General features: G+C 63.1%; 49 protein-coding genes and 2 pseudogenes (2 of these 51 only partly in view). 39 read left to right on the top strand and 12 right to left on the bottom strand.

All coding sequences use genetic code 11. The features are described from left to right. The 3 genes from ngg to mnmC form a co-directional block, all read right to left on the bottom strand. Positions 1-377: the 5' portion of an N-acetylglutaminylglutamine synthetase gene (ngg, locus tag K2O50_RS19770; RefSeq protein ID WP_050704592.1), read on the bottom strand. 1,369 nt of this gene lie to the left of the window's left edge; only the first 377 of its 1,746 coding nucleotides appear in the window; the start codon lies at positions 375-377; its stop codon lies off the left edge, out of view. Positions 378-380: 3 nt separating this feature from the next. After that, positions 381-2,168, bottom strand: coding sequence for an N-acetylglutaminylglutamine amidotransferase (locus K2O50_RS19765; RefSeq protein ID WP_050704593.1), 1,788 nt, complete (start codon positions 2,166-2,168; stop codon positions 381-383). A 234-nt stretch (positions 2,169-2,402) separates the two neighbouring features. Beyond that, a complete protein-coding gene (gene mnmC, locus K2O50_RS19760) occupies positions 2,403-4,373 on the bottom strand; it encodes a bifunctional tRNA (5-methylaminomethyl-2-thiouridine)(34)-methyltransferase MnmD/FAD-dependent 5-carboxymethylaminomethyl-2-thiouridine(34) oxidoreductase MnmC (protein ID WP_220689932.1) in 1,971 nt (656 codons plus the stop codon). A 135-nt stretch (positions 4,374-4,508) separates the two neighbouring features. On the opposite strand from mnmC, the gene pap reads away from it, so the two are divergent. Together pap and K2O50_RS19750 are read left to right on the top strand one after the other, a co-directional pair. Then, on the top strand, positions 4,509-6,002 hold the full coding sequence (gene pap / locus K2O50_RS19755) for a polyphosphate:AMP phosphotransferase (protein ID WP_050704595.1): 1,494 nt from the start codon (positions 4,509-4,511) through the stop codon (positions 6,000-6,002). A 206-nt stretch (positions 6,003-6,208) separates the two neighbouring features. Further along, positions 6,209-7,162, top strand: coding sequence for a DMT family transporter (locus K2O50_RS19750; RefSeq protein ID WP_050704596.1), 954 nt, complete (start codon positions 6,209-6,211; stop codon positions 7,160-7,162). Positions 7,163-7,248: 86 nt separating this feature from the next. On the opposite strand, the gene K2O50_RS19745 is transcribed toward K2O50_RS19750, so the two are convergent. Continuing rightward, positions 7,249-8,643 carry a class II fumarate hydratase gene (locus tag K2O50_RS19745; RefSeq protein WP_050704597.1) on the bottom strand — a complete coding sequence of 465 codons (1,395 nt, stop codon included), beginning with the start codon at positions 8,641-8,643 and terminating at the stop codon, positions 7,249-7,251. Positions 8,644-8,796: 153 nt separating this feature from the next. On the opposite strand from K2O50_RS19745, the gene K2O50_RS19740 reads away from it, so the two are divergent. The 7 genes from K2O50_RS19740 (at position 8,797) to K2O50_RS19710 (ending at position 16,727) form a co-directional block, all read left to right on the top strand. After that, on the top strand, positions 8,797-9,321 hold the full coding sequence (locus tag K2O50_RS19740) for a DUF2059 domain-containing protein (RefSeq protein ID WP_050704598.1): 525 nt from the start codon (positions 8,797-8,799) through the stop codon (positions 9,319-9,321). Positions 9,322-9,331: 10 nt separating this feature from the next. Beyond that, positions 9,332-9,631: a BolA family transcriptional regulator gene (locus K2O50_RS19735; protein ID WP_050704599.1), complete on the top strand. Its 300-nt coding sequence runs from the start codon at positions 9,332-9,334 to the stop codon at positions 9,629-9,631. 192 nt (positions 9,632-9,823) lie between these two features. Continuing rightward, positions 9,824-10,756 (top strand): rhodanese-related sulfurtransferase, encoded by a 933-nt coding sequence (locus K2O50_RS19730; RefSeq protein ID WP_050704600.1) that lies wholly within the window; start codon positions 9,824-9,826, stop codon positions 10,754-10,756. Between the two features lie 3 nt (positions 10,757-10,759). Beyond that, positions 10,760-11,392 (top strand): DsbA family protein, encoded by a 633-nt coding sequence (locus K2O50_RS19725; RefSeq protein ID WP_050704601.1) that lies wholly within the window; start codon positions 10,760-10,762, stop codon positions 11,390-11,392. Further along, positions 11,385-13,217 carry an ABC transporter ATP-binding protein gene (locus K2O50_RS19720; RefSeq protein ID WP_050704602.1) on the top strand — a complete coding sequence of 611 codons (1,833 nt, stop codon included), beginning with the start codon at positions 11,385-11,387 and terminating at the stop codon, positions 13,215-13,217. Before K2O50_RS19725 ends, K2O50_RS19720 begins: the two co-directional genes overlap by 8 nt. A 229-nt stretch (positions 13,218-13,446) precedes the next feature. Next, positions 13,447-15,903 (top strand): EAL domain-containing protein, encoded by a 2,457-nt coding sequence (locus K2O50_RS19715; protein WP_050704603.1) that lies wholly within the window; start codon positions 13,447-13,449, stop codon positions 15,901-15,903. Positions 15,904-15,941: 38 nt separating this feature from the next. After that, entirely contained in the window at positions 15,942-16,727 is a 786-nt protein-coding gene (locus K2O50_RS19710) for a TenA family transcriptional regulator (RefSeq protein ID WP_050704604.1), read from the top strand. 244 nt (positions 16,728-16,971) lie between these two features. On the opposite strand, the gene K2O50_RS19705 is transcribed toward K2O50_RS19710, so the two are convergent. The 4 genes from K2O50_RS19705 to K2O50_RS19690 form a co-directional block, all read right to left on the bottom strand. Next, on the bottom strand, positions 16,972-17,712 hold the full coding sequence (locus K2O50_RS19705; RefSeq protein ID WP_050704605.1) for a YciK family oxidoreductase: 741 nt from the start codon (positions 17,710-17,712) through the stop codon (positions 16,972-16,974). A gap of 139 nt (positions 17,713-17,851) precedes the next feature. After that, positions 17,852-18,523, bottom strand: coding sequence for an N-acetylmuramic acid 6-phosphate phosphatase MupP (mupP, locus tag K2O50_RS19700; protein ID WP_050704606.1), 672 nt, complete (start codon positions 18,521-18,523; stop codon positions 17,852-17,854). A gap of 2 nt (positions 18,524-18,525) precedes the next feature. Beyond that, complete coding sequence (gene ubiG, locus K2O50_RS19695) at positions 18,526-19,224, bottom strand: bifunctional 2-polyprenyl-6-hydroxyphenol methylase/3-demethylubiquinol 3-O-methyltransferase UbiG (protein WP_050704607.1); 699 nt, start codon at positions 19,222-19,224, stop codon at positions 18,526-18,528. Between the two features lie 63 nt (positions 19,225-19,287). Continuing rightward, positions 19,288-20,613, bottom strand: a complete 1,326-nt coding sequence (locus tag K2O50_RS19690) for a TRZ/ATZ family hydrolase (protein WP_050704608.1) — start codon at positions 20,611-20,613, stop codon at positions 19,288-19,290. A gap of 111 nt (positions 20,614-20,724) precedes the next feature. Here K2O50_RS19690 and mtnA point away from each other — a divergent pair, with 111 nt between their 5' ends. The 25 genes and pseudogenes from mtnA (at position 20,725) to K2O50_RS19570 (ending at position 48,822) form a co-directional block, all read left to right on the top strand. Continuing rightward, on the top strand, positions 20,725-21,801 hold the full coding sequence (mtnA, locus tag K2O50_RS19685; protein WP_050704609.1) for an S-methyl-5-thioribose-1-phosphate isomerase: 1,077 nt from the start codon (positions 20,725-20,727) through the stop codon (positions 21,799-21,801). A 248-nt stretch (positions 21,802-22,049) separates the two neighbouring features. After that, positions 22,050-24,812: a DNA gyrase subunit A gene (gene gyrA / locus K2O50_RS19680; protein ID WP_050704610.1), complete on the top strand. Its 2,763-nt coding sequence runs from the start codon at positions 22,050-22,052 to the stop codon at positions 24,810-24,812. Positions 24,813-25,043: 231 nt separating this feature from the next. Then, the gene (serC, locus tag K2O50_RS19675; RefSeq protein WP_050704611.1) at positions 25,044-26,129 is read left to right on the top strand and encodes a 3-phosphoserine/phosphohydroxythreonine transaminase; all 1,086 of its coding nucleotides are present in this window, start codon (positions 25,044-25,046) and stop codon (positions 26,127-26,129) included. Next, the gene (gene pheA, locus K2O50_RS19670; RefSeq protein WP_028690825.1) at positions 26,129-27,223 is read left to right on the top strand and encodes a prephenate dehydratase; all 1,095 of its coding nucleotides are present in this window, start codon (positions 26,129-26,131) and stop codon (positions 27,221-27,223) included. The genes serC and pheA overlap by 1 nt, the downstream gene beginning before the upstream one ends. Before the next feature lie 128 nt (positions 27,224-27,351). Then, positions 27,352-29,559 carry a bifunctional prephenate dehydrogenase/3-phosphoshikimate 1-carboxyvinyltransferase gene (locus K2O50_RS19665; RefSeq protein WP_050704665.1) on the top strand — a complete coding sequence of 736 codons (2,208 nt, stop codon included), beginning with the start codon at positions 27,352-27,354 and terminating at the stop codon, positions 29,557-29,559. Next, positions 29,556-30,242 (top strand): (d)CMP kinase, encoded by a 687-nt coding sequence (gene cmk, locus K2O50_RS19660; protein ID WP_028690823.1) that lies wholly within the window; start codon positions 29,556-29,558, stop codon positions 30,240-30,242. Before K2O50_RS19665 ends, cmk begins: the two co-directional genes overlap by 4 nt. A gap of 123 nt (positions 30,243-30,365) precedes the next feature. Further along, positions 30,366-32,042, top strand: a complete 1,677-nt coding sequence (gene rpsA / locus K2O50_RS19655) for a 30S ribosomal protein S1 (RefSeq protein ID WP_046856619.1) — start codon at positions 30,366-30,368, stop codon at positions 32,040-32,042. Between the two features lie 322 nt (positions 32,043-32,364). After that, a complete protein-coding gene (gene ihfB / locus K2O50_RS19650) occupies positions 32,365-32,664 on the top strand; it encodes an integration host factor subunit beta (protein ID WP_050704612.1) in 300 nt (99 codons plus the stop codon). Positions 32,665-32,667: 3 nt separating this feature from the next. Continuing rightward, the gene (locus K2O50_RS26800) at positions 32,668-32,910 is read left to right on the top strand and encodes a lipopolysaccharide assembly protein LapA domain-containing protein (protein ID WP_082337670.1); all 243 of its coding nucleotides are present in this window, start codon (positions 32,668-32,670) and stop codon (positions 32,908-32,910) included. A 336-nt stretch (positions 32,911-33,246) separates the two neighbouring features. Next, positions 33,247-34,302 (top strand): Wzz/FepE/Etk N-terminal domain-containing protein, encoded by a 1,056-nt coding sequence (locus K2O50_RS19640; RefSeq protein WP_050704613.1) that lies wholly within the window; start codon positions 33,247-33,249, stop codon positions 34,300-34,302. A gap of 136 nt (positions 34,303-34,438) precedes the next feature. Further along, complete coding sequence (locus K2O50_RS19635) at positions 34,439-35,761, top strand: Wzz/FepE/Etk N-terminal domain-containing protein (RefSeq protein WP_082337671.1); 1,323 nt, start codon at positions 34,439-34,441, stop codon at positions 35,759-35,761. Positions 35,762-35,947: 186 nt separating this feature from the next. After that, a pseudogene (gene rfbC, locus K2O50_RS26970) lies at positions 35,948-36,487 on the top strand (dTDP-4-dehydrorhamnose 3,5-epimerase); the annotation flags it as partial. Between the two features lie 96 nt (positions 36,488-36,583). Beyond that, positions 36,584-36,931 carry an FdtA/QdtA family cupin domain-containing protein gene (locus K2O50_RS26965; protein WP_259470177.1) on the top strand — a complete coding sequence of 116 codons (348 nt, stop codon included), beginning with the start codon at positions 36,584-36,586 and terminating at the stop codon, positions 36,929-36,931. Further along, a complete protein-coding gene (locus K2O50_RS19625; RefSeq protein ID WP_052896356.1) occupies positions 36,918-37,592 on the top strand; it encodes an acetyltransferase in 675 nt (224 codons plus the stop codon). Before K2O50_RS26965 ends, K2O50_RS19625 begins: the two co-directional genes overlap by 14 nt. A gap of 151 nt (positions 37,593-37,743) precedes the next feature. Continuing rightward, positions 37,744-38,679 carry a GNAT family N-acetyltransferase gene (locus tag K2O50_RS19620; protein WP_050704617.1) on the top strand — a complete coding sequence of 312 codons (936 nt, stop codon included), beginning with the start codon at positions 37,744-37,746 and terminating at the stop codon, positions 38,677-38,679. Beyond that, a complete protein-coding gene (locus tag K2O50_RS19615) occupies positions 38,676-39,776 on the top strand; it encodes a DegT/DnrJ/EryC1/StrS aminotransferase family protein (protein ID WP_050704618.1) in 1,101 nt (366 codons plus the stop codon). Before K2O50_RS19620 ends, K2O50_RS19615 begins: the two co-directional genes overlap by 4 nt. A 171-nt stretch (positions 39,777-39,947) precedes the next feature. Next, a complete protein-coding gene (locus K2O50_RS19610; protein WP_050704619.1) occupies positions 39,948-40,247 on the top strand; it encodes a glycosyltransferase in 300 nt (99 codons plus the stop codon). Positions 40,248-40,251: 4 nt separating this feature from the next. Next, positions 40,252-41,451 carry an O-antigen polymerase gene (locus tag K2O50_RS19605; protein WP_162232954.1) on the top strand — a complete coding sequence of 400 codons (1,200 nt, stop codon included), beginning with the start codon at positions 40,252-40,254 and terminating at the stop codon, positions 41,449-41,451. A 16-nt stretch (positions 41,452-41,467) separates the two neighbouring features. Continuing rightward, complete coding sequence (locus K2O50_RS19600) at positions 41,468-42,604, top strand: NAD-dependent epimerase/dehydratase family protein (RefSeq protein ID WP_050704621.1); 1,137 nt, start codon at positions 41,468-41,470, stop codon at positions 42,602-42,604. An 8-nt stretch (positions 42,605-42,612) separates the two neighbouring features. Continuing rightward, complete coding sequence (locus K2O50_RS19595) at positions 42,613-43,179, top strand: serine O-acetyltransferase (protein ID WP_218188888.1); 567 nt, start codon at positions 42,613-42,615, stop codon at positions 43,177-43,179. Next, positions 43,176-44,168, top strand: coding sequence for a hypothetical protein (locus K2O50_RS19590; RefSeq protein WP_050704622.1), 993 nt, complete (start codon positions 43,176-43,178; stop codon positions 44,166-44,168). Before K2O50_RS19595 ends, K2O50_RS19590 begins: the two co-directional genes overlap by 4 nt. Next, complete coding sequence (locus tag K2O50_RS19585) at positions 44,165-45,100, top strand: NAD-dependent epimerase/dehydratase family protein (protein WP_050704623.1); 936 nt, start codon at positions 44,165-44,167, stop codon at positions 45,098-45,100. The genes K2O50_RS19590 and K2O50_RS19585 overlap by 4 nt, the downstream gene beginning before the upstream one ends. 39 nt (positions 45,101-45,139) lie before the next feature. Beyond that, on the top strand, positions 45,140-46,159 hold the full coding sequence (locus K2O50_RS19580) for a glycosyltransferase family 4 protein (RefSeq protein ID WP_050704624.1): 1,020 nt from the start codon (positions 45,140-45,142) through the stop codon (positions 46,157-46,159). A 91-nt stretch (positions 46,160-46,250) separates the two neighbouring features. Beyond that, positions 46,251-48,239, top strand: coding sequence for a nucleoside-diphosphate sugar epimerase/dehydratase (locus K2O50_RS19575; protein WP_050704667.1), 1,989 nt, complete (start codon positions 46,251-46,253; stop codon positions 48,237-48,239). A gap of 247 nt (positions 48,240-48,486) precedes the next feature. Beyond that, positions 48,487-48,822 carry a ComEA family DNA-binding protein gene (locus K2O50_RS19570; RefSeq protein ID WP_050704625.1) on the top strand — a complete coding sequence of 112 codons (336 nt, stop codon included), beginning with the start codon at positions 48,487-48,489 and terminating at the stop codon, positions 48,820-48,822. Positions 48,823-48,879: 57 nt separating this feature from the next. Here K2O50_RS19570 and K2O50_RS19565 read toward each other — a convergent pair whose 3' ends face one another. Next, complete coding sequence (locus tag K2O50_RS19565; RefSeq protein WP_082337674.1) at positions 48,880-49,047, bottom strand: DUF2897 family protein; 168 nt, start codon at positions 49,045-49,047, stop codon at positions 48,880-48,882. A 182-nt stretch (positions 49,048-49,229) separates the two neighbouring features. Here K2O50_RS19565 and pyrF point away from each other — a divergent pair, with 182 nt between their 5' ends. Further along, on the top strand, positions 49,230-49,931 hold the full coding sequence (pyrF, locus tag K2O50_RS19560; RefSeq protein ID WP_046856603.1) for an orotidine-5'-phosphate decarboxylase: 702 nt from the start codon (positions 49,230-49,232) through the stop codon (positions 49,929-49,931). A 100-nt stretch (positions 49,932-50,031) separates the two neighbouring features. Here pyrF and K2O50_RS19555 read toward each other — a convergent pair whose 3' ends face one another. After that, positions 50,032-51,033, bottom strand: a complete 1,002-nt coding sequence (locus tag K2O50_RS19555) for an NADP-dependent oxidoreductase (RefSeq protein WP_050704626.1) — start codon at positions 51,031-51,033, stop codon at positions 50,032-50,034. 175 nt (positions 51,034-51,208) lie between these two features. Here K2O50_RS19555 and K2O50_RS19550 point away from each other — a divergent pair, with 175 nt between their 5' ends. Next, positions 51,209-51,970: an SDR family oxidoreductase gene (locus K2O50_RS19550; protein WP_050704627.1), complete on the top strand. Its 762-nt coding sequence runs from the start codon at positions 51,209-51,211 to the stop codon at positions 51,968-51,970. Positions 51,971-51,985: 15 nt separating this feature from the next. Here the strand turns inward: K2O50_RS19550 and K2O50_RS19545 are convergent, their stop codons facing one another. Continuing rightward, positions 51,986-53,161: an MFS transporter gene (locus K2O50_RS19545; RefSeq protein WP_220689931.1), complete on the bottom strand. Its 1,176-nt coding sequence runs from the start codon at positions 53,159-53,161 to the stop codon at positions 51,986-51,988. Positions 53,162-53,284: 123 nt separating this feature from the next. On the opposite strand from K2O50_RS19545, the gene K2O50_RS19540 reads away from it, so the two are divergent. The 3 genes and pseudogenes from K2O50_RS19540 (at position 53,285) to K2O50_RS26955 (ending at position 56,737) form a co-directional block, all read left to right on the top strand. Further along, complete coding sequence (locus tag K2O50_RS19540) at positions 53,285-54,682, top strand: PLP-dependent aminotransferase family protein (protein WP_050704629.1); 1,398 nt, start codon at positions 53,285-53,287, stop codon at positions 54,680-54,682. Between the two features lie 21 nt (positions 54,683-54,703). Continuing rightward, positions 54,704-55,831, top strand: a pseudogene (locus K2O50_RS26960) (methyl-accepting chemotaxis protein); the annotation flags it as partial. Positions 55,832-55,864: 33 nt separating this feature from the next. Then, positions 55,865-56,737, top strand: a complete 873-nt coding sequence (locus K2O50_RS26955) for a methyl-accepting chemotaxis protein (protein ID WP_409077832.1) — start codon at positions 55,865-55,867, stop codon at positions 56,735-56,737. Positions 56,738-56,878: 141 nt separating this feature from the next. Here the strand turns inward: K2O50_RS26955 and K2O50_RS19530 are convergent, their stop codons facing one another. After that, on the bottom strand, positions 56,879-57,671 hold the 3' portion of the coding sequence (locus K2O50_RS19530) for a benzoate/H(+) symporter BenE family transporter (protein ID WP_050704631.1). Its footprint extends 398 nt past the window's final position; the window shows 793 of its 1,191 coding nt (coding positions 399-1,191); the start codon falls outside the window, past its right edge — the gene reads right to left on this strand; it ends in the stop codon at positions 56,879-56,881.

Below are 57,671 nucleotides of genomic sequence, written 5' to 3'. Positions count from 1 at the left end.
GCCGCACATTGCGCCCGGCGAATGCGAAAGCCGCGGAACACGCGCTGCGCCGGTCGGTAGTCGGTGAACCACAGGCGCAGGGTGTCCGACGGATCAAGGAACAGTTGTTGCGGCGCCTGGGCCAAAACCTGCTGCGGGGCGGCGACGTACAGGGCAATGTCGCGCTCGCCGGCCTGTTCTTGCAGCAGCGCTTCGGCCAGGCTGAGCGGATCGGGGTAGGTATGCCCGATCAGCAGCCGCCCCCAGCCGCAATGCACGGCCCGCGGTTGGTCGTGGGGCTCGCTGCCGTCGCCGGCCAGGCGTGCCTGCAGACGCTCATAGGATGGCGCCTGGCCGCGCAGCAGGCGCTGGCCATAGGCGATCTCGTGGGCTTTCATCGGTCAGATTCCTTGTTCGCTGAGCCACAGGTTCAGGGCTGCCAGCTGCCACAGCTTGGAGCCGCGCAGCGGGGTGAGCTGGCCGTGGGGGTTGCTCAGCAGGCGGTCGAGCATGGTCGGGTCGAACAGCCCGCGATCCTGGCTGGGGTCGGTCAGCAGCTCGCGCACCCAGTCCAGGGTAGCGCCTTGCAGGTGCTTGAGGCCGGGCACCGGGAAGTAGCCTTTCTTGCGGTCGATCACTTCGTGGGGGATGACCCGGCGCGCCGCCTGCTTGAGTACCTGCTTGCCGCCGTCAGGCAACTTGAAGCGCGCCGGGATGCGCGCCGACAGCTCCACCAGGCGGTAGTCGAGGAACGGCGTGCGCGCCTCCAGGCCCCAGGCCATGGTCATGTTGTCCACCCGCTTGACCGGGTCGTCCACCAGCATCACCGTGCTGTCCAGGCGCAGGGCCTTGTCCACCGCGTCCGGCGCGCCGGGGCGGGCGAAGTGCTCGCGGACGAAGTCGCCGGCCGCGTCGTTGTCCAGGCGCCACGGCGCCTGCACGGTGTCGCGGTATTCGGCGTGGCTGCGGTCGAAGAACGCCTCGCGATAGGCAGCGAAGGCATCCTCGGCGCCGTTCACCTGCGGGTACCAGTGGTAGCCGGCGAACAGCTCATCAGCGCCCTGACCGCTCTGCACACCCTTGCAGTGCTTGGCCACCTCCCGCGAGAGCAGGTAGAAGGCGATGCAGTCATGGCTGACCATCGGCTCGCTCATGGCACGGAAGGCCGCCGGCAACTGCTCGATGATCTCGTGCTCGGCGATGCGCAGCTTGTGGTGGCGGGTGTGGTAGTGCCTGGCGATCAGATCGGAGTACTGGAACTCGTCGCCGCGCTCGCCGCCGGCGTCCTCGAAACCGATGGAGAAGGTCGACAGGTCGTCCACCCCGGCCTCGCGCAGCAGGCCGACCAGCAGGCTGGAGTCGACGCCGCCGGAGAGCAGCACGCCGACGTCCACCGCGGCGCGCTGGCGGATCGCCACGGCGTCGCGGGTGGCGTCGAGCACGCGGCTGGTCCAGCCCTCCAGGTCGAGCTCGCGCTCGTCCGGGTTCGGGCCGTAGTGCAATTGCCACCAGGTCTGGCGCTCGACCTCGCCATGGCGGTCGATGCGCATCCAGGTGCCGGGCTCGAGCTTTTGCACATTGGCCAACAGGGTGCGTGGCGCCGGCACCACGGCGTGGAAATTCAGGTAGTGGTTCAGTGCCACCGGGTCGATCATCGGGTCGATATCGCCACCCTTGAGCAGCGCCGGCAAGGTCGAGGCGAAGCGCAGGCGCTCGCCGTTGCGCGACAGGTACAGGGGCTTGACCCCCAGACGGTCGCGGGCCAGGAACAGGCGCTGGCTGTCGCGCTCCCAAATGGCCAGGGCGAACATGCCGTTGAGCTTGGGCAGCAGCGCCGCGCCCCAGGCGTGGTAGCCCTTGAGCAGCACCTCGGTGTCGCCATCGGACCAGAAGCTGTAGCCCAGGGCCTGCAGCTCCTCGCGCAGTTCGGGGAAGTTGTAGATGGCGCCGTTGAAGGCCAGCGCCAGGCCCAGGGTGTTGTCGACCATGGGCTGGGCCGAGCCGTCGGACAGGTCCATGATTTTCAGGCGCCGGTGGCCGAGGGCGATCGGGCCCTGGCTATGGAAGCCCCAGGCGTCGGGGCCGCGGGGCGCCAGGTGGTGGGTGATGCGCTCCACCGCGGCGAGGTCCGCCGGGCGTGGGGCTTGGTCGATGGGGGTGAAACGTAACTCTCCTGCTAATCCGCACATAAGTCCTTACCGGTTTTGCCGTTGGGGAGGGTGTGCCGCAAAGGTGGGCACTTAGGTAGGGACCTGGATGGATTGCGAGAGTTTTAGATCGATCTGTTATATGTGAATGTCGGGTACTGGGACCGCTATGCGGTCCATTCGCGGCACAAGGCCGCTCCTACACAGGCGACCTCGATTCCCTGTAGGAGCGGCCTTGTGCCGCGATAGGGGCGCAAAGCGCCCCCGGCGATCTGGCTATTTACCGCGAATCAGCCGGCGCAGCGCGAAACGGTTGGGATGACAGGCCTCGGCCACCGCCCTGGGCAGCGGCAAGGGCTCGCCGCTGGCCCAGGCGGCGATCAGTTCGCCCGACAACGGCGCGGTGATCAGCCCCCGCGACCCATGTCCACTGTTCACATACAGCCCCTCCAGCCATGGGCAGGCTACCTCGGGTACCTGTCGCGCATCCTTGGCCAACATGGCGTAGGCCTTGTTGAACGCCTCGGCATCGGCCAGCGGCCCGACGATAGGCAGGTAGTCCGGGCTGGTGCAACGGAACGCCGCGCGACCTTCCAGTTGCTCGGCATCGAGCTTGCCGACGGCCAATCGCTCGGCCAGGTCCGTGGATATCTCGTCCAGCATTGCCAGGTTGCCCTGGTGCTCGGCTACGGTCGGTGTGGTGTCCTGGCTGTGGAAGTCGAAGCTGGCGCCCAAGGTGTGCTCATCGCCACGTGGCGGCGCCACATAGCCTTCGGCGCACACCACCGTGCGCAGCTCCCGGCTGGCCACGGTGGCCGGCAGGCGGGTGATCTGCCCGCGAATGCGCTTGAGCGGCAGCCCGGCGCAGGCCGGGAAGTCTCGGACATCGGCAGCCCCGGCCAGCACCACCAGCGGCGCGCTGGCCAGCAGGCGCTCGCCGTCCCAGGCCTGCCACAGGCCGTCGGCCTTGCGCAGCGCGATGACGTCGGCGTGGCCGAGCAGGCGGATGCGCGGATGCTCCAGCTGCGTCTGGCACAGCGCCGGCGGGTGCACCCAGCCCCCCTCGGGGTAGAACAGGCCGCCGCTGGCCAGCGCCACGCCTGCCACGGCTTCGGCCTGCACGCGGTCGAGCTGGCGCAGCAGGCTGTTGTCGAAGGCGCTCGCCAGCTTGGCCTGGCGTTCGCCTTCCTTGTCGTCGAAGGCCAGTTGCAGCACGCCGCAGGCGTCCCAGTCCTGGCCGCGTTGCAGGTGCTCAAGCCAGCGACGGGTGTAGCCGAAGCCGGAAAGGATCATCTGCGACAGGGCAGTGCCGTGGGCGGACAGCTTGAGGTACAGCACGCCCTGTGGGTTGCCCGAGGCCTCCTGGGCCGGCCCATCGTGACGCTCCAGCACGCTGACCTGCCAACCCCGGGCCGCCAGGCTGCGCGCCGTGGCGCTGCCCGCCAGGCCGGCACCGATCACCAGCGCCTCGCGTGGCCCCGGCAAGGGCGCCGGGCGGGCGTACCAGGGCGCCGCGGGGGCGGCTGGCGCGCCGCTGTAGACACCGTGCATCACTTCCCATTTCTTGCCGATACCGGGCACCTTCTTCATGGTGAAGCCGGCCTCGATCAGCGAGCGGCGCACCCAGCCGGTGGTGGTGAAGGTGCCGAGGGTGGTGCCGGGGTACGACAGCCGTGCCAGCTGGGCGAACAGCTCCGGCGTCCACATGTCGGGGTTCTTCGCCGGGGCGAAGCCGTCGAGGAACCAGGCGTCGATGCGCGCGTCCAGTTGCGGCAGTTGCTCCAGCGCATCGCCGATCATCAGCGTGAGGGTGACGCGGCCGTCATCGAGGCTCAGTTGCTGGAAACCCGGATGGATCGCCACGTACTGATCGAGCAGGGGCCGGGTGAAGGGCTCCAGCGCCGGCCACAGTTGCATGGCGCGCTCCAGGTCGTCGCGGCTCAGGGGGTACTTTTCCACGCTGACGAAGTGCAGGCGCGCCTCGGCGTGGGCCAGCTCGGCGAACAACTGCCAGGCGCAGAAGAAGTTCATGCCGGTGCCGAAGCCCGTTTCCCCGATCACCAGGCAGTCCCGCGGCGCCAGCTCGGCGAAGCGCTGGCGCAGGTGGTTCTGCTCGATGAACACGTGCAGGGTCTCGTCGATGCCTTCGTTGATGGCGAAATAGACATCGTCGTATTGCCGGGAGTGGGGGCGGCCCTGGTCGTCCCAGTCGATCTGGGCGTGCTGGGGGAGGGTGGTGTCGGACATGGTCGGCTCGGTTGCAGCGGATCACGGATTTTAAGCGATCCGCGCGGCAAGTGTCGGCCTTATCGCACGGCGCGACAGGATCGATACGGATGGCGCAAATCCGCTAATCTTGCTTATCCATTGAAGGAGCCCTCCATGTTCGAATCCGCCGAAATCGGTCACAACATCGACAAGGACACCTACGAAGCGGAAGTCCCCGCCCTGCGCGAGGCGCTGCTCGAAGCCCAGTACGAACTCAAGCAGCAGGCGCGCTTCCCGGTGATCGTGCTGATCAACGGCATCGAGGGCGCCGGCAAGGGCGAGACGGTCAAGCTGCTCAACGAGTGGATGGACCCGCGGCTGATCGAGGTGCGCACCTTCGACCAGCAGACCGACGAGGAACTGGCCCGGCCGCCGGCCTGGCGCTACTGGCGGGCGCTGCCACCGAAGGGGCGGATGGGCGTGTTCTTCGGCAACTGGTACAGCCAGATGCTCGAAGGCCGCGTGCATGGCCAGTTCAAGGATGCCGTGCTCGACCAGGCCATCGCCGGCGCCGAGCGCCTGGAGCAGATGCTCTGCGACGAAGGCGCGCTGATCATCAAGTTCTGGTTCCACCTGTCCAAGAAACAGATGAAGGCGCGGCTCAAGGCGCTCAAGGAAGACCCGCTGCACAACTGGCGCATCAGCCCGCTGGACTGGCAGCAGTCGGAAACCTACGACCGCTTCGTGCGTTTCGGCGAGCGGGTGCTGCGCCGCACCAGCCGCGATTACGCGCCCTGGCATGTGGTCGAGGGCGTCGACCCGCATTACCGCAGCCTGGCGGTGGGGCGTATCCTGCTGGAGAGCCTGCAGGCGGCCCTGGCCAACAACCCCAAGGGCAAGCATCAGGGCAACGTCGCGCCGCTGGGGCGCAGCATCGACCAGAAGAGCCTGCTCGGCGCCCTGGACATGACCCTGCGCCTGGGCAAGCACGACTACCAGGAACAGCTGGTCACCGAACAGGCGCGCCTGGCCGGCCTGCTGCGCGACAAGCGCATGCGCCGCCATGCCCTGGTGGCGGTATTCGAAGGCAATGACGCGGCCGGCAAGGGCGGGGCGATCCGCCGCGTGGCGGCGGCGCTGGACCCGCGTCAGTACCGCATCGTGCCGATTGCCGCGCCCACCGAGGAAGAACGCGCCCAGCCGTACCTGTGGCGGTTCTGGCGGCACATCCCGGCGCGGGGCAAGTTCACCATCTTCGACCGCTCCTGGTATGGCCGGGTGCTGGTGGAGCGGGTCGAGGGCTTCTGCAGCCCGGCGGACTGGATGCGCGCCTATGGCGAGATCAATGACTTCGAGGAGCAGCTGAGCAACGCCGGGGTGGTGGTGGTCAAGTTCTGGCTGGCCATCGACCAGCAGACCCAGCTTGAACGCTTCGAGGAGCGCGAGCAGATTCCGTTCAAGCGCTACAAGATCACCGAGGAAGACTGGCGCAACCGCGACAAGTGGGATGTTTATTCCGAGGCGGTGGGCGACATGGTCGACCGCACCAGCACCGAGATCGCGCCATGGACCCTGGTGGAGGCCAACGACAAGCGCTGGGCGCGGGTAAAGGTGTTGCGCACGATCAACCAGGCGTTGGAGGCAGCGTTCGCCAAGGACAAGAAATAATCCGCGCTGGCTTCATTCGCGGGTAAACCCGCTCCCACATGGGGAACGATGATCCCTGTGGGAGCGGGTTTACCCGCGAAGAGGCCAGCTCCGTCGTTCAGGGCATGCCCCCGAGGAATGACCTGATGAAATCTTTTCCCGCCACACGTTCCCCGCCAAGCCCGTAGACTGCACCTTCCCCCACCAAGGCCCGACTCGAGGACACCATGCACATTTCTTCCGGACGCTGGGTCCAGGGCCTTCTGCTGGCGCTGTTGACCGCGTTGCTCTGGGGCATCCTGCCGATCAAGCTCAAGCAGGTGCTGCAGGTGATGGACCCGGTTACCGTCACCTGGTACCGCCTGAGCGTGTCCGGCGGCCTGTTGTTCGCCTGGCTGGCGGCCAATCGGCGGCTGCCTTCGTTCAGCCGTCTCGGGATGAAGGGCAAGGGCCTGGTGGCCGTCGCGGTGGCCGGCCTGGTCGGCAACTATGTGCTGTACCTGGTTGGCCTGAGCTTGCTCAGCCCCGGCACCGCGCAACTGGTGGTGCAGCTGGGGCCGGTGCTGTTGCTGGTGGCCAGCGTGTTCGTGTTCAAGGAGCGTTTCAGCCTGGGGCAGGGCCTGGGCCTGCTGGTGCTGCTGATGGGCTTCGGGCTGTTCTTCAACCAGCGCCTGGAAGAGCTGCTCACTTCGCTCGGCACCTACACCACCGGCGTGTTGACCATCATCCTGGCGACCAGCATCTGGGTGTTCTATGCCCTGAGCCAGAAGCAGCTGCTGACGGTGTGGAACTCGCAGCAGGTGATGATGGTGATCTACCTGTGCTGCGCGCTGCTGCTCACGCCCTGGGTGCATCCGCTGGAGGCGTTGCAGCTCAGCCCGTTGCAGGGCTGGTTGCTGCTGGCCTGCTGCCTGAACACGCTGGTGGCCTATGGCGCGTTCGCCGAGGCGCTGGCGCATTGGGAGGCCTCGCGGGTCAGCGCGACCCTGGCGCTGACGCCGCTGGTGACATTCGTCGCGGTGGCGCTGGCGGCCTGGCTGTGGCCGGATTACGTGCATGCCGAGCAGATCAATGGCCTGGGCTATGTCGGGGCGGTGACGGTGGTGCTGGGGTCGGCGTTGGTGGCGTTGGGGCCTTCGCTGATCGCTGGGTGGAAGGTACGTCGGTTGCGGGTTGATTGATAATTTCATCGCGGGGCAAGCCCGCTCCCACGCAGCGGTTGGTGGCTGGCGTGGGAGCGGGCTTGCCCCGCGATGAGGCCTCTGGATCAGCCCTTGCCGCCAGGCGCCAGCATGTTCTCTGGCCTTACCCACTGGTCGAACTGCTCGTTGGTCAGGTACTTCAGCTCCAGCGCCGCCTCGCGCAGGGTCTTGCCTTCGCTGTAGGCCTTCTTGGCGATTTCCGCCGCCTTGTCGTAGCCGATGTGCGGGTTCAGCGCCGTCACCAGCATCAGCCCGCGCTCCAGGTGCGCGGCCATCTGCCCGGCATCCGGCTCGATGCCGGCCACGCAGTGCTGCTGGAAGTTGCGACAGCCATCGGCCAGCAGCTCGATCGACTGCAGCAGGTTATGGATGATCACCGGCTTGAACACGTTCAACTGCAAGTGGCCCTGGCTTGCGGCAAAGCCGATCGCCGCGTCGTTGCCCAGCACCTGGCAGGCCAGCATCGACAGCGCCTCGCACTGGGTCGGGTTGACCTTGCCGGGCATGATCGAGCTGCCCGGCTCGTTGGCCGGCAGGCGTACCTCGGCAAGCCCCGCGCGCGGGCCGGAACCCAGCAGGCGCAAGTCGTTGGCGATCTTCATCAGGGCCACGGCCAGGGTCTTCAGCGCGCCAGCCAGGCTGGTCAGCGGCTCGTGGCCGGCGAGGGCGGCGAACTTGTTCGGCGCGGTGACGAACGGCAGGCCGGACAGCGCCGCCAGCTCCGCGGCGATGGCTTCGGCGAAACCGTGCGGGGCGTTGAGGCCGGTGCCCACGGCGGTGCCGCCCTGGGCCAGCTCGCAGACCGCCGGCAGCGTCGCGCGGATGGCGCGCTGGGCGTAGTCGAGCTGGGCGACGAAGGCCGAGACCTCCTGACCGAAGGTGATGGGCGTGGCGTCCATCATGTGCGTGCGCCCGGTCTTGACCAGGTGCGTGTGGCGCGCCGACAGCTCGGCCAGCCCCGCCGACAGCTCGGCGATCGCCGGTAGCAGCTTGTCGTGCACGGCCTGGGCCGCGGCGATGTGCATGGCGGTGGGGAAGCAGTCGTTGGAGCTCTGCGAGCGGTTGACGTGATCGTTCGGGTGCACCGGCAGCTTGCCGCCGCGGCCCTTGCCGGCCAGCTCGTTGGCGCGCCCGGCGATCACCTCGTTGACGTTCATGTTGCTCTGGGTGCCGCTGCCGGTCTGCCACACCACCAGCGGGAACTGGTCGTCGTGGTCGCCGGCGAGCACTTCGTCGGCGGCTTGCTCGATCAGCCGGGCGATGTCGGCGGGCAGGTCGCCGTTGCGATCGTTGACCCGGGCAGCGGCTTTCTTGACCAGCGCCAGGGCGTGCAGCACCGCCAGCGGCATGCGCTCCTTGCCAATGGCGAAGTTGATCAGCGAACGCTGGGTCTGCGCACCCCAATAGGCGTCCTCTGGAACTTCGACCGGGCCCAGGCTGTCTGTCTCGATACGGCTCATGCTGCGCTCACTCCTTTGTAGTCAGAAATCGCAGTTTAGGCCCTGATTCGACACAGCGGTTCAGTCGCTCGTCGTGCCACTTGAGCACTTCGCCATCACGGCGCAGAATGCTCTACCCTGAGGTACTCGCCTCCCTTTCTTGAAGGAAATGCAATGACCCGTCTTCGTGTCCTCTTTGCCGCCGTTGCCCTGGCCTGCGCCAGCGGCCAGGTACTCGCCGCCACCGCGAGCCACAATGCCGCCGCCGAGAAATTCCTGACCCTGGCCAATGCCGACAAGCTGGGCACCCCGGTGTACATGCAGGTCCAGCAGATGTTCGCCCAGCGTTTCGAACAGACCAAGGCGCCGGCCGCCAAGAAAACCGTGCTCGACAGCTACCAGGCCAAGGCCAACGCCGCCCTGGACAACGCCATCGGCTGGAAGAAGCTCAAGCCGAAGATGGTCGACCTGTACACCGCGACCTTCACCGAGGCCGAGCTGAACGACCTGGTCAAGTTCTACGAGTCGCCGCTGGGCAAGAAAGTCCTGCGCGAGATGCCCAAGGTCACCCAACAGTCGGCCCAGCTGACCCAGCAGAGCCTGGAACCGGCGGTGCCGGTGGTCAACAAGCTGCTCGACGACATGACCAAGGAACTCGACCCGAGCGCCGGCAAGGCAGCCGCTCCGGCGAAAAAGTGAGCCTGACGCGATGAACATGCAGCAACGCATCGAGCAGCAGCTGGCGCCGCTGGGCACCGACCACCTCGAAGTGCACAACGAAAGCCATATGCACAGCCGTGGCCAGGAAACGCACTACAAGGCGGTGCTGGTCAGCGAGCAGTTCGCCGGGCTGAACAGCGTCAAGCGTCACCAGAAGGTCTACGCCACCATGGGTGATCTGATGGGCGAGATCCACGCCCTGGCGATTCACACCTACACGCCCGAGGAATGGGCGGCGGTCGGCGTGGCGCCTGCCTCGCCGGTGTGCGCCGGTGGCGGCAAGCACTGAATCCTTTCCGGGATTCTGGTAGACTGCACGCCTCACAGACATCCTGTCGACGCCATCGCGGGGCAAGCCCGCTCCCACGCCAGCCACTGAGCGCAGCGTGGGAGCGGGCTTGCCCCGCGATGGCGTCGCCATGATTGCATTTGTCATTCCGGTCCGCCCCTTACGAGGGTGACCACCTGGAGATTCAACGCAATGACCCAACCGATCGTCGTGGCGGCGCTGTACAAGTTCGTCACCCTGGAAGACTACGTCGAACTGCGCGAGCCGCTGCTCAAGGCCATGGCAGACAACGGCGTCAAAGGCACCCTACTGCTGGCCAACGAAGGCATCAACGGCACCGTCTCGGCCACCCGTGAAGGCATCGACGCGCTGCTGGCCTGGCTGCGCAACGACCCACGCCTGGTGGATGTCGACCATAAAGAGTCTTACTGCGACGAGCAGCCGTTCTACCGCACCAAGGTCAAGCTCAAGAAAGAGATCGTCACCCTCGGCGTGCCGGGCGTTGACCCGAACAAGGCAGTCGGCACCTACGTCGATCCGAAAGACTGGAACGCCTTGATCAGCGACCCGGAAGTGCTGCTGATCGACACCCGCAACGACTACGAAGTGGCCATCGGCACCTTCAAGGGCGCCATCGACCCGAAGACCGAGACCTTCCGCGAGTTTCCCGACTACATCAAGGCCAACTTCGACCCGAGCAAGCACAAGAAGGTCGCCATGTTCTGCACCGGTGGCATCCGTTGCGAGAAGGCCTCCAGCTACATGCTCGGTGAGGGCTTCGAAGCCGTCTATCATCTTAAGGGCGGCATCCTGAAATACTTCGAGGAAGTAGCCCAGGAAGAAAGCCTCTGGGACGGCGACTGCTTCGTCTTCGACAATCGGGTCACCGTGCGTCACGACCTGAGCGAGGGCGAGTACGACCAGTGCCATGCCTGCCGCCACCCGATCGACGTGAAGGACCGGGAGTCGGAGCACTATTCGCCAGGCGTGAGCTGCCCGCATTGCTGGGACAGCCTGAGCGAGAAGACCCGGCGCAGCGCCATCGACCGCCAGAAGCAGATCGAACTGGCCAAGGCGCGCAACCAGCCACACCCGATCGGCTACAACTACAAAGCCGAGGCTTGATGCATGTCCGCACGCCTGCTCTATGTGATGGACCCGATGTGTTCCTGGTGCTGGGGTTTCGCCCCGGTGGCCGAGGCGCTGATCGCCCAGGCGCGTGAGGCGGGTGTCGTCACCCGCCTGGTGCCCGGTGGCCTGCGCAGCGGCGGCAGCGCCCTGGATACCTCGACCCGCAAGTACATCCTCGAGCACTGGCAGGCGGTGCATGACGCCACCGGGCAGCCGTTCCGTTTCGACGGCGCGATGCCCGACGGCTTCGTCTACGACACCGAGCCTGCGTGCCGCGCATTGGTTGCGGCGCGTGAGCTGGACGATGAACGGGCCTGGACGCTGCTCAAGCTGATCCAGCGCTCGTTCTACGAGCAGGGGCTGGATGTCACCCGCGCCCCGCAGCTGGTGGAGCTGGCCGAACAGGCCGGTTTTGACCGCGAGTCGTTCTCGCAGCGCTTCACCAGTACCGATACCCGCGCCGCCACCAGCGCCGACTTCGCCTGGGTACAGGACCTGGGCATCGCCGGTTTTCCCACGCTGCTGGCCGAGCGCAATGGCCAGCTGGCGTTGCTGACCAACGGCTACCAGTCGCTGGACAGCCTGCAGCCGCTGCTCGGCCGCTGGCTGCAGCAGGCCGCCTGTGCTTGACCTGCCAGGGTCGCCAGACCCTGTGCCAGGGAAGTCCCCCGCTGTGCCCGATCGCCTGAGCTGGGCGGAAATCCGCCGCCTGGCCCTGCACCACAAGAAGGCTTTGTGGACCGCCAATCTGGTGGCCGTGCTCGCCGCCCTGTGCAGCGTGCCCATTCCCTTGCTGCTGCCGCTGCTGGTGGACGAAGTGCTGCTGGGCCATGGCGACGCCGCCCTGAAATGGATGAACAACTTCCTGCCCGCGGGCTGGCAGGTGGCCGCGGGCTATATCGGCCTGATGCTCTGCGCCACCTTGGGCCTGCGTCTGGCGGCGCTGGCGTTCAACGTGGTCCAGGCCAAGCTGTTCGCCGGTCTGGCCAAGGACATCGTCTACCGCCTGCGTATCCGCCTGATCGAGCGGCTCAAGCGTATTTCGCTCAAGGAATACGAAAGCCTGGGCAGCGGTACCGTGACCACCCATCTGGTCACCGACCTGGACACCCTCGACAAGTTCGTCGGCGAAACCCTGAGCCGCTTCCTGGTGGCCATGCTTACGCTGACCGGCACCGCCGCCATCCTGATCTGGATGCACTGGCAGCTGGCGCTGCTGATCCTGCTGTTCAACCCGCTGGTGATCTTCTTTACCGTGCAGTTGGGCAAGCGCGTCAAGCACCTGAAGAAACTCGAGAACGACAGCACCGCGCGCTTCACCCAGGCGCTGACCGAGACCCTCGATGCGATCCAGGAGATCCGTGCCGGCAACCGCCAGGGCTACTTCCTCGGTCGCCTGGGTCTGCGTGCCCGCGAGGTGCGCGACTACGCGGTGGCCTCGCAGTGGAAGAGCGACGCCAGTGGCCGGGCCAGCGGCCTGTTGTTCCAGTTCGGCATCGATATCTTCCGCGCCGCGGCGATGCTCACCGTGCTGTTCTCCGACCTGTCGATCGGCCAGATGCTGGCGGTGTTCAGCTACCTGTGGTTCATGATCGGCCCGGTGGAGCAGTTGCTGAACCTGCAATATGCCTACTACGCCGCCGGCGGCGCGCTGAGCCGGTTGAACGAGCTGCTGGCGCGGGCCGACGAGCCGCAGTACCCGGCGGCCAGCGACCCGTTCGCCGGGCGCGACACGGTCGGCATCGAGGTGCGCGACCTGCGCTTCGCCTACGCCGACGAGCCGGTGCTCGACCAGCTGAACCTGGCCATCGCCCCGGGCGAGAAGGTGGCCATCGTCGGCGCCAGCGGCGGCGGCAAGAGTACCCTGGTGCAGTTGCTGTTGGGGTTGTACAGCGCCCAGGCCGGGACCATCCGCTTCGGCGGCGCCAGCCTGCAGGAGATCGGCCTGGAGACCCTGCGCGAGAACGTCGCGGTAGTGCTGCAGCACCCGTCGCTGTTCAACGACAGCGTGCGCGCCAACCTGACCATGGGCCGCGATTGCAGTGACGATGCCTGCTGGCAGGCGCTGCGCATCGCCCAGCTGGACGCCACCATCGCCGCGCTGCCCCAGGGTCTGGACAGCATCGTCGGGCGCTCCGGCGTGCGCCTGTCCGGCGGCCAGCGCCAGCGCCTGGCGATCGCCCGCATGGTGCTGGCCGAGCCAAAGGTGGTCATCCTCGACGAGGCCACCTCGGCGCTGGACGCCGCCACCGAGTACAACCTGCACCAGGCCCTGGCGCGGTTCCTCAGTGGCCGCACCACGCTGATCATCGCCCACCGCCTGTCGGCAGTGAAGCAGGCTGACCGTGTGCTGGTGTTCGACGGCGGCCATGTGGCCGAGGACGGCGGCCACCAGCAGCTGATCGCCGAGGGCGGCCTGTACGCCAAACTCTACGGCCATCTGCAACAAACCTGAGCCACCTACGTCCGTGTAGGAGCGGCCTTGTGCCGCGAAAGGGCCGCAGAGCGGCCCCCGGCGATCTTGTGGGGCTGCTGCGCAGCCCTTTCGCGGCACAAGGCCGCTCCTACAGGGCTTCACCACCTATTCCCTGTCATCAAAAACCACGTCACAGGCATGGCAAATGGCCTACGCTGTGCTTGTCTAGGTCGATTCGTGCCTTATCTGCCGCCATGACAGGGACTACATGAAGGGAAATCGGACTCTCGAAGCGCCAAGGCTGCTGGGCATCATCTGGCCCTTCGTCGCGGTTGTGGTTTTCCAGGTACTGCTGGGCAGTCTGAGCCTTTATGCATTGTCCGCCGTGCGCGCCTACGTGGCGGGCGAGAGCCTGTGGTCCAAGGCACAGAAGGACGCCATCTATTACCTTAACCTCTATGCCGACGACCGCGATCCGCTGACCTACGCCCGCTACCGCCGGGCGATCCTGGTGCCCCAGGGCGACCACAACCTGCGCCTGGCCCTGGACCGACCTGAACCGGACTTGGAAGCAGCGCGCCAGGGTGTGCTGCAGGGCGGCAACCATCCCGAGGACGTCGCCCGGATCATCTGGTTCTACCGCAACTTCCGTCATATCAGCTATATGGAAACCGCCATCGATTACTGGGACATCGGTGACGATTACCTGAACCAGCTCGACGTGCTGGCCCAGCAGATGCGCGAAGGCTTCGCCAGCGGCGTGATCGACCCGCACCAGGTGGCCAACTGGAAGGCGCGCATCGTCGCCATCAATGACGGTGTGACCCCCGCCGCCAAGGCCTTCAGCGATGCCCTGGGCGAAGGCTCGCGGATGTTGCTCAAGGTGCTGATGCTCACCAACCTGGCCACCGCGCTGTTCCTGATCGCCATGGCCTGGCGCCGTTCGAGCAAGCTGCTGGCCCAGCGGCAGGCGTTTGCCAGTGCGTTGCAGGAGGAGAAGGAGCGGGCGCAGATCACCCTTGAGTCGATCGGCGATGCAGTGATCACCGCCGATGTCGACGGTTGCATCAGCTACATGAACCCGGCCGCCGAGCAGTTGACCCACTGGCAGGCGGTGCAGGCCCAGGGCTTGCCGCTGGCCGCTCTGTTCAGCCTGGTCGACGAGAACGCCGAGGGCGACAGTCTGACGCTGGTCGAGCAAGTGCTCAGCGGCAGCCTCAAGGGCGGCGCCGAGCATGCCCGGCTGATCCAGCGCCTGGACGGCAGCACGGTGTCGGTCAACCTGGTGGGCTCGCCCATCCTCACCGAAGGGCAGGTCAGTGGCATCGTCGTGGTGCTGCACGACATGACCCAGGAGCGCCAGTACATCGCCAACCTGTCTTGGCAGGCGACCCATGACGCCCTGACCGGGCTGGCCAACCGCCGGGAGTTCGAATATCGCCTGGAGCAGGCGCTCAACGGCCTGGCCCGCCAGGCTGGGCGCCATTCGCTGATGTTCCTCGACCTCGACCAGTTCAAGCTGGTCAACGATACCTGCGGCCATGCCGCCGGCGACGAGTTGCTGCGGCATATCTGCGCGGTGCTGCAGTCGGGCCTGCGCGAGGGCGACACCCTGGCGCGCCTGGGTGGCGACGAGTTCGGCGTGCTTCTGGAGAACTGCCCGCCGGAGCAGGCCGAGCGGATTGCCGAGCAGTTGCGCCAGGCCGTGCAGAGCCTGCATTTCGTGTGGAAGGGGCGCCCCTTCGTGACCACGGTCAGCCTCGGCCTGGTACACATCGCCCAGGTGCCCAGCACCCTGGAGGCATCGTTGCGCGCGGCGGACATGGCCTGCTACATGGCCAAGGAGAAGGGCCGCAACCGGGTCCAGGTGTATCACGCCGACGACAGCGAGCTGTCCATGCGCTTTGGTGAGATGGCCTGGATCCAGCGATTGCACGTGGCGCTGGAAGAGAACCGCTTCTGCCTCTATGCCCAGGAGATCGCGCCCCTGCACCCCCACGAGGGTCCCGGGCATATCGAGATCCTCCTACGTCTGCACGACGAAAGCGGGCGCACCATCCTGCCCGACAGCTTCATTCCTGCAGCGGAGCGCTATGGCCTGATGACCGCGCTCGACCGCTGGGTGGTGCGCAGCGTGTTCCAGGTGATCCGCCAGTGCCTGGACGAGGGCCGGGAGGGGCCTTTGGCGATGTGCGCCATCAATTTATCGGGTTCGAGCATCGGCGATGACAAGTTCCTCGAGTACCTGCAGCGGTTGTTCGGCGAATTCGACATCCCGCCACGGCTGATCTGTTTTGAAATTACTGAAACCAGCGCCATCGCCAATCTGGGCAGCGCGATCCGATTCATCAATGAATTGAAAGGACTGGGCTGCAAATTCTCCCTCGACGACTTCTGCGCCGGAATGTCGTCATTCGCCTATTTGAAGCATTTGCCTGTAGACTTCCTGAAGATCGACGGAAGTTTCGTCAAGGACATGCTCGATGACCCGATCAACCGGGCGATGGTCGAAGTGATCAATCACATCGGCCACGTCATGGGCAAGCGGACCATTGCCGAGTTCGTCGAGACGCCGCTGATCGAGCAGGCTTTGCAGGAGATCGGCGTGGACTACGCCCAGGGATACCTCATCGAACGCCCGCAGGTCTTCACCTGCGACAGCCTGCAGCGCCAACGGATTGCCGCGAGGCCCCTTCTGCACCGGGCGCCGGGGACCTTTCGCTGAACAACGCCCGGAAATCACAGGGAATCAAGGAGCTGACAGTGATCGACGCGTTCGTAAGGATCGGACCATTGATGGATCCGGCCAGTTATCCGCAGTGGGCCCAACAACTGATAGAGGATTGCCGCGAAAGCAAGCGCCGGGTGGTGGAGCATGAGTTCTACCAGCGACTGCGCGATGGCCAGCTGAAGCAGTCGACCATCCGCCAGTACCTGATCGGCGGCTGGCCGGTGGTCGAGCAGTTCTCCCTCTACATGGCCCACAACCTCACCAAGACCCGCTACGCCCGGCACCCCGGCGAAGACATGGCGCGCCGCTGGCTGATGCGCAACATCCGGGTCGAGCTCAACCATGCCGACTACTGGGTGCACTGGTGCCAGGCGCACGGTATCCACCTGCACGAGCTGCAGTCCCAGGAGGTGCCGCCGGAACTCAACGGCCTCAACGACTGGTGCTGGCGGGTATGCGCCACCGAGTCGCTGGCCATCGCCATGGCAGCCACCAACTACGCCATCGAGGGTGCTACCGGTGAGTGGTCGGCGGTGGTCTGCGCCGAGGACACCTATGCCCAGGGCTTCCCCGAGGACACCCGCAAGCGCGCCATGAAGTGGCTGAAGATGCATGCGCAGTACGATGACGCGCATCCGTGGGAGGCGCTTGAGATCATCTGCACCCTGGCGGGCGAGAGCCCGACGCTGGGGCTGCGCACCGAGCTGCGTCGGGCGATCTGCAAGAGCTACGACTGCATGTTCCTGTTCCTGGAGCGTTGCATGCAGCTCGAGGGGCGCCAGCCGGGGCGTATGCGTCCGGCGTTGGCGGCGGGTTGAGGATAGTTGTTGGATTTGCAGGCCTATTTGCCGGCAAACCGCACACTCAATGAACTTGCACGTCCGCTGTAGGAGCGGCCTTGTGCCGCGATAGGGCTGCACAGCAGCCCCAGCCATTACTGCTCAACGCTGAAATCCTGGGGCTGCTGCGCAGCCCTATCGCGGCACAAGGCCGCTCCTACAGTTGTCGTGCAGCATATGTGGGAGCGGCGGTTCGCCGATGCGACTTGCCTCGCGATGGTTTTTACTGCGCGTTCAACGCCTGCCCGTTCACATCCTTGCTGTCCGGCCCCATCAGATACAGGTACACCGGCATGATGTCCTCGGGCAGCGGGTTGTTCTGCGGGTTTTCGCTCGGGTAGGCCTGGGCGCGCATCGCCGTGCGCGTGGCGCCCGGGTTGATGCTGTTCGAGCGCACCGGCGCCACGCCTTCCAGCTCGTCAGCGAGGGTCTGCATCAGCCCCTCGGTGGCGAACTTCGACACACCATAGGCGCCCCAGTAAGCCCGACCCTTGCGCCCGACGCTGCTGGAAGTGAACACCACCGAGGCGTCCTCCGACAGTTTCAGCAGTGGCAGCAGGGTGCTGGTCAGCATGAAGGTGGCGTCGACGTTGATGTGCATCACGCGCATGAAGTTGTCGCCCGACAGTTGCTCCAGCGGCGTGCGCGGGCCGATGATCGAGGCGTTGTTGAGCAGGCCGTCGAGGCGGCCGAACTGCTCCTCGATCATCACCGCCAGTTCGTCGTACTGGTGGGGCAGGGCGGTTTCCAGGTTGAACGGGATCACCACCGGCTGCGGGTGGCCGGCGGCCTCGATCTGGTCGTAGACCTCGTTGAGGTTGGCCTCGGTCTTGCCCAGCAGCAGCACGGTGGCGCCCAGGGCGGCATAGGCCTTGGCGGCGGCGGCACCGATGCCGCGGCCGGCGCCGGTGACCAGGATGATCCGGCCCTTGAGCAGGTCGGGGCGGGCGGTGTAGTCGAACATAACGGGTTCCCTGTTGATGGCATAGTGCCGTGGGAGCGGGCTTGCCCCGCGATGGCGTCAGGGCGGACACCATCATTGCCTGGGCGGGCAGCCTCGCGGGGCAAGCCCGCTCCCACGGGCGTCTATGACTGTTGGTTCTTCAGCAGCCGCACAGCGCGCTGTCGATCACCTTGCGCAGTTCCAGCGGGTGGTCCACCACCACGTCGGCGCCCCAGTTGTTGGGGTTGTCCTCTGGATGAATATAGCCGTAGCGCACTGCCGCGGTGCGGGTGCCGGCGTCGCGGCCGGACTCGATGTCGCGCAGGTCGTCGCCGACGAACAGCACGCTGGCCGGGTCCAGGTCCAGGGTCTTGCACGCCAGGATCAAGGGCTCGGGGTCGGGCTTGCTGTTCTTCACGTGGTCCGGGCAGATCAGCAGGGCCGAGCGCTCGGCCAGGCCCAGGCGCTGCATGATCGGCTCGGCGAAGCGCACCGGCTTGTTGGTGACCACGCCCCACAGCAGGTTGCCTTTCTCGATGTCGGCCAGCAGTTCCGGCATGCCGTCGAACAGCTTGCTGTGCACCGCGCAGTCGCGCTGGTAGCGCTCGAGGAATTCCAGGCGCAGGGCCTCGAAGCCGTCGGCCTCGGGGTCCATGGCGAAGGTCGCGGCGACCATGGCGCGGGCACCGCCGGAGATCACTTCGCGGATGCGCTCGTCGTCGATGGCCGGCAGGCCGCGGTCAGCGAGCATCGCCTGGCAGATGGCGATGAAATCCGGCGCCGTGTCCAGCAGGGTGCCGTCCATGTCGAAGAGTACTGCTCGCAGGCGCATGCTCATTCCTCGCGCAGGGTCTGGATCATGTAGTTGACGTCGACGTCGTTGTTCAGCTTGTAGTGCTTGGTCAGCGGGTTGTAGGTCAGGCCGATGATGTCCTTGACCTCGAGGCCCGCGGCCCGGCTCCAGGCGCCCAGCTCGGAGGGGCGGATGAACTTCTTGAAGTCATGGGTGCCGCGCGGCAGCATCTTGAGGATGTACTCGGCGCCGATGATCGCCAGCAGGTAGGCCTTGGGGTTGCGGTTGATGGTCGAGAAGAACACCTGGCCGCCCGGCTTGACCATGCGGTAGCAGGCGCGGATCACCGAGGAAGGATCGGGCACATGCTCGAGCATCTCCAGGCAGGTGACCACGTCGAACTGCTCGGGCATCTCCTCGGCCAGGGCTTCGGCGGTGATCTGCCGGTACTCCACCGCCACGCCGGACTCCAGCTGGTGCAGCTGGGCCACCGCCAGCGGCGCCTCGCCCATGTCGATGCCGGTCACGGTGGCGCCGCGCTGGGCCATCGCCTCGCTGAGGATGCCGCCGCCGCAGCCGACGTCCAGCACCTTCTTGCCGGCAAGGGCGACGCGCTCGTCGATCCAGTTGACCCGCAGCGGGTTGATGTCGTGCAGTGGCTTGAATTCGCTCTCGCGGTCCCACCAGCGGTGGGCCAGGGCTTCGAACTTGGCGATTTCGGCGTGGTCGACGTTGCTCATCTGAACAGTCCTCTGAAGCTTCTATGAAAGTGTCACGGGGCGCCAGCCGTGGCTGGCGCCCGGTTATTCGTTGCGCCCGCCGATGCGGGCTCCCCAGGCGCGGGCATTGGCGGCCAGGGCCTGCTCGTCCATTCGCGTCAGGCGGCGGTCCAGCACCAGGGCGTGGCCGGCGACCCAGACGTCCTTCACGCACTCGCGGCCGGTGGCGTAGATCAGTTGCGAGACCGGGTCGTGCACCGGCTGCTGCGCCAGCCCCGACAGGTCGAAGGCGACCAGGTCGGCGGCCTTGCCCACCTCGAGCGAGCCGGTCGTCGCCTCCAGGCCCAGCGCCCGGGCGCCGTTGAGCGTGGCCATGCGTAGCGCCCGGTGGGCGTCCAGGGCGGTGGCCGAGCCGGCGACGGCCTTGGCCAGCAGCGCGGCGGTACGGGTTTCGCCGAGCAGGTCGAGGTCGTTGTTGCTGGCGGCGCCGTCGGTGCCCACCGCCACGTTCACTCCGGCCTGCCACAGGCGCTCCACCGGGCAGAAGCCGCTGGCCAGCTTGAGGTTGGACTCGGGGCAGTGGACCACGCTGGTGTTGCTTTCTACCAGCAGGGCCAGATCCTCGTCGCTGACCTGGGTCATGTGCACCGCCTGCAGGTTCGGCCCCAGCAGGCCCAGGCGGGCGAGGCGGGCCAGTGGGCGCTCACCGTTGTCCTTGAGCGCCTGCTCGACTTCGCCGGCGGTCTCGTGGATATGCATGTGCAGCGGTGCGTCGAGCTGGTCGGCGATCACCCGGATCTTCTCCAGGTTCGTATCACTGACCGTGTACGGCGCGTGCGGGCCAAGCGCGACGGTAATGCGCGGGTGGTGGCGCAGGTCGCCGAACAGCTCGATGGCCAGGTGCAGGCCCTCGTCCGGGGTGCGCGCGCCGGGGATCGGGAAGTCCAGCAATGGCACGGCGATCTGCGCGCGGATACCGCTGTGGTGCACGCGGTCGCAGGCCTCGCGGGGGAAGAAGTACATGTCGGCGAAGCAGGTGATGCCGCCCTTGAGTTGCTCGGCGATGGCAAGGTCTGTGCCGTCACGCACGAAGGCTTCGTCCACCCAGCGGCCCTCGGCCGGCCAGATGTGCTCCTGCAGCCAGGTCATCAGCGGCAGGTCGTCGGCCAGGCCGCGGAACAGGGTCATGGCGGCGTGGCCGTGGGCGTTGACCAGCCCGGGCGTCAGCACGCAGTCGGGCAATTCGCGTACTTCCCGGGCCCGGGGCGCCCGCTCGCGGGGGCCGAGCCAGGCGATCCGGCCGTCCAGCACGCCCAGCGCATGGCCTTCGAGCACCACGCCGGCCGGCTCCACGGGGACCAGCCAGTCCGGCACAAGCAGCAGGTCGAGGAGGGGAGTGGCGGTGGGCATGCGCGGCATATACCTGGGTCGGTTCGACTAAACGCGCAGTATACCCGAGCGTCCGCGGCTGAGGGTCGCTATAATCGCCGGCTTTTGATGCCAGGGCGACGGGGAGAGGCGATGCGCGAGCAACTGATGGCGGCGGAGACGGTGACGGGCATCGAATGGCGCGACGGCGTGCTGTATCTGCTCGACCAGCGCCTGCTGCCGCTGGAGCAGTGCTGGCTGGCTTGCACCGAGGCAGCCGAGGTGGCCGAGGCGATCAGTGACATGGCCGTGCGCGGTGCCCCGGCGATCGGTATTTGCGCCGCCTATGGCCTGGTGCTGGCATTGCGCCAGCGGCTGGCCGAGGGCGACGGTTGGGAGGAGTCTCTCGAAGAGGACTTCATGCTGCTGGGCGAGGCGCGTCCGACCCCGGCCAACCTGTTCTGGGCGCTCAACCGCATGCGCGAGCGCTTGCAGCGCCTGCGTCCCGGCGAGGACGTGCTGGCGGTAATGGAAGCCGAGGCGGTGGCCATCCACGAAAGCGATCGCGAGGCCAACCTGACCATGGCCCAGTTCGGCGTCGAGCAGATCCGCCGCCATCAGGGCAGCGAGCAGGCCCTGCTCACCCATGGCAACGCCGGCGCCCTGGCCACCGGCGGCTTCGGCACCGCCCTGGGGGTGATTCGTGCCGCCACCCTGGAAGGCATGGTCGAGCAGGTCTATGCCTGCGAGTCGCGGCCCTGGCTGCAGGGCTCGCGCCTGACCGCCTGGGAGCTGGCCGCCGACGGCGTGCCGGTGACCGTGGTCGCCGACGCGGCCATGGGTCACCTGATGAAGACCAAGGGCATCACCTGGGTGGTGGTCGGTGCCGACTGCATCGCCGCCAATGGCGACGTGGCGGCGAAGATCGGCACCTACCAGATGGCGGTGAACGCCATGCACCACGGTCTGCGCTTCATGGTGGTGGCGCCGAGCACCAGCATCGACCTGAACCTGGCCACCGGCGAGGATATCCCGCTGGAGACCCGCGGCGAAGAAGAGCTGCTGGAAGTGGCGGGCATCCAGGTGACGGCCGACGTCGAGGCCTACAACCCGGTGGTCGATGTCACCCCGGCGGACCTGATCGACGTGATCGTCACCGAGAAGGGCGTGGTCGAGCGCCCGGACACGGCGAAAATCGCCCAGTTGATGTGCCGCAAACGCCTCCATTGAGGCGTTTTTTCACCCGTTTGGATGGCGCGGCAAGGCAACCTGCCACATCTCCCATGCGTCCCGTGTTTGTGATACCATCCGGCAGTTTCCAAGGCTGCTCTTTGCGGTGGCCTTCATTGCGCAGATCCATGGCACAACTCATTGATTTGTCGTAAGTCGTCGCACCCTATATGCGCTGCGGCGGCGAGCTTCGTTCGTCCTTCGAGGGATCAGGCGAAGTTTCACCAGAAAAAGGAATCAGGCTTCTCATGGGCGAACTGGCCAAAGAAATCCTCCCGGTCAATATCGAAGACGAACTGAGACAGTCTTACCTCGACTACGCGATGAGCGTTATTGTCGGGCGAGCGCTGCCCGATGCGCGTGACGGCTTGAAGCCCGTGCATCGCCGCGTTCTGTATGCGATGAGCGAACTGGGCAACGACTGGAACAAGCCGTACAAGAAATCCGCCCGTGTGGTCGGTGACGTGATCGGTAAGTACCACCCGCACGGCGACACCGCCGTGTACGACACCATCGTGCGCATGGCCCAGCCCTTCTCGCTGCGCTACCTGCTGGTCGATGGCCAGGGCAACTTCGGTTCGGTGGACGGCGACAACGCCGCGGCCATGCGATACACCGAAGTGCGCATGGCCAAGCTGGCCCACGAGCTGCTGGCCGACCTGCACAAGGAAACCGTCGACTGGGTGCCCAACTACGACGGCACCGAGCAGATCCCAGCGGTCATGCCGACCAAGATCCCCAACCTGCTGGTCAACGGTTCCAGCGGTATCGCCGTGGGCATGGCCACCAACATCCCGCCGCACAACCTCGGCGAAGTGATCGATGGCTGCCTGGCGCTGATCGACAACTCCGACATCACGGTCGATGAACTGATGCAGTTCATCCCGGGTCCGGACTTCCCTACCGCCGGCCTGATCAACGGTCGCCAGGGCATCATCGAGGCCTATCGCACCGGCCGTGGCCGCATCTATATGCGTGCCCGTTCCGAGATCGAGGACATCGACAAGGTCGGTGGCCGCCAGCAGATCGTCGTCACCGAGCTGCCGTACCAGCTGAACAAGGCGCGTCTGATCGAGAAGATCGCCGAGCTGGTCAAAGAGAAGAAGATCGAAGGCATCACCGAGCTGCGCGACGAGTCCGACAAGGACGGCATGCGCATCGTCATCGAGCTGCGCCGCGGCGAGGTGCCGGAGGTGGTGCTCAACAACCTCTACCAGCAGACCCAGCTGCAGAGCGTGTTCGGCATCAACATCGTCGCCCTGATCGACGGTCGCCCGCGCCTGCTGAACCTCAAGGACCTGCTCGAGGCGTTCGTTCGCCACCGTCGCGAAGTGGTTACCCGCCGCACCGTGTTCGAGCTGCGCAAGGCCCGCGAGCGTGGCCACATCCTTGAAGGCCAGGCGGTCGCGCTGTCCAACATCGACCCGGTCATCGCCCTGATCAAGGCTTCGCCGACCCCGTCCGAAGCCAAGGAAGCTCTGATCAGCACCGCCTGGGAATCCAGCGCCGTGCAGGTCATGGTCGAGCGCGCCGGCGCCGAGTCCTGCCGTCCGGAAGACCTGCCGGAACAGTACGGCCTGCGTGAAGGCAAGTACTACCTGTCGCCGGAGCAGGCCCAGGCCATCCTCGAGCTGCGCCTGCACCGCCTGACCGGCCTGGAGCACGAGAAGCTGCTGGCCGAGTACCAGGAGATCCTCGAGCAGATCGGCGAGCTGATCCGCATCCTCAGCAGCGCCGAGCGCCTGATGGAAGTGATCCGCGAAGAACTCGAAGCGATCCGTGCCGAGTACGGCGATGCCCGCCGCACCGAGATCCTCAACGCCAGCCACGACCTCAACTACGGCGACATGATCCCGGAAGAAGTGCGCGTGGTGACCATCTCCCACGGTGGTTACGCCAAGACCCAGCCATTGTCCGCCTACCAGGCCCAGCGCCGCGGCGGCAAGGGCAAGTCGGCGACCGGCGTCAAGGACGAGGACTACATCGAGCACCTGCTGGTCGCCAACAGCCACGCCACCCTTCTGCTGTTCTCCAGCAAGGGCAAGGTGTACTGGAAGAAAACCTACGAAATCCCCGAGGCCTCCCGCGCCGCCCGCGGTCGTCCGCTGGTCAACCTGCTGCCGCTGGAGGAGGGTGAGCGCATCACCGCCATGCTGCAGGTCGACCTGGAGGCGTTGCAACAGCACGCAGATCCCGACGAGGAGCTGGAAGACAGCGACGACAGCGTGATCGAAGGCGAGCTGGTGGAAGTCGAAGAGATCGACGAGGAAGACGGCGACACCCCTGAGTGGGTCGCCGAACCGACTGGCGCCTACATCTTCATGGCCACCGCCTCCGGCACCGTGAAGAAGACCCCGCTGGTGCAATTCGCCCGTCCGCGCTCCAACGGCCTGATCGCCCTGAAGCTCAAGGAAGGTGACACCCTGATCGCCGCGGCCATCACCGACGGCGCCAAGGAAGTCATGATGTTCTCCGACGCCGGCAAGGTGATTCGCTTCGCCGAGAGCGTGGTGCGCGAAATGGGTCGTACCGCCCGTGGCGTGCGCGGCATGAAGCTGGGCAAGGGCCAGCAGATCATCTCCATGCTGATTCCCGAGTCCGGCGCGCAGATCCTCACCGCCTCCGAGCGTGGCTTCGGCAAGCGCACCCCGCTGTCCAAGTTCCCGCGTCGCGGCCGTGGTGGCCAGGGCGTGATCGCCATGGGTACCAAGGGGCGCAACGGCTTGCTGATCGGCGCCATCCAGGTGCAGGAAGGCGAGGAGATCATGCTGATTTCCGACCAGGGCACCCTGGTGCGTACGCGGGTCGGCGAAGTGTCCAGCCTGAGCCGTAACACCCAGGGTGTGACGCTGATCAAGCTGGCCACCGACGAAACGCTGGTAGGCCTGGAGCGTGTCCAGGAGCCATCCGAGGAAGAACTCGACGACCTGGTCGAGACGGACGAGGAGGGCGCCCCGCTCGATGCGGTGGACGAGGACAACGCAGGCGCCGAAGAGGCACCTCAGGAATAACCGAAGCAACAACCCGAACGGGGCGACCAAGGTCGCCCCGTTTGACTGATAAGGGCCTGGCCCGATCCGCAGGTTGGTCGCATGACCTGTGGGAGCGGGTTTACCCGCGAAGAAGACACCGCGGTGCATGGCAAGGGCTTCGCCCTTGTTCGCGGGTGAACCCGCTCCCACAGGGTTTCCGCTGGCATCGATGATTTACGATTTGTTCTATTTGGCAGAGCGAGAGTGGATGTGAGCAAACGAGCCTTTAACTTCTGCGCCGGCCCCGCCGCGCTTCCCGATGCTGTCCTGCAGCGTGCCCAGGCCGAAATGCTGGACTGGCGCGGCAAGGGCCTGTCGGTGATGGAAATGAGCCATCGCAGCGACGACTACGTGGCCATTGCCGAAAAGGCCGAGCAGGACCTGCGCGACCTGCTGTCCGTCCCCTCCAACTACAAGGTGTTGTTCCTGCAGGGCGGCGCCAGCCAGCAGTTCGCCGAGATCCCGCTGAACCTGCTGCCGGAGAACGGCACCGCCGACTACATCGAGACCGGCATCTGGTCGAAGAAGGCCATCGAGGAAGCGCGTCGCTTCGGCAGCGTCAATGTCGCCGCCAGCGCCAAGCCTTACGACTACCTGGCCATCCCGGGCCAGAACGAGTGGCAGCTGACCAAGAACGCAGCCTATGTGCACTATGCGTCCAACGAGACCATTGGTGGCCTGCAGTTCGACTGGGTGCCCGAGACCGGCGACGTGCCGCTGGTGGTCGACATGTCCTCCGACATCCTCTCGCGTCCGATCGACGTGTCGCAGTTCGGCATGATCTACGCCGGCGCGCAGAAGAACATCGGCCCCAGCGGCCTGGTGGTGGTGATCGTTCGTGAAGACCTGCTGGGCCACGCCCGCAGCAGCTGCCCGACCATGCTCGACTACAAGATCGCGGCCGACAACGGCTCGATGTACAACACCCCGGCCACCTATTCCTGGTACCTCTCGGGCCTGGTGTTCGAATGGCTCAAGGAGCAGGGTGGCGTCGAGGCCATGGAGCAGCGCAACCGCGCCAAGAAGGACCGCCTGTACGGCTTCATCGACAGCAGCGCGTTCTACACCAACCCGATCAGCCACAACGCCCGTTCGTGGATGAACGTGCCGTTCCGCCTGGCCGACGAGCGCCTGGACAAGGCCTTCCTGGCCGGCGCCGACGCCCGTGGCCTGCTCAACCTCAAGGGGCACCGTTCGGTCGGTGGCATGCGCGCCTCGATCTACAACGCCCTGGGCCTGGAGGCTGTCGAGGCGCTGGTGCAGTACATGGCTGAATTCGAGAAGGAGCACGGCTGATGTCCGACCAGGAACTCAAGGCCCTGCGCGTGCGCATCGACAGCCTCGACGAGAAGATCCTCGAGCTGATCAGCGAGCGCGCCCGTTGCGCCCAGGAAGTGGCCAAGGTCAAGACTGCGTCGCTGGCCGAAGGCGAGGCGCCGGTGTTCTATCGCCCCGAGCGTGAAGCCGCGGTGCTCAAGCGCGTCATGGAGCGCAACAAGGGGCCGCTGGACAACGAAGAGATGGCGCGGCTGTTCCGCGAGATCATGTCCTCCTGCCTGGCCCTGGAAGAGCCGCTGAAAGTCGCCTACCTCGGCCCAGAGGGCACCTTCACCCAGGCGGCGGCCATGAAGCACTTCGGTCACGCCGTGGTCAGTCGTCCGATGGCGGCCATCGACGAGGTGTTCCGCGAAGTGGCGGCCGGTGCCGTCAACTTCGGCGTGGTGCCGGTGGAAAACTCCACCGAGGGCGCGGTCAGCCATACGCTGGACAGCTTCCTCGAACACGACATGGTCATCTGCGGCGAGGTGGAGCTGCGTATCCACCACCACCTGCTGGTGGGCGAGAACACCAAGACCGACAGCATCACCCGCATCTACTCCCATGCCCAGTCGCTGGCCCAGTGCCGCAAGTGGCTGGACGCCCATTATCCGAACGTCGAGCGCGTGGCTGTCTCCAGCAACGCCGAGGCGGCCAAGCGGGTCAAGGGCGAGTGGAATTCGGCGGCGATCGCCGGCGACATGGCGGCCAACCTGTACGGGCTGACCCGCCTGGCCGAGAAGATCGAGGACCGCCCGGACAACTCCACGCGCTTCCTCATGATCGGCAGCCAGGAAGTGCCGCCGACTGGCGACGACAAGACCTCGATCATCGTCTCCATGAGCAACAAGCCGGGCGCGCTGCATGAACTGCTGGTACCGTTCCACGAGAACGGCATCGACCTGACGCGCATCGAGACCCGTCCGTCGCGCAGCGGCAAATGGACCTACGTGTTCTTCATCGACTTCGTCGGCCATCACCGCGATCCGCTGATCAAGGCGGTGCTGGAGCAGATCAGCCAGGAGGCTGTGGCGCTGAAGGTGCTGGGGTCGTATCCGAAGGCGGTGCTCTGACGTATGTTTCAAGGTTCATCGCGGGCCTCGTGGGAGCGGGCTTGTCCCGCGATGGGCTTACAGGCTGTCTTGATTTCTGAACAGGGTTCGCACTCGTGGTTGATGCTGTAACAAACAAATCCGCACCGATTGTCGGTCGCCTGGTCGTGGTCGGTCTCGGCCTGATCGGCGGCTCCTTCGCCAAGGGCCTGCGTGAGAGCGGCCTGTGCCGCGAAGTGGTTGGCGTCGACCTGGATGCCGAGTCGCGCAAGCAGGCCGTGGCGTTGGGCGTAGTCGATCGTTGCGAGGCAGATCTCGCCGCCGCCTGTGTCGGCGCCGATGTCATCCAGCTGGCGGTGCCGATCCTGGCCATGGAGAAAGTCCTGGCCCGCCTCGCCCAGCTCGACCTGGGTGACGCGGTGATCACCGACGTGGGCAGTGCCAAGGGCAACGTGGTGCGCGCAGCGCGCGAGGCCTTCGCCGAGCGCCTGCCGCGCTTCGTGCCCGGGCACCCGATCGCCGGCTCCGAGCAAAGCGGCGTGGAAGCCTCCAATGCCGCGCTGTTCCGTCGCCACAAGGTGATCCTCACGCCGCTGGCGGAAACCGACCCGCAGGCGCTGGCCCTGGTCGACCGTCTCTGGCGCGCGCTGGACGCCGATGTCGAGCACATGCCGGTGGAGCGCCATGACGAAGTCCTGGCCGCCACCAGCCACCTGCCGCACCTGCTGGCCTTCGGCCTGGTCGATTCGCTGGCCAAGCGCAATGAAAACCTGGAGATCTTCCGGTACGCTGCGGGGGGCTTTCGCGATTTCACGAGAATCGCCGGCAGCGACCCGATCATGTGGCACGACATCTTCCTCGCCAACCGCGAGGCGGTCCTGCGCACTCTCGATACATTTCGCAGCGACCTCGACGCCTTGCGCGACGCGGTCGATGCTGGGGACGGGCACCAGCTGCTGGGTGTGTTCACCCGCGCCCGGGTTGCCCGCGAGCATTTCAGTAAAATCCTGGCCCGCCGGGCCTATGTGGACGCTATGAACGCCAACGATCTGATTTTCCTGGCCCAACCGGGTGGCCGCGTGTCCGGACGGATCCGCGTACCTGGCGACAAGTCGATTTCCCACCGCTCGATCATGCTCGGCTCGCTGGCCGAAGGCACCACCGAGGTGGAAGGTTTCCTCGAGGGCGAGGACGCCCTGGCCACCTTGCAGGCCTTCCGTGACATGGGCGTGGTCATCGAAGGCCCGCACCACGGCCGCGTGACCATCCATGGCGTTGGCCTGCACGGTCTCAAGCCGCCACCCGGGCCGCTGTATGTCGGCAACTCCGGTACCTCGATGCGCCTGCTGTCCGGCCTGCTGGCGGCGCAGTCGTTCGACACCACCATGACCGGCGACGCCTCGCTGTCCAAGCGCCCGATGAATCGCGTGGCCAATCCGCTGCGCGAAATGGGCGCGGTGGTCGAGACCGGCCCTGAAGGGCGTCCGCCGCTGACCATTCGTGGTGGCCACAAGCTCAAGGCGCTGAACTACACGCTGCCGATGGCCAGTGCCCAGGTCAAATCCTGCCTGTTGCTGGCTGGCCTGTACGCCGAAGGCACCACCACCGTCACCGAACCTGCGCCGACCCGTGATCACACCGAGCGCATGCTGCGCGGCTTCGGCTACGCGGTCGAGTCGAACGGTCCGGTGGCCTCCCTGCAGTCCGGTGGCAAGCTCACCGCTACCCGCATCGAAGTGCCGGCGGACATTTCCTCCTCGGCGTTCTTCCTGGTGGCGGCGTCCATCGCAGAAGGTTCCGAGCTGGTCCTGGAGCACGTCGGCATCAACCCGACCCGCACCGGCGTGATCGACATCCTGCGCCTGATGGGCGGCGACATCACCCTGGAAAACCAGCGTGAAGTCGGCGGTGAACCGGTGGCTGACCTGCGCGTGCGTGGCGCCAAGCTCAAGGGCATCGACATCCCCGAGCACCTGGTGCCGCTGGCCATCGACGAGTTCCCGGTACTGTTCGTCGCCGCCGCCTGCGCCGAAGGGCGCACCGTGTTGCGTGGCGCCGAAGAGCTGCGGGTCAAGGAGTCGGACCGCATCCAGGTGATGGCCGACGGCCTGATCGCCCTGGGCGTGAAGTGCGAGCCGACCCCGGACGGCATCATCATCGACGGCGGCCAGATCGGCGGCGGCGAAGTGCACGGCCACGGCGACCACCGCATCGCCATGGCCTTCAGCATCGCCTCGCTGCGCGCCAGTGCGCCGATCGTGATCCATGACTGCGCCAACGTCGCCACGTCGTTCCCCAACTTCCTGGCGCTGTGCAAGGAAGTCGGCATCCGCGTCGCCGAAGAGGGCAAGTCGTGAATTCGCAAGCACCGGTCATCACCATCGACGGGCCGAGCGGCTCGGGCAAGGGTACCGTGGCGGGCCTGCTGGCCCGCGAGCTGGGCTGGCGCCTGCTCGACTCCGGCGCCCTGTACCGCCTGTTGGCGTTCAACGCCAGCAACCATGGCGTCGACCTGACCAATGAAGAGCTGCTCAAGGCCCTGGCTGCCCATCTGGATGTGCAGTTCATCGCCGCCGAGCCGGGCAAGCTGCAGCAGATCATTCTCGAGGGCGAGGATGTCAGCCACGTCATCCGTACCGAGACTGTCGGCGCCGGCGCCTCGATGGTCGCCTCGCTGCCGGCCGTGCGCGAAGCGCTGCTGCAGCGCCAGCGCGCCTTCCGCGAAGCCCCAGGCTTGATCGCCGACGGTCGCGACATGGGCACCGTGGTGTTCCCCGACGCGCCGCTCAAGGTGTTCCTCACCGCCAGCGCCGAGGAGCGTGCCCGTCGCCGTTACCTGCAGTTGAAGGGCAAGGGTGAAGATGTTAGTCTGTCAAGTCTGCTAGATGAGATCCGTGCGCGCGATGAGCGTGACACCCAGCGCGCAGTGGCCCCGCTCAAGCCGGCGGCCGATGCCATTCAGCTGGATTCCACGGAGTTGTCCATCGAACAGGTGCTGCAACGCATCAGAAGCGAGCTCGCCCTGCGCGACCTGGCCTGATGGAGAGGAGAGCGGGCAGGGGCACCAGTCAACGTCCTGTCAGCGCTTCTTAACTTAACGAAACCCACATTGTCTGGAATGTGGCTATGGGCGTCTTTTTCGCCCGAATCTACAGGAATTAAAATGAGCGAAAGCTTTGCAGAACTCTTTGAAGAAAGCCTGAAAACCCTCAATCTTCAGCCGGGTGCAATCATCACCGGTATCGTTGTCGACATCGACGGCGACTGGGTTACCGTACACGCTGGCCTGAAGTCCGAGGGTGTCATCCCGCTCGAGCAGTTCTACAACGAAACTGGCGAACTGACCATCAAGGTCGGTGACGAAGTTCACGTTGCGCTGGACGCGGTCGAAGACGGCTTCGGCGAAACCAAGCTGTCCCGTGAGAAAGCCAAGCGCGCCGAGTGCTGGATTGTTCTGGAAGCTGCTTTCGCTGCTGAAGAAGTGGTCAAGGGCGTTATCAACGGTAAGGTTAAAGGCGGCTTCACTGTCGACGTTAACGGCATCCGTGCGTTCCTGCCGGGCTCCCTGGTTGATGTCCGCCCAGTGCGCGACACCACCCACCTCGAAGGCAAAGAGCTGGAATTCAAGGTCATCAAGCTGGACCAGAAGCGCAACAACGTTGTCGTTTCCCGTCGCAGCGTCCTGGAAGCCGAAAACAGCGCCGAGCGCGAAGCTCTGCTGGAATCGCTGCAGGAAGGCCAGCAGGTCAAAGGTATCGTCAAGAACCTCACCGACTACGGTGCGTTCGTTGACCTGGGCGGCGTCGATGGTCTGCTGCACATCACCGACATGGCCTGGAAGCGTATCAAGCACCCGTCGGAAATCGTCAACGTTGGTGACGAGATCGACGTCAAGGTCCTGAAGTACGATCGCGAGCGCAACCGCGTTTCGCTGGGTCTGAAGCAACTGGGTGAAGACCCATGGGTTGCTATCAAAGCCCGTTACCCAGAGAGCACTCGCGTGACTGCTCGCGTCACCAACCTGACCGACTACGGCTGCTTCGCTGAGCTGGAAGAAGGCGTTGAAGGTCTGGTGCACGTTTCCGAAATGGACTGGACCAACAAGAACATCCACCCGTCGAAAGTCGTTCAGGTTGGCGACGAAGTGGAAGTCATGGTTCTGGACATCGACGAAGAGCGTCGTCGTATCTCCCTGGGTATCAAGCAGTGCAAATCGAACCCATGGGAAGACTTCTCCGGCCAGTTCAACAAGGGTGACAAGATCACCGGTACCATCAAGTCGATCACCGACTTCGGTATCTTCATCGGCCTGGACGGCGGCATCGACGGTCTGGTTCACCTGTCCGACATCTCCTGGAACGAAGCTGGCGAAGAAGCCGTGCGTCGCTTCAAGAAGGGCGACGAGCTGGAAACCGTCATCCTGTCGGTTGACCCAGAGCGCGAGCGCATCTCCCTGGGCATCAAGCAGCTGGAAGACGATCCGTTCTCCAACTTCGTTGCTGTCAACGACAAGGGCGCTATCGTCAAGGGTATCGTCAAGGAAGTTGACGCCAAGGGCGCTATCGTGACCCTGGCCGACGACATCGAAGCTACTCTGAAAGCTTCCGAAATCAGCCGTGACCGCGTTGAAGACGCCCGTAACGTGCTGAAGGAAGGCGAAGAGATCGAAGCCAAGATCATCAGCGTCGACCGCAAGTCCCGCGTCATCAGCCTGTCCATCAAGTCGAAGGACGACGCTGAAGAGCGCGAAGCCATCCAGAGCCTGAAAAACGCTCCGGAAGCGGCTGCCGACACCACCATGGCTGCGCTGCTGCGCGAAGCAATGGCCAAGCAGAACTGAGTTCTGTTTGATCGGTAAAAAGGGCGACCCTCGGGTCGCCCTTTTTTTGCCTGCGATTTGCTTGTTTGGGTCAATGCAGCTTGTTCCTACAGGGTTTTTAGCTATTTCTGAGGTCGTGCGCGGTGTGTGGGCGGTAGGCTTTCCCGCTCGCCTGCATAGTCGCGCCGCAGTGCGCTCGCGCTCATGTGGGGTGGCGATCGCCCGCGCTGCGCCTTATCTTGAATTTTTTTGTTTAGTCAAGAACCACCCTGTTCAAATCCGCCGGAGCGTGCTACAAACTGATTAAGCAATGATCTAGCTGCTTGATAACGAAGGGAAAAATATGACGAAGTCGGAGCTGATCGAACGTATTGTCACCCATCAGGGGCTGCTCTCGTCCAAGGACGTCGAGCTGGCCATCAAGACCATGCTCGAGCAGATGTCGCAGTGCCTGGCGACAGGGGATCGTATCGAGATCCGTGGCTTTGGCAGTTTTTCCCTGCACTACCGCGCACCGCGGGTAGGGCGTAATCCCAAGACTGGCCAGTCGGTCAGCCTCGAAGGCAAGTACGTGCCGCACTTCAAGCCCGGCAAGGAGCTGCGTGATCGGGTCAATGAAGACGATATGCCAAGTGAGGGCTAATGGATGCTTAAGTTCAGGCGTTTGTTTTCAGTGCTTCTATTGTTGCTCTTGGTATTGAGTGTTGTTGCATTTGTTCTTGAGAATCAACAGCAAGTAACAATATCGATTCTAGGGTGGTCGATGGCGAGTATTCCGGTTGCGTTGGTCGCATTAAGTGGTGTAGTGCTTGGGCTTTTGCTGGGAATGGTTCTATTCGCCCTTCATTCTTTGGCTACACAGAGGAAGAGGGCTGCTCGCGTTCGTTGAGCGATCCTGGCCCATTTTGGTTTTAGCGTGATCTGCTGTGGATTCGTTATAACTCCGTTGACTTGCGTAAGGCGCCGCTCCCTCTACAGATTACCCCTGAATCTTGTGCTATCTATCGGGTAGATGGCCACTGGCCTGCTTATGCCTGCACGTTATCAGTTGAAGAATGTTCCTACAGAAATTTAGGAACTATTCAGTGAGATTTAGTCTTAACTGAGCAAGGTGAGTTGTTAGAATCCTTCTGTACGAGCCTGTTTCGAATTATTTTGAGCGGGTGTGGGCAAGATTAAGCTTTGTGCTGAAGGGGTGGGTCGATGGCTATTCAGGAAAATGATAATGGCAGAAGAGCATCAACTTCGTAGTGAGGCCGGGTTGTACTTCGGGGTGTTGGTGGAGAGGGTGTGGGAGCAAAAAATGCTTGTATTGCTCGTCACCGGATTGTTTGTGCTGGCGGGGGCTGCCTATGCATTGTTGGCTGCCCCGGTCTACGAAGCTAAGGCCTACCTTCAGAAGCCAAGCATCGCAGACGTTGCCGCGTTGAATCAGGGGCGTGGAGCCAGTGACTTGGTGCCCAGGCTGACGGCCAAAAACGTCTACGATGCTTTTCTTGGCACTCTCCAGTCCGAGCAGTTACGTCGAGATTTTTTCGTTCATGGGTATCTGCCGCGTCTTGCTGAGCAAGAGCGCCAAGAGGGTCGCGAAGAGCTTTATGCGCAGTTTGTCCGGCAGTTCGTGTTTGTCGTTGACAGGCAGGACGCGGGTCGGTTGTTGATGACTGTGCAGGCTGATGAGCCGCAAAAGGCGGTGCAGTGGCTAACGGATTATCTGGCGCAGGCGCAGAAACAGGCCAAGAAAGAGATTCTTGAGGATGTGCGTTCAGGGGCTGCGGCGATGGCGGCCTCGCTCGCCCGTAGTATCTCGGAGGGGCGTGAGAATGCCCGCAAGGAACGGGAGGATGAAATTGCACGGCTGGGTGAAGCGTTGAAAGTGGCCGAAAGCGTTGGTCTGCAGAAGCCGCCCATGATCGGTACGGGTCTTTCTGCCGAGGTATCGTCGGGAATGACAGGCACGCTGTCCTATCTCCGTGGAGTGACGGCACTCAGAGCGGAGTTGGAAAATCTGCGCAGTCGTAAGTCTGATGATCCCTTCGTGCCCAAACTACGCCAGATGCAGGCTGGTATGGCGTTCTATCAGGGATTGGAGGTCGATCCATCTGCGTTTCAGATCTATCGACTCGATGGTCTTGTAGAAGAGCCTGTCACGCCGCTCAAACCGCGTAAGGCGCTGATTATTGTGTTGTCTCTCATCGGTGGGTTGCTGGTGGGGATGATTGTTGCCTTGCTGCGGGTCTTTGCTCGACTCACCAAGGGAGGGGTGTCTGTCAAGTCATAATTGATCTTGCAATGGCCTTGGTTGGTGCTAGAGTACAACGCTTTTTCAAGCGGAAGTCGCCGAGCGCACTTTGCGCGCACCTTTCTGGTGCGTGCCATTCAATACTTTAATCCAAGGCAGGTTCAGCGTGAGTAACATGGAGCATTACACTCCCTCTCCTTTGGCGGATGGGGTGGGCACGGCCCAGATTATCCGGGCGCTGTGGGGGCAACGGATTCTGGTGGCCTTTGTTGCGGTCGCCATTGCCGGACTGGCATTGGCATATGCGATGCTCGTACAGCCCGTCTTCCGTGCTACAACCGTGCTTCAGCCTGTTTCAATTGCCCAGCTTGAAGCATTAGGTCGTTCCGGGCTGTACGACTTGACTCCCTCTTCCGCTTTGAGTCGTATTGCCTCGGCCCTGGACTCATACGAAGCGCGTTCGGGTTATTTCAAGGAGTGGGTCGCTAGCCACCCCTCCAGTGCGGATAACCAAGATATCGACAAGATGTTTCTCAAGTACGACAAGGCTTTGGATGTTACCGTCAGTGATGTGGCCAAGTCGCCTCGCCCTCAGGTAGTGGTGGCGTTCGATTACGCGAACGGGGTAGCAGGTGCTGATTATCTCAATGGTTATGTCAATTACGTTCTAGATCGCGAAGCTGCAGCGATCAATCGTGAAATCAAGTCGATCATCGCAGAGCGGGTAAAGGAGGCCGAGTTGGCGCTGGGCACGGCGAGGGCCGCCTACCAGGTCTCCAAGGCTTCGCGTATCGCGCAGCTTCGTGAAAATGATGATATTCGCAGGGCTCAGCTGAATGACGAACTCAAAGCGTTGCGTCAGCAATTGAAAATTGCTCGTCAGGATCGTATTGCCTTGCTGGCCGAGGCAGAAGGGATCGCTCGTAGTCTCGGGATCCAGAAGTTGGTCACGCCGTCCTCCCTGGCGCAATTGTCGGGTAGCGGCAACGTTATTCGTGCCGAGCTGAACTACAATCAGAACCCGCTTTACTTCATGGGTGTCGAGGCGCTGCAGGCGGAGCGCAATGCGCTGGCGTCTCGCAAGTCGGATGATTTCACCGAGCCGCGCATTGCACAAATTGTAAAGGAGCTCGCCATGCTGAGCTCCAACCGTGAAGCTCAAGCCATTGCAGAGCGTGTTGATGCAGATCTGTTCATTGCTGATGCCGAGGCATCCCGTCGCGAGTTGGCGCGCCTTCAGGCGCTGGAAAAATCCATTGAAATCGGTGTGATCGCCAAGGTCGACAGGCCCGCGTTCGTTTCGGACGAGCCAGTCAAGCCGAATCGTTTCGCGATCATTACGATGGGGGTGATCTTCGGAGTCGTCATCGGGCTGTTGGTGGCCTTGGTACGGTTCTTCATGATGCAGGCCTCGCGCGTTGGACAATCCGGCTTGCTGCGCGCGCCTGCTGCGCCTTTGGTTCAGGCCACATCAGGGGCAGCTCTGTTGCGTGATTGACCTGATGGGCGCTCGCTGCGTGGCCTGCGCTATGAGTGTAGGCTTCGCAGGGCGCGCGACCTATAATGGCCTTCCCATATTCAAGCATTGCTCGCCGTCGAACAGGGACGGTGCAGTTACTTATTTGGTAATGCATCGGGTTCGAGCGTGGCCCACCGCGATTGAAAGAGATGGAGTGAAAACGTCTTGAGATTTACGCAAACCAGCATTCCAGAAGTAGTGGTGATCGAGCCGACAGTTTTCGATGATGACCGTGGCTGGTTCATGGAGAGCTTCAACGAACCTCTCTTTCACAAGGCATTGCGCGGGATGGGCTTGCCGGTTCCTCGTGCCTTCATTCAGGACAACCACTCCGTCTCGAAGAAGGGGGTCGTGCGGGGGTTGCATTTCCAGCGTCCCCCTCATGCCCAGGGCAAGTTGGTGCGGGTTGTGCGGGGGGCTGCGTGGGATGTTGCGGTGGATGTTCGCAAAGATTCACCGACCTATGGTCAGTGGGTGGGCGTCGAGCTGAGTGCAGACAACCGCAAGATGCTGTGGATTCCTGAAGGCTTTGCCCACGGTTTCATCGCCTTGGAGGACGATACCCATTTCCTCTACAAGACCACCGATGTCTACCACAAGGCAAGTGAGGGTGGCTTGGCATGGGACGACGCCGACCTGGCGATTCAATGGCCCCAGGCGGGCGGGCTGATAGTCAGTGCCAAGGACCAGGAACTGCCGTCTCTGCGAGATTTCGAAGGGGTTGACGTACCGGATGCCCAATCGGGGATCTCCGAGCACGATTTCAGGGTCATAGGGGATGAGCGCGGGAGTCTGGTCTCGTTGGAGGGGGCGGGTAACGTACCATTCGATGTGAAGCGCGTTTACTACATCTTCAAGACCCAGCCGGATGTCAGTCGAGGTTTTCACGCCCATCGGGACCTCCAGCAGATGGCCATTTGCGTGTCCGGAAAGTGTCGCATGAGCCTGGATGATGGTGTCACACGACGTGATGTCTGGTTGGACGCTCCAAACAAGGGACTGTTGATCAAGAATCTAATCTGGCGCGAGATGCATGATTTCAGTGATGATTGCGTCTTGATGGTCCTGGCCAGTGGTTGCTACGACGAGTCTGATTATATTCGTGATTATCCAACCTTCCTCAAAGAGGTGCAGCGTGGAAAAGAATAAGAAATTAGTGATTGTGGGTGCAGGTGAGTTGGCGATGATTGCCTACGAGTACTTCACCTATGATTCAACCTACGAGGTTGTCGGCTTTGCCGTCGAGCGTGAATATCTCGATGAAAGCACCCTGTATGATTTGCCTATCATCGCGCTCGAGGAGGTCGTCACGCACTTTCCGCCAGCGGAGCACGAGGCGTTCGTGGCGATCCCTGCCAGCGGGCTCAATCGCCTGAGAACCAGGCTTTACCATGTGGTAAAAGAGTTGGGCTATACCTGTGCCACTTATATCAGCTCCCGTGCATTTGTGTGGCGTAATGCCAAGATCGGTGAGAACTGCTTTATTTTCGAGCACAACACTGTTCAGCCGTTCGTTGAAATTGGCAATAACGTAATTCTCTGGAGTGGTAATCATATCGGTCACCGTAGTGTTATCGAAGATCATTGCTTCTTGTCATCCCATGTGGTGGTGTCGGGTTATTGCCGTGTTGGAAGTTCCACTTTTATCGGGGTCAATGCGACCATCAATGATCGTATTGAAATCGCCTCTGATTGCGTGATCGCTTCCGGCTCGCTGGTGAATAAGCATCTACAGACCCCGGAGCGCATCTACTACGGAGCTCCCGCCCAAGAGCTTCCCAAGAAAAGCGCGCTCAAAGTCAAGTTTTAGGACGTCTCATGAATTGGAAGAAACTCGGGCGCGATGATCAAGCCATTCTGTGCTACCCACGACGGTCCACTGTGAAAGATCACATCTATTGCTTCTGTAACGGCAATAACATGGACGCTGAAGGCTTCGGTGTAGTGGAGTTGCTGCAGTCATGAAGTGTGTTGCCTACAGCAGTGAGTATCGACAGGCTTGGGATGAGTGGGTCGCGTCATCGCGGACCCCGCTGTTCTTCTTCAAGCGTGACTTCATGGAATATCATGCAGACCGTTTCCAGGATGCCTCGTTCATGTTCTATGACGAGGATAAACTGGTTGCGGTGTTCCCCGCGTCGCGCCGTGATGGAGAAGTAGTCAGTCATGGTGGTTTGACCTTTGGTGGCATGTTGTATAACGCCAAGGTGCGTGCCGACACCGTCATCACTTCGTTCCAGGTATTGCTGGACCGCCTGAGGGAAGATGGATGCACGAAGTTGCTCTATAAATCCATCCCGCACATCTTCGCCGATCAAGGCGCACAGGAAGATCTGTTTGCGCTCACCCAGCAGGGGGCGCAGCTGGTGCGCCGAGACCTGTCGAGCGTCATCCACCTGGAGAACCGGCCCAAGCTGTCCAAGGGGCGCAAGTGGCTGATCGCGCGTGCGGCCAAGTTCGGCCTGGAGAGCTCGGACTCTGACGACTGGCAGGCATTCCATGATCTGCTCAGCGAGGCCCTTGAGCGCCATGGCGCCGAGCCTGTCCACAGCGTGGCCGAGTTGCGACTGCTGCATGAGCGATTCCCCGAAAATATAGTACTGAAGTCTGTGCTCCATGAGGGGCGCATGATTGCTGCGGCATTGTTGTTCCGCTTTGGACGAGTGACCCACACCCAATACCTTGCGACCAACGACGAGGGCAAGGAAGCGGGCGCTCTGGATGCACTGATCGAAAAGTGCATCCAGGACAGCGCAGCACGGGGAGAAAAATTTTTCAGTTTTGGCATTTCCACTGAAATGGGCGGTAAGGTCCTCAATTCCGGTCTGATCAATCAGAAAGAAAATTTTGGCGCCCGTGGCATGGTTCTGGATTTCTACGAGGTCGACCTAAAGTGATCAGCTTCCTTGATTTGAAAAAGCTCAATAGCGTGTATGCCGAGCAGTTGCGTGAAGCCTGCGCCCGGGTGATCGATTCGGGCTGGTTCATCGGTGGACAGGAACTGGCGAACTTTGAACGAAGCTTCGCTGAATATTGTGGGGTGGAACACTGTGTCGGTGTCGCCAATGGCCTCGATGCGCTGACGCTCACGCTTCGCGCCTGGAAGGAAATGGGTAGGCTCGAAGAGGGTGACGAGGTCATCGTCCCGGCCAATACCTACATCGCAAGCGTCCTCGCAATCACCGAGAACCGGCTCAAGCCAGTGCTGGTGGAGCCAGATCCTCAAACGTTCAATCTGAGCGCCGAGGGCGTACAGGCGGCGCTGACCGACAAGACTCGGGCGGTTGTCGCCGTGCATTTGTACGGTCAGATGGCTGACATGAAGGGCATCATGGCCCTGGCCGATCAACACGACCTGCTCGTGTTGGAAGATGCTGCGCAGTCGCACGGTGCAAGTATCGATGGTCGGCGGGCAGGAAGCTGGGGTCATGCGGCCGGCTTCAGCTTCTACCCGGGGAAGAATCTAGGCGCCCTGGGCGACGCAGGTGCGTTGGCGACTCATGATGAGGCGTTGGCGAAGATGGTGCGTGGTCTGGGTAACTACGGTAGTTATCGCAAGTACGAGAACGAGTTCCAAGGCGTCAATAGCCGCCTGGACGAGATCCAGGCGGCCATGCTTTCCGTCAAGCTCGTACATCTGGATCGGGAGATCGTGGCGCGGCGCAAGGTGGCCACGGCCTACCTGGAGGGCATAGACAACCCAGGCGTACGCTTGCCTCATCTGAATGCCCCGGAGCAGCATGTCTGGCACTTGTTCGTGGTCCGTTGCGAGCGCCGCGAGGAACTCCAGCGTCACCTGCACGACAGTGGTGTGCAGACATTGATTCACTACCCGATCCCGCCGCACAAACAGCAAGCGTATAGCGCGTTTGGAAACTTGTCCCTGCCGTTGACCGAGGCCATTCACCGGGAAGTGCTCAGCCTTCCGATCAGTCCTGTCATGAGTGAGGATGAGGTCCAGGCAGTTGTGCGAGCGGTGAACGCATTCGTTTGAGCGCTTTGCGCAATGATCGGGGCGCTTGCCCCGATCATTCAAGAGTATTGGCTGCTGCTGGTGGTGAGCTATACGATTTATTCTTTCTTCTGCGCCTTTGTGGCTGCTCGTTACATTAAAAAGATGTAAACCGGCAAACGGCGTCATACTAGCTAAGGAGTACCCCGCGTAATGGCAATGATCAGTGTCATGATGCCGGTTTGTAAAGTAGAAAAATATATCGCTGCGGCTCTTCATTCGCTTCTTCCGCACGTTAACATCGTTGTGGCCGATGATGCATCCACTGACAGCACAGCGCCGATCATTCGCGATTACGCTGAGCGCTATCCTGACAGGGTCAAGGCAATTTTCGATGCGCAGAACGTAGGGGTTGCGGCAGCCTGCTTCAACCGTTACGTGCCGGATGGTCGATGGCTCATGGGAGCGGCGACCAAGCGCTTGAAATATGTGCTCAAGCGGATGGCGGGCTGAGAACATGGGTAATCCTGTCGTCATCTTCGGATCGGTTTGGGGTGGAGTGTTATTGCTCTATTCCTTGGGCGCTACCTCCAATCTTGTGCCATTCAATGTGCTGGGCCTGAGTCTGGTGCTGCTCAATATGCTGAGCATGGGCCTGTTCTATTTGCTGATGGTGGCAGGTCGTCCGATTCCTCGCATCAGCCCCACTCAAGCATTGGACTATCGGCAGGCTGCAAAGACCTACGCGAAGATCCTGTTCGTTCTCTGGTTTTTAGGCACCTGTTTCGAGATTTACGTGCAACGGGGTTTTCCGCTGTACTGGAACTGGGTCGGCGATGGCCGACTGTACACGGATTTCGGCATTCCTTCGTTCCACGGGATCATGAATGCCATGTACCTGCAGTTGGTGACGGCGCTGGCCTACCTGTATTTCGTGCGGCCACGTCGAGTGATTATCTTCATGCTGCTGTTGCTGGCGTGCTGGCCTGTACTGATGCTCGGGCGGGGTATTCTGCTCAGTGTCGTCGTGCAGATCACCGCGGTATTCTTCCTGATGCGCAGGCTAAACCTTAAAGTTATCTTTGTTTTGCTATTGAGTGCACTCGCCGCTGTTTTCCTTTTTGGTTATGTCGGGGATTTGCGTCAAGTGGTGAATCCGTTTTTCTACTTGGTTGAGCCGCCCTACGTCGACTTCTTTTCTGCGCTGCCCAGCGGTTTCCTGTGGTTCTATGTTTACATGACCTCGGGTATGAGTAACATGTTTTTCAATATTGAAACCGTGCAGCCTGCCTACGGTTTTGGGTATTCGCTGTATAATCTGCTGCCTAGCGCTATCAAACTTTGGCTCGGCTTTGATGGGCGTAATGACCTGTTTGTCTTTGTTGATAACAACCTGAATGCGGCAACCTTTTATTCAGGCTATATTTCCGACTTCGGTGCGGTCGGTGCGTTCTTTCTCGCGGCCTTCGTGCAGTTCTGTTGCTGCTTGGCCTATGCGGTAGCGCGAAAGAGGCGTCCATGGGGGGTCTTTGCCTACGCCGTGGCATTCCAGATCTTAATATTCTCCATTTTTTATGATATGTTTTTTATTTTGCCGGTACTTTTCCAGTTCGTTCTGGCAATCCTTTTCTTTAGCGCTTGTCGACTCAAGCGCCTACTAATAACGCCAGCGGCGAAGCAACTGGCCGAGCGCGCTGATAGTCCGCGGACGTACTGAGTTTCAGGAGATATACATGTCGCAACACGTTCTGGTCACTGGTGGTGCAGGTTTCATCGGGTCCCATCTCATTCCGAAATTAGTGGCATGTGGCCATCGTGTTCGGGTGCTGGACTCTCTCTCGGCGCAGATTCACGGTACGGTCCCGCGTGACCTTGAGTGGTTGCAAGGGCCGGGCATCGAATTCATTCGCGGTGACGTCACTGTTCGCGAGGATTGGCAGCGTGCCCTGCAAGGTATCGATGCGATCGTGCACCTGGCTGCGGAGACCGGAACTGGGCAGTCAATGTACGAGATCGCTCGCTACAACGAGGTCAACAGCCAGGGCACGGCGCTCATGTTTGATGTACTCGGCAAGCTTGGCGAGCACCAGGTCAAACGCGTCGTCCTGTCCTCGAGTCGTTCGATCTATGGTGAAGGCGCCTATCTTCACCCGACCACTGGTGCGCGCGCGTATCCAGGTGCACGGAGCGCGGAGCAGTTGCGCGAACAGCGTTGGGATCCGGTGTGCAGCGAGACCGGAGCGGCATTGCAGTTGGTCGCCACGCGTGAGGACGATCTGATTTCGCCAGCCTCCATCTACGCGGCAACCAAGTACGCCCAGGAAGACCTGGTGCGTATCGGTTGTCAGGCCATGGGCCTGGGCTACGCGATTCTGCGCCTGCAGAACGTCTATGGCGAGCGTCAATCCCTGAACAATCCTTACACCGGCATTCTGTCCATCTTCTCTACCAAGATCCGTCGCGATACACAGTTGCCTCTGTTCGAAGACGGTGAAGAGAGCCGCGATTTTGTTCATGTGGATGATGTTACCGACGCGCTGCTGGCTTCGGTGACGGTCGAGAAGGCGCCTGATACCGCGATCAACGTGGGCAGTGGCTTGGCCACATCGGTGAAGGAAGTCGCTTCAGAGCTGTCTCGCGCTTTCGGTAAAACGCCGAATGTCGCGGTGACCGGGCAGTTCCGCGTCGGCGATATTCGCCATAACTATGCCGACATCGAGCGCCTGCGCACGCTGCTTGGTCTCACTCCCAAAGTATCCCTCAAGGAAGGCCTGCAGCGCTTTGCCAAGTGGGTCAGCAGTCAGCCGCTTCCCGAAGATCAACTGGAGAAAGCCAATCGGGAACTTCGTGAACGCAAGCTCATGAACTGAGGCGCACCGTGAAATTGGATGATATCGGATTGGCCTCACTTCTGTTGGCCGATGCAAGAAGACACCGCGCCCTGTTTGGCGCCGAACCCAATGTATCGCGGCTTCGGTTGAGCCTGGGCATGCTGTCCCCAAGGTTCGCGCCTGTCTTGCTGTATCGGCTGGCTCACGCCTGCCAGCGTGTCCACCTGTCGCCATTGGCCAAGGTGTTCTCGCTGTTGAATTTCATGGTCTTCGGTATCGAGATCGCGGTGTCGTGCCGGATCGGCCCTGGACTGTTTTTCCCGCACACCCAAGGCACCGTGATTGGCGCGGTGAGTATCGGCAGCAATGCCGTTATTTATCAGGGTGTGACCGTTGGCGCCCGGGACCTGGACTTTACCTACGACGAAGCTCATCGACCCGTCATCGGCAATGATGTGATGCTGGGTGCGGGGGCCAAGGTTCTGGGGGGGATTCGCCTGGGTGATGGAGTAACGGTGGCCGCCAATGCAGTCTTGCTCATGTCGGTACCGGACAACGCGGTAGCCGGAGGAATTCCGGCAAAGATCTTGAAGCAGCGGGATGAGCAGGCGTGAAATTATCTCTGTCAGACAAGAAAGTCCTGCTGGTGGCACCGCAGTTCTTCGGGTACGAGCAAGACATCCGCAGCGAATTGGAGCGGCGGGGGGCCAAGGTTGATTTTCTGCTCGACCGTCCTTTTGCGTCGGCGTTTCTCAAAGCGTTGACACGTTGGCGTCGGCAGTGGGTTATCGGAGCCGCGCAGCGTTATTACCAACGCCACACAGACGTGAACGCGGATTACGATTATGTATTCGTGGTCAATGGGCAGACCCTGTCCAGTCATGTTCTGGAGCAATGGCGGGAACAATTTCCGAACGCCCGTTTCTTCCTCTACATGTGGGATTCGTTCGGCAATCGCAAGGATGTAGTCGCCAACTTGCGTTATTTCGATCATGCGTTCACGTTTGACCGTCAGGATGCGCTCGACCATGGCATTCACTTCCGGCCGTTGTTCTTCTCCAGCGGCTTCGAGAACCCTCGCGTGGCCGAAAAGCAATGGGACATCAGCTTTATCGGCACGGCGCATACCGATCGCTATTCCATCGTCTCGAAGGTGTCAGCGGGGCTGGCGCCATCAGTTCGTCGCTACTGGTATCTCTACCTGCAGGCGCCTTGGGTTTTCTGGCTTTACCGACTGATCAATCCTGGCTTCAGGTCTGCTGAAAAGTCGTCGTTCCGCTTCGATCCGCTGACAAAGGCCGATGTGCAATCGGTATTCTTCGGTTCCACGGCTGTCCTTGACATTGAGCATCCCCAGCAGACGGGGCTGACCATGCGTACGTTGGAAACACTCGGTGCGCGCAAGAAACTGATCACCACCAATGCCAGTGTGCGGGCTTACGATTTTTTCAACGAAGACAACATATGTGTCATCGATCGAAACGCCCCGATCGTGCCCGCAGGTTTCCTCGAAGCCGCCTATACGGATGTGGATGCAGCGATCTATCAGCGCTATCGGCTTGAAGGCTGGTTGGATGAAATCCTTGAAAAGGAGTGTTCATGAAAGTTCTGGTGACCGGAGCAAGCGGTTTCATCGGTCAGGCGGTATGCCGTGCGTTGCTCGATCGGGCAGACCAGGTCATTGCCTTGGTGCGTTCTGATTGGACTCTTCCTGGCGTGGAGGTGGTGCGGGGTGATCTGGACGACGAGCCTGCTCTCAGGAAGGCGCTGGCTGGGGTTGATTGTGTGGTTCACCTGGCTGGTCGTGCTCATTTGCTCAACGATTCGGCGGCCGACCCGTTGGCTGAGTTTCGCCGGGTCAACCGTGACGCCACGGTTCGGCTTGCGCAATATGCGCGTGACGCGGGTGTCAGGCGATTCGTGTTCCTGAGCTCCATCGGGGTCAATGGCTCACATACTGAAGGCCGACCTTTCGATGAACGCAGTGATGTTCGGCCTCACGCGCCGTATGCAATCTCCAAGTTGGAAGCGGAACAGGAACTGGCGGACTGCCTGGCGGGCTCTGCCACCGACTATGTGATTGTTCGTCCACCGCTGGTTTATGCCGCTCACGCCCCAGGGAATTTCCAGCGCTTGCTGAAACTGGTGGCAAGCGGTATGCCTCTGCCGTTCGGCCTTGTACGCAATCGGCGAAACATGGTGTCGCTGGCCAGCCTCGTGGATTTCATTCTGCTCTCTACCGAGCGGCCCGATGCGGCAAACGAGTGTTTCCTGGTCGCCGATGACGAGGCAGTGAGCACGCGTGACATTGCTGCTTGGCTTGGCGAGGGGATGCAGCGACGAGTCGTGAACCTGCCTGTGCCCGAAGCGCTGCTTGGCGGCCTGTTGTCTTTGGTTGGCAAGGCATCGCTGCGCACCCAGTTGTGCGGATCGCTGGAAATCGACAACCGCAAGGCCCGCAGTCTGGGGTGGGTGCCGCGGACATCGGCACGCCAGGCGTTGGTTGCCACCGGGCAGGACTATCAGCGTGATTGAGATTTGCGAAGTGATCATTGTATCGACCAGGTGTTTCTAATGGATGTTTGGCTATTTACCCTACCGTTGATTGCAGGCGTCTCCCTGATTGTCACTGGGCTGCTGCGCCGTTATGCGCTTTCGCACAGTTTGATCGACGTACCTAACGCCCGGAGCTCGCACACCCAACCCACACCGCGTGGCGGAGGTGTCGCGATCGTCGTCAGTTTCCTGCTGGCGCTACCCGTTGCCATGATGCTAGGGCTGCTTGGCTTCGATGCAGGCATAGCCTTGCTAGGCAGTGGGGCATTGGTGGCGATCATCGGGTTCATGGATGATCATGGACATATCGCGGCCCGTTGGCGGCTGCTCGGTCACTTCATCGCTGCTCTTTGGGCGCTCTACTGGTTGAATGGTTTTCCTCCGGTCAGCCTGTTGGGCATGGAGCTGGACCTGGGGTGGGCCGGTATCGTATTCGCCGCGCTGTACCTTGTATGGATGCTCAACCTCTACAACTTCATGGATGGCATCGATGGACTCGCAAGCGTGGAAGCCTGTAGTGCGACGCTTGTCATGTGTATTATCTATGTAGCGGCAGGCCATGTGCAGTTGGTCTGGCCTGCACTGGCGCTGGGCTTGGCTGTTGCCGGATTCCTGTACTGGAACTTTCCTCCAGCGCGGATCTTCATGGGTGATGCCGGGAGCGGTTTCCTGGGTATCACGCTGGGAGCGCTGTCGCTGCAGGCAGCATGGGTCGATAGTCGCCTGTTCTGGGCCTGGCTCATCATCCTGGGAGTGTTCATCGTGGACGCGACGCTGACGCTGATCAGGCGTCTATTGCGTGGACAGAAGGTTTACGAAGCGCACCGTACTCATGCCTACCAGTACGCCAGTCGTCGTTTCGGCCGGCATCTGCCGATCACGCTCTCGGTACTGGTTATCAACGCGGTATGGTTGATGCCGATCGCATGGGCCGTGGCTTGCCTGGGGCTCGACGGTTTGGTCGGGGTGCTGTTGGCCTATGTGCCCCTGGTGCTGCTCGCACTTCGATTCGATGCCGGGAAACCCGAAGTGCGGTGAGCGACGGTCTCTCTCTTCAACGGGCGCGGTATTGCCGCCATGCGGCTGACAAGGCCGCTTCAAAGGATAAAAAGTGATGTTTGACGGAGCGATGGGCAAGCTTAGATCCTATCTTCTGGATTTGCCCCGTGGCAGTAAGCGCCTGATTCAGGTAGCAGCCGATATCGTGCTGGTTTGGCTGGCCCTCTGGTTGGCATTCGCCTTACGTCTGGGGCTGGACGAGATGGGCAATCCGATCACCACGCATCCCTGGTTGTTCATCGCGGCGCCTGCCCTCGCCATCCCGCTGTTCATTCGCTTCGGCATGTACCGCGCGGTAATGCGTTATTTCGGCAATGACGCGCTCGTGGTCATCATGAAGGCGGTAAGCCTGGCATCGCTGTTTTTGACGCTGGCCCTTTACTGGTACAGCAACCGTAATGCGGTGGTGCCGCGCTCCATTATCTTCAACTACTGGTGGCTCAGCCTCATCATGATCGGTGGGCTGCGTCTGGCGATGCGCCAGTACTTCCTGGGGGACTGGTTCGCCGCCGCGCGCCATGTGCCTTTTTCCAATCGCGAAGATGGCTTGCCCAAGGTAGCTATTTACGGAGCGGGCGCGGCCGGTAACCAGCTGGTTGCGGCATTGCGCATGGGGCGGGTGATGCGGCCGGCGGCGTTTATCGACGACGATCCCGCGATCACGGATCGGATCATTTCCGGCCTGCAGGTATACAGCCCCGGTGATATCAACAAGCTCATAGATGTCTGTGGCATCCAGGAAGTGCTGTTGGCGGTACCGTCCGCCACGCGCGCCCGGCGCCGGGAAATACTGGATTACCTCGAGGGCTTTCCGCTGCACGTGCGCAGCGTTCCTGGCTTCATGGACCTGGCCAGCGGTCGTGTCCAGGTCGATGACATCCAGGAAGTGGATATTGCCGACCTGCTGGGGCGAGATGCGGTTCCGGCTCAGGAGGCACTGCTGGAGCGTTGTATCAGCGGCAAGGCGGTGCTCGTCACGGGTGCTGGCGGCTCGATTGGTTCTGAATTGTGCCGACAGATTCTTTCATGCGGACCGACCACGCTCTTGTTATTCGAGCACAGCGAGTACAACCTGTATTGTATTTTGGGCGAACTTGAGCGCCGTATCGCTCGAGAATCCCTGTCCGTGCGACTGGTGCCAATTCTAGGATCGATTCGAAACCCTTCCCTGTTGCTGGACGTCATGCAGAGCTGGCGCGTCGACACGGTCTATCACGCTGCGGCTTACAAGCACGTACCCATGGTGGAGCACAACATTGCCGAGGGCGTGCTGAACAATGTGATAGGCACCTTGAACACCGCCCAGGCTGCCTTGCAGGCCAGGGTCGCCAATTTCGTGCTTATCTCGACCGACAAGGCAGTGCGTCCCACCAATGTCATGGGTAGCACCAAGCGCTTGGCTGAAATGGTGTTGCAGGCATTGAGCAAGGAGCCTGCACCGGTGTTGTTTTCGGACAGCACGAATGTTGCCCAGGTGAACAAGACGCGTTTCACCATGGTTCGTTTCGGCAATGTACTCGGCTCGTCTGGCTCGGTCATTCCTCTGTTCTATCGGCAGATCAAAGCGGGGGGGCCATTGACGGTGACCCATCCGAAGATCACGCGTTACTTCATGACCATTCCCGAAGCCGCTCAGCTGGTTATCCAGGCCGGTTCCATGGGGGTCGGCGGGGATGTTTTCGTGCTGGATATGGGGGAGCCGGTCCGTATAGTCGAGCTTGCAGAAAAGATGATCCACTTGTCCGGCCTGAGCGTGCGCTCGGAGAAGAACCCCCTTGGGGAGATTGCCATCGAGTTCACAGGCCTGCGTCCAGGCGAAAAACTCTACGAGGAACTGCTGATCGGTGAGAACGTGATTCCGACGACGCACTCGATGATCATGAGCGCCAATGAAGACTACCTGTCTTGGGACGTGCTCAAGGTGAAGATTGCCGACCTGATCGCTGCCATCGAGAAAGACGATTATCCGCGGGTTCGACAGTTGCTTCGCGAAACGGTCAGCGGATACGCGCCTGATGGCGAAATCGTCGACTGGATTTATCAACAGCGACGGGTCTAGTGTCCTGTGGAAATGCTTGCCAGCTTTGTAGGAAGCAGGGAAGGGCTGGGTCGGCAATAGCGCCACAACCCGCATGAAAGGATCGTGGCGCCGTCTCTTCCAATAGGGACGGTTGGGATGGGGGGATTGCCCTGCTTGTGCAGGTCAAATCTTGAAAACTTTGATTGCGCCAGTGTTTCTCCGGATGCGCTAGGTTTTCGGGGCAGCCACGGAAATGCTGCCCCATCCCGCCACAGGAGTGAGCATCATGCGCAATACCATCCTTTCTTACCTCTTCCTACCGCTTTTTGCGGGTTTCTCCGTTTCTGCTTCCGCTGCACCCACATCCGCCGTCAACTCTACGCCAGTGGTAGTCGCGGCAGAGTCGGAGGGTAGCTTGAAGTCCCAGAGAGTGGATCTCAATGCTGCGGACGCCCCGACGCTGCAAAAGGAACTGAACGGCATCGGCAAAGCCAAGGCTGAAGCTATAGTGGCCTATCGTGAGGCTCATGGTCCGTTTGAGACTGTAGATGAGCTGCTGGAGATCCAAGGGATCGGCAAAGCATTGCTTGAACGCAATCGTGAGAAATTGACGGTCGAGTAGGCACGGGCGTATCCGGCCGATCAAGCGTCGGCCGGATTTTACAGGTTGTCATCGTTATCAACGATCTGCCGCGTCCTTTGCATCGGCCTCAGCATTGCGCTCATGCACTTTCTTGAGTTGCTCCTCCGTCAACGGCAACTTCTTCGCCGTATCCCGTAGCAGCATCAACCCGCCGACAATCGACCCGAGAGCAACAAGCAGTATCAACCAGGCATACCAAGGCATCGAGATTCTCCTGAAAGCGTACAGGGCACCGCTTACATGGCATTCGAGCCATTGCCGCAGCCGTTGGTTCAATTATAGGAGCCGCCCCCGCCCGGGCCAAATCTCATGACCCACGGCCCCCAAACCCCGCGTCACTTCGTTTACAATGCGCGCCGTTTACGACTTGCCAAGAGACCCTGCCCATGTCCGCCTGCCAGACGCCCCTGATCGTCGCCCTGGATTTCCCCACCCGTGACGCCGCCCTGAAGCTGGCCGACCAGCTCGACCCCGCCCTGTGCCGGGTCAAGGTGGGCAAGGAACTGTTCACCAGCAGCGCTTCAGGTATCGTTGAAACCCTTTGCAGCAAGGGCTTCGAAGTGTTCCTCGACCTCAAGTTCCACGACATCCCCAACACCACCGCCATGGCGGTCAAGGCCGCAGCCGAGATGGGTGTGTGGATGGTCAACGTGCACTGCTCCGGTGGCCTGCGCATGATGTCGGCCTGCCGTGAAGAGCTGGCCAAGCGCAGCGGCCCGCAGCCGCTGCTGATCGGCGTGACCGTGCTGACCAGCATGGAGCGCGAGGACCTGGCCGGCATCGGCCTGGATGTCGATCCGCAGGAGCAGGTGCTGCGCCTGGCGGCGCTGGCGCAAAAAGCCGGCATGGACGGCCTGGTGTGCTCGGCGCTGGAAGCGCCGGCACTGAAGGCGGCGCACCCGTCGCTGCAGCTGGTGACCCCGGGTATTCGCCCGGCGGGCAGCGCCCAGGATGACCAGCGCCGGATCCTGACTCCGCGCCAGGCGCTGGACGCCGGTTCCGACTACCTGGTGATCGGGCGTCCGATCAGCCAGGCGGCAGATCCGGCCCAGGCGCTGGCTGCCGTGGTGGCTGAAATCCGCGGTTGAATCAGGGACTGTGGGAGCGGGCTTGCCCCGCGATGGCATCAGCCCAGGCAATCGCCATCGCGGGGCAAGCCCGCTCCCACAAAGCGCCTGGCTGCTGATCTCAGACCTTCAACACCAGCTTGCCGAAGTTCTCCCCGCTGAACAGCTTGAGCAGCGTCTCGGGGAAGGTCTCCAGGCCCTCCACCACATCCTCCTTGCTCTTCACCTTGCCGCTGGCCAGCCAGCCGGCCATTTCCTGCGCGGCCTTGCCGTACTCCTTGACGTAGTCCATCACCACGAAGCCTTCCATGCGCGCACGGTTGACCAGCAGCGACAGATAGTTGGCCGGGCCCTTGACCGCCTCCTTGTTGTTGTACTGGCTGATGGCGCCGCAGATCACCACCCGGGCCTTGAAGTTCAGGCGCGATAGCACGGCATCGAGGATGTCGCCGCCGACGTTGTCGAAGTACACATCCACGCCATTGGGGCATTCACGCTTGAGACCGGCCAGCACGTCCTCGGCCTTGTAGTCGATGACCCCGTCGAAGCCCAGCTCATCCAGCAGGTACTGGCACTTCTGCGCGCCACCGGCGATGCCCACCACGCGGCAGCCCTTGAGCTTGGCGATCTGCCCGGCAATGCTGCCGACCGCGCCGGCGGCACCCGAGATCACCACGGTTTCGCCGGCCTTGGGCTGGCCGACATCGAGCAGGGCGAAGTAGGCGGTCATGCCGGTCATGCCCAGTGCCGACAGGTAGCGGGGCAGGGGCGCCAGGCGTGGATCGATCCGATGCAGGCCCTGGGGTTCGCCGGTGAAGTAGTCCTGCACGCCAAGGGCACCGCTGACATGGTCGCCGGGCTTGTAGTCCGGGTGATTGGAGCTGACCACCTCGCCGACGCCGAGGGCGCGCATGACCTGGCCCAGGCCCACGGGAGGGATATACGACTTGCCTTCGTTCATCCAGCCGCGCATGGCCGGGTCCAGCGACAGGTAGAGGTTTTTCACCAGCACCTGGCCTTCGCCCGGCTCGCTGGCGGGCACCTGCTCGTAGGTGAAGTCGTCACGACGCACGGCGCCGACCGGGCGGCGGGTCAGCAGGAAGCGGCGGTTGGTGTGGGGCATGGCGAGTTCTCCTGAACGAGTGTGAGGGGTGATGATCGGCGGGTTGAATGGGCCGCGTCACGCAAGATCACCGCGAACGATAGTAGTCCAACCGTGCCCTTGATGATGCTGCCCAGCCCGGCGGTGCCCTGACTAGACTCAGCCACGACTTCCCATCCTTTTGCAGGAGCCAGTGATGAGCATGACTTTCTCCGGCCAGGTTGCCCTGGTCACCGGTGGCGCGGCGGGTATCGGCCGGGCGACGGCCCAGGCATTCGCCGCCGAAGGGCTCAAGGTGGTGGTGGCCGACCGTGACGCGACCGGCGGTGAAGCCACCGTGGCGCTGATTCGCCAGGCTGGCGGCGAGGCGCTGTTCGTCGCCTGCGATGTCACCCGCGACGACGACGTGCGTCAGCTGCATGAGCAGGTCATCACGGCCTATGGCCGGCTCGACTATGCCTTCAACAACGCCGGTATCGAGATCGAGAAGGGGCGCCTGGCGGAGGGTAGCGAGGCGGAGTTCGACGCGATCATGGGGGTCAACGTCAAGGGTGTGTGGCTGTGCATGAAGTACCAACTGCCCCTGCTGTTGGCCCAGGGCGGCGGCGCCATCGTCAACACCGCCTCGGTAGCCGGCCTGTCGGCGGCGCCAAAGATGAGCATCTATGCGGCGTCCAAGCATGCGGTGATCGGCCTGACCAAGTCGGCGGCCATCGAGTATGCGAAGAAGGGCATCCGGGTCAACGCGGTGTGCCCGGCGGTGATCGACACCGACATGTTCCGCCGCGCCTACGAGGCCGATCCGCGCAAGGCCGAGTTCGCCGCGGCGATGCATCCGGTCGGGCGCATCGGCAAGGTCGAGGAGATCGCCAGTGCGGTGCTGTACCTGTGCAGCGATGGCGCAGCGTTCACGACGGGGCACAGCCTGACCGTCGATGGCGGCGCGTTGGCGATTTGAGCAGTATTTTTGGCATCAGCGCGGTCCCTGTGGGAGCGGGTTCACCCGCGAAGAGGCCCGCGAGGTTTTCCACAGGCCCAATGCCACGGCGGCACAGCCCACCAGCAGGACGCCGCCGAACACTTCCAGCGCCGTGCGCGAGCCAAGCCGATCACTGAGCAGCCCGGTAAAGATCACCGGCAGGCTGAACCCCAGGTAGGCGAGCAGGAAGAACCCGGCACTGGCCCGGGTCTTCTCGCTCCCGGCCAACTGATTCACCGCCGCCAAGCCGCCCAGGTAGATGAAGCCATAGCAGGCGCTGCTCGCTGCCACTGCGCCCAACAGCACACCCAGTAGATTGCCGCTGTCGGCCCCCCAGGCCAGCAGCGCGTAGCTGCACGGCAGGATCAGCAGCCCCAGCAAGGTCGCCCGGGCACTGGCCATGCGCCGGGCCAGTGGCTGGAACAGCAGGCCGCAGCTGATCACGCAGAAGGTCGAAAACCCCGACCAGGCGCTCAGCCCGTGCTGGCGCAGAATCCCAGGCAGCAGGGCGATCACCAGCCCGACACAAGCCCAGGCCAGCAGGATCGCCAGGCCATAGGCCAGGCTGCCGGCGGGGTAGCAGGGCAGGCGCAGCATGGCGCTGCGCTGCGCCGGGCGAGGGTCGGGCAGGCGCCAGACCAGCAGCAGGGCGACGGCGGCCAGCGCCAGCTGCAGGTGGAAGCTGCCGGGGGTGAGGGTCGGCCCGCTCAGCAGGAACAGGCTGGTCAGTGCCGCGCCCAGGCCGAAACCGAGCGACGTGCTGGCGGTGACCCAGGTGGCGGCGCGGCCACCGGCATCCGGCGCCATCAGTTCGCTCATGTAGGCGGTGGCGGTGGCCGAGGCAAGGCCTGTGCCCAGCCCCAGGAACAGGCGCGCCAGGCCCAGCATCTGCAGGCTCGGCGCCAGCAGCATGAGCAGCGTGGCGACCATCGACAGGGCTAGCGCGACCAGGATCAGCGGGCGCCGACCTACCCGATCGGCCAGGCCTCCGAGGGCCAGCAGCACCGGCAGCACGCCGAGCACATAGCCGGAGAAGGCCACGGCGGTCGCCGCCGCGCCTTGCCCGGACAGGTCGGCGTAGGTGATGTACAGCGGGGCCTGCAGGTTCACCGCCAGGGTGATCAGGCACAGGGCGAAAGCCAGCAGGGCAGGGGCATTACGAGTGGGCATCGGGACGGATCCGCAAGGCAGTGACAGTGACTGGCAGCATCGGCCTTGGCAGCGGTGCTCGCCAAGGCACACTCGCGGGGCATTTATGCTTAACTGTTTGCCTGAAAACAGCGAACACTTGCCATGCATTTTCATCTTGATCGCGATCTTCCCATCCCCTTGGTCCAGCAACTGACCGAGCACCTGCAGGCCTGGATCGAACAGCAGCGCCTGCGTCCCGGTGCACGCCTGCCGTCGATCCGCGCGCTGGCCAAGGCCCAGGCGGTAAGCGCCTCCTGCGTGATCGAGGCCTACGACCGCCTGGCGGCCAACGGCTGGCTGGAGGCGCGACATGGCGCGGGCTTCTTCGTCGCCGAGCGCAAGCCGGGCCTACGGCCCGACCCCGGCGAGCCCTGGGGCGAGGCGATCGACGGCAGTTGGCGGCAGTTTCGCGAAGGGCATGAACAATTGCTCAAGCTCGGCTGCGGCTGGCTGCCGGTGGCCTGGCGCGCCGAAGCCGAGCTGGCCCAGGCCATCCGCCAGGTCAGCCGCGGCGCGCCCGAGGCGCTGTTCGACTACTGCCCGCCCCAGGGCCTGGCCAGCCTGCGCCTGCAACTGCACAAGGGGCTGGCGCGACTGGACATCGCCGCCGAGCCGGAGCGGATCGTCACCACCCAGGGCGCCAGCCATGCCCTCGACCTGCTGGTGCGGACCTTGCTGAAACCGGGCGACACGGTGCTGGTGGAGCGCCCCGGCTACTACAACCTGTACAACTTGTTGCGCCTGCACGGTGTGCGCATGCTCGAGGTGCCGCGCACCGCCATTGGCCCGGACCTGGTAGTGCTCGAGCAGTTGCTGGCCGAGCACCAGCCCCGTTGCCTGTTCATCAACAGCCTGTACCAGAACCCGACTGGCACCTGCCTGACGCCGAAGGTCGCCTACCGCCTGCTGGAGCTGGCCCGCGAGCATGACCTGCGAATCGTCGAGGACGATCTCTACGCGGACTTCCAGGACGGACCGGCCACGCGCCTGGCGACCCTCGACAGCGAGCAGCGGGTGATCTATCTGGGCAGCTTCTCCAAGACCCTCAGCAGTTCGTTGCGGGTCGGCTACCTGGTGGCCGACCCGCCGTTGATCGCCCGCCTGGCCGAACTGAAGATGGTGGCTGGCATCGGCACCTCGCGCTTCGCCGAGCAGGTGGTCGGGCAGATGCTCGCCAATGGCGGCTACCGCAAGAGTGTGCAGCGCCTGCGGCTGCGCCTGGGGCAGCACCGGGCCAGGACGCTGGGGCAATTGGAGGCCTGCGGCTGGGAGGTGTTCTGCGAGCCGGTCGGCGGCATGTTCGTCTGGGCCCGGGTGCCCGGGCGCGACTTTGCCGAGCTGGAGCGGTTGGCGCTGGAGCATGCGGTGCTGCTTACCCCGGGCAGCGCCTTCGATCCTCAGGGGCGGGCCAGTGACTGGCAGCGCATCAATGTCGCCTATGGGCAGGATTCCCGGGCCCAGGCGTTCTTCCGGCATGCGGGGCGACCTTTGGCGGTCTGAAAGCGACACGCTCATAGCTAAATGACACCATTCGCGCACGCGGCCCTTGTGACGAGGTCGGCGCCATTGTCACTCTTGTCGCTGGCGGAGGGCCAAAAAGCGAGGAGGGCGGTGATGACGGCGACCAAGCACGGTGTATTGGCTAACCTGGGCATGGCGCGCAAGCTGGGCCTGGGTTTTGCCCTGGTGTTGCTGCTCACCCTGGTGGTGGCCGCCATCGGTGTGTACGCCCTGGCCAACGTCGGCCAGCGCTTCGAGGGGTTGCGGCAGATGGCTCAGTTCAATACCGACCTGTTGAAGCTGCGCCAGCACGAGCAGGCCTTCGCCCTGCGTTCGGACGTCAAGGAGGCCGATGCCCTGCGTACTGGCCTGCAGGGGCTGGTGGAGCGGGCCCGCGCGGTGCCGGCGCTGTCTTGGGCCGAGGCCGACCTTAACGCCTACGGGCAGGCTTTCGACCAGTTCGTCCAGGCGGTGCAGGCCAAGGAGCTGGCGCTGGACATGGCCAGTTGGTCGGTGTCGAGCGTGGCCAACAACCTCGATGTGCTGCAGGCCGGCCTGACCGATGACGGCACCTATACCCTCAAGCAGTCCCAGGGCCAGCAAGGCAGCGAGTTCCTCGAGCAGGCCGGGCAGGTGGCGCAGGTGTCGCGGCTGATGCTGCAGGCGATGGACGAGGCCCGGGTGCGCCTGGAGCAGAGCCGCAAGGGCGGCGAGGCCGTTGCCGAGGGACGCATCGCCCAGACAGTGGAGGCGGCCGGCCTGGTGGAGCAGCTCAAGTCGGCGGTGACCGACGCCGGCTACCAGAGCGTGCTGGGCGAAGTGGCCGGGCATATCGCCAGTTTCTCCGAGAAGCTCAACGAATACACCGACCTGCTGGGCCAGGAGCGGGGGATCAAGGACCAGCTGCAGGCCCGGGCCGAGCAAGTCACCACGCGGGTCGACCAGGCCTACGTCGTCCAGGAGCAAGCCATGCAGGCGGAGCTTGCGCGCAACACCGTGGCCATCGCCGTGGCCACGGCCCTGGCACTGCTGGTGGGCGTGCTGGCGGCCTGGTTGATCACCCATGCCGTGGTCGCGCCGCTCAAGCGGGTGATCAGCCGTGCCCGGCGTATTGCCGCGGGTGAACTGGGTATCGAGGCCGAGCCGCCGCGTGCCGACGAGGTCGGTCAGCTGCTGCAGGCCATGCAGCAGATGGCCGAGGGGCTGTCCGGTATCGTCAGTGGCCTGCAACAGGGCATCGATCAGCTGGCCGGCAGCGCCCAGGCCTTGTCGGCAGTCACCGAGCAGACCAACCGCGAAGTCGGTAGCCAGAAGGACGAGACCGAGCAGGTGGCCACCGCCATGCAGCAGATGACCGCGACGGTTCACGATGTGGCGCGCAACGCCGAGCAGGCGGCCCTGGCGGCCCAGGATGCCGATGACAAGGTCGAGTCGGGGCAGCAGGTGGTGCGCCAGAGCATGCAGCGCATCGAGCAGCTGGCGGTGGCGGCCGAGACCGCCAGCAGCGGCATCGACAGCCTCAGCGCCGAGATCCATACCATCGGTGACGTGCTCGAGGTGATCAAGAGCGTGGCCGAACAGACCAACCTGCTGGCGCTCAACGCGGCGATCGAGGCGGCCCGCGCCGGCGAGCAGGGCCGTGGCTTCGCCGTGGTGGCCGACGAGGTGCGCGCCCTGGCCCGGCGCACCCGGCAGTCCACCGAGGAGATCGAGCGCCTGGTCGCCAGCCTGCGCGGCAACGCCCAGCAGTCGGTGACGCAGATTCGCGGCAGCACCGAGCTGGTGCGCCTTGCGGTGGCCGACACGCTGCAGACCGAGAGCGCCCTGGGCAGCATCGCTGCGGCAGTGTCGTTGATCCAGCAGATGAATCAGCAGATCGCCGCGGCGGCCGAGCAGCAGAGCTCGGTGGCCGAGGAGATCAGCCGCAGCGTCACGCAGATTCGCGGCAGTGCCGACCAGGCGGCGCTGGCGATGCAGGACAATGCCCGCTCAAGCGTCGAGTTGGCGCAGCTGGGGATCGACCTCAAGAGCATGGTTGGCCATTTCAGGCTGTGAAGGACCCTGTAGGAGCGGCCTTGTGTCGCGAAAGGGCTGCGCAGCAGCCCCAGGATCTGAGCGTCGAGCAGAGATTGCCGGGGCCGCTTTGCGGCCCTTTCGCGACACGAGGCCGCTCCTACAGTGGATCTGGGTTGGGCCTCAGCCCCTGCGCGGACTGAGGATCAGCAAGGTCAGCACCCCCGCCACGATCCCCCAGAACGCCGAGCCGATCGAGAACAGGGTGAACCCCGACGCCGTGACCATGAAGGTGATCAGCGCCGCCTCGCGTTCGCGCGCTTCGCCCATGGCCACGCTCAGGCCGTTCATGATCGAGCCGAACAGCGCCAGGGCGGCGATCGACAGCACCAGCTCCTTGGGCAGGGCGCCGAACAGCGCCGCCAGGGTCGCGCCGAAGGTGCCGGCGATACCGTAGAAGATCCCGCACCAGACCGCCGCCGTGTAGCGCTTGGCCGGGTCTTCATGGGCATGCGGCCCGGTGCAGATCGCCGCGCTGATCGCCGCCAGGTTGATGCCGTGGGAGCCGAACGGCGCCAGCAGCAGCGAGGCGAACCCGGTGGCCGAGATCAGCGGCGAGGCCGGCACCTGGTAGCCGTCGGCGCGCAGCACGGCAACGCCGGGCATGTTCTGTGAAGTCATGGCCACCACGAACAGCGGGATGCCGATGCTGATGGTCGCCGCCAGCGAGAAGCTCGGCGTGGTCCACACCGGGGTGGCGATCTCCAGCTGGAAGCCGCTGAAGTCCAGCAGCCCCAGGGCGCCGGACAGCGCCGTACCGACCAGCAGCGCAGCCAGCACGCAGTAGCGCGGTGACAGGCGCTTGACCAGCAGGTAGCTGAAGAACATCCCCAGTACCAGCACCGTGCGGTGCTGGGCGGCGACAAAGATTTCGCTGCCGATCTTGAACAGGATGCCGGCCAGCAGGGCCGAGGCG

This window comes from Pseudomonas sp. 2hn, assembly GCF_019646095.1.
Taxonomy (GTDB): domain Bacteria; phylum Pseudomonadota; class Gammaproteobacteria; order Pseudomonadales; family Pseudomonadaceae; genus Aquipseudomonas; species Aquipseudomonas peradeniyensis.
This window is presented reverse-complemented; position numbering and strand designations above follow the sequence as displayed.

Coding starts and splice junctions, on each gene's coding strand:
- K2O50_RS19725 (WP_050704601.1), top strand. CDS start 10,760: ATGTCCGCACGCCTGCTCTATGTGATGGACCCGATGTGTTCCTGGTGC.
- K2O50_RS19570 (WP_050704625.1), top strand. CDS start 48,487: ATGCGCAATACCATCCTTTCTTACCTCTTCCTACCGCTTTTTGCGGGT.
- K2O50_RS19690 (WP_050704608.1), bottom strand. CDS start 20,613: ATGCCCACCGCCACTCCCCTCCTCGACCTGCTGCTTGTGCCGGACTGG.
- mupP (WP_050704606.1), bottom strand. CDS start 18,523: ATGCGCCTGCGAGCAGTACTCTTCGACATGGACGGCACCCTGCTGGAC.
- K2O50_RS19555 (WP_050704626.1), bottom strand. CDS start 51,033: ATGCCCCACACCAACCGCCGCTTCCTGCTGACCCGCCGCCCGGTCGGC.
- K2O50_RS19540 (WP_050704629.1), top strand. CDS start 53,285: ATGCATTTTCATCTTGATCGCGATCTTCCCATCCCCTTGGTCCAGCAA.
- K2O50_RS19620 (WP_050704617.1), top strand. CDS start 37,744: ATGAAGTGTGTTGCCTACAGCAGTGAGTATCGACAGGCTTGGGATGAG.
- mnmC (WP_220689932.1), bottom strand. CDS start 4,373: ATGTCCGACACCACCCTCCCCCAGCACGCCCAGATCGACTGGGACGAC.
- K2O50_RS19545 (WP_220689931.1), bottom strand. CDS start 53,161: ATGCCCACTCGTAATGCCCCTGCCCTGCTGGCTTTCGCCCTGTGCCTG.
- K2O50_RS19765 (WP_050704593.1), bottom strand. CDS start 2,168: ATGTGCGGATTAGCAGGAGAGTTACGTTTCACCCCCATCGACCAAGCC.
- pap (WP_050704595.1), top strand. CDS start 4,509: ATGTTCGAATCCGCCGAAATCGGTCACAACATCGACAAGGACACCTAC.
- ubiG (WP_050704607.1), bottom strand. CDS start 19,224: ATGAGCAACGTCGACCACGCCGAAATCGCCAAGTTCGAAGCCCTGGCC.
- K2O50_RS19750 (WP_050704596.1), top strand. CDS start 6,209: ATGCACATTTCTTCCGGACGCTGGGTCCAGGGCCTTCTGCTGGCGCTG.
- K2O50_RS19745 (WP_050704597.1), bottom strand. CDS start 8,643: ATGAGCCGTATCGAGACAGACAGCCTGGGCCCGGTCGAAGTTCCAGAG.
- K2O50_RS19585 (WP_050704623.1), top strand. CDS start 44,165: ATGAAAGTTCTGGTGACCGGAGCAAGCGGTTTCATCGGTCAGGCGGTA.
- K2O50_RS19565 (WP_082337674.1), bottom strand. CDS start 49,047: ATGCCTTGGTATGCCTGGTTGATACTGCTTGTTGCTCTCGGGTCGATT.
- K2O50_RS19635 (WP_082337671.1), top strand. CDS start 34,439: ATGGAGCATTACACTCCCTCTCCTTTGGCGGATGGGGTGGGCACGGCC.
- K2O50_RS19575 (WP_050704667.1), top strand. CDS start 46,251: ATGGGCAAGCTTAGATCCTATCTTCTGGATTTGCCCCGTGGCAGTAAG.
- K2O50_RS19550 (WP_050704627.1), top strand. CDS start 51,209: ATGAGCATGACTTTCTCCGGCCAGGTTGCCCTGGTCACCGGTGGCGCG.
- K2O50_RS19740 (WP_050704598.1), top strand. CDS start 8,797: ATGACCCGTCTTCGTGTCCTCTTTGCCGCCGTTGCCCTGGCCTGCGCC.
- K2O50_RS19735 (WP_050704599.1), top strand. CDS start 9,332: ATGAACATGCAGCAACGCATCGAGCAGCAGCTGGCGCCGCTGGGCACC.
- K2O50_RS19730 (WP_050704600.1), top strand. CDS start 9,824: ATGACCCAACCGATCGTCGTGGCGGCGCTGTACAAGTTCGTCACCCTG.
- K2O50_RS26955 (WP_409077832.1), top strand. CDS start 55,865: ATGCAGCAGATGGCCGAGGGGCTGTCCGGTATCGTCAGTGGCCTGCAA.
- K2O50_RS19580 (WP_050704624.1), top strand. CDS start 45,140: ATGGATGTTTGGCTATTTACCCTACCGTTGATTGCAGGCGTCTCCCTG.
- ihfB (WP_050704612.1), top strand. CDS start 32,365: ATGACGAAGTCGGAGCTGATCGAACGTATTGTCACCCATCAGGGGCTG.
- rpsA (WP_046856619.1), top strand. CDS start 30,366: ATGAGCGAAAGCTTTGCAGAACTCTTTGAAGAAAGCCTGAAAACCCTC.
- gyrA (WP_050704610.1), top strand. CDS start 22,050: ATGGGCGAACTGGCCAAAGAAATCCTCCCGGTCAATATCGAAGACGAA.
- K2O50_RS19600 (WP_050704621.1), top strand. CDS start 41,468: ATGTCGCAACACGTTCTGGTCACTGGTGGTGCAGGTTTCATCGGGTCC.
- K2O50_RS26800 (WP_082337670.1), top strand. CDS start 32,668: ATGCTTAAGTTCAGGCGTTTGTTTTCAGTGCTTCTATTGTTGCTCTTG.
- pheA (WP_028690825.1), top strand. CDS start 26,129: ATGTCCGACCAGGAACTCAAGGCCCTGCGCGTGCGCATCGACAGCCTC.
- K2O50_RS19640 (WP_050704613.1), top strand. CDS start 33,247: ATGGCAGAAGAGCATCAACTTCGTAGTGAGGCCGGGTTGTACTTCGGG.
- K2O50_RS19715 (WP_050704603.1), top strand. CDS start 13,447: ATGAAGGGAAATCGGACTCTCGAAGCGCCAAGGCTGCTGGGCATCATC.
- mtnA (WP_050704609.1), top strand. CDS start 20,725: ATGCGCGAGCAACTGATGGCGGCGGAGACGGTGACGGGCATCGAATGG.
- pyrF (WP_046856603.1), top strand. CDS start 49,230: ATGTCCGCCTGCCAGACGCCCCTGATCGTCGCCCTGGATTTCCCCACC.
- K2O50_RS19610 (WP_050704619.1), top strand. CDS start 39,948: ATGGCAATGATCAGTGTCATGATGCCGGTTTGTAAAGTAGAAAAATAT.
- K2O50_RS19605 (WP_162232954.1), top strand. CDS start 40,252: ATGGGTAATCCTGTCGTCATCTTCGGATCGGTTTGGGGTGGAGTGTTA.
- K2O50_RS19705 (WP_050704605.1), bottom strand. CDS start 17,712: ATGTTCGACTACACCGCCCGCCCCGACCTGCTCAAGGGCCGGATCATC.